Raw genomic sequence first — 57,084 nt, 5'->3', positions numbered from 1 at the left:
CACCTTCCCCTTCGGTGCACCGGGCACGCCGCCGGATCAGAAGAAGTAAGCGTCCATTTTGCCGCTTGCCGGTACCGGCTGGTATCGGCAAAACTTCAGCGGCCCTTTGAAGCGAAGCCGGATGGGTCGCTTGGCCTGCCGGAGCCGGTGCTGTCTTCTGGCATCCCGGCAAACATCGTCGCCAAGCCGTTCATTGCTCCAGGCTGTCATTTCCTTTTTCTTCCCCCGTCAGCATGACAACCGGCAAAGCCGCAGGCGGTGCCGTGAGTGCATGCGTCGTGTCAGCAAGCGCTTGATGACGCGAAATCCACCCTGGCCAGCGCTGATGCGGACGATGCCCGCCGGCTCAGAAGTGGTGGGCGTGCGACTGGATCAGGTCGATCAGGAAATCCGCCGTCGCGCGAATGCGGGGTGCCCTGCGCACATCGGCATGCATGACCAGATAGAGCGGGCAGGGCGGTGGCGTCTCCTGCATGGGGACGGCCACCAGCCGAGTCTCTTCTGCCACCATGAAACGCGGCAGGAGCGCCAGGCCGATCCCGGAAACTGCAGCGTGGCACATGGCGCGGATGTCATTGGTCCGCAACGCATATCGACATTGGTCCACTTCGTTCTCCAGCCAGGCTTTGTGGCGGCAGGGGCTGTCCTGGTCGAGGCCGATGAAACTGCGCTCCGATTGCGGCCGCTCCAGCCACGCCGGCGTGGCATAGACACCGTAGCTCACGTTGCACAACAGGCGCGCCACCAGCTGAGGGCTGCCAGGCTCGTTCATGCGTAATGCGATGTCCGCTTCTCCGCGCGTCAAGTCGGCGCCGCGTGTCTCCCCGATTACCTCCAGCTCGATATCGGGATATTTTTCCTGAAAAGCAGGCAGCCGGGGAACGAGAAAATCACTCATCAGAATGGGCGGTGCCGACACGCGCACCTTGCCCGACAGCGTGGTGCTGGTCAGTGCGGCGCGCCACAGCGAATGCATTTCCAGTTCCAGCAGTTCGGCCTGCCTGGACAGTTCGGCGCCTTCCTTGGTCAATACCCATCCTCGCGCCAGGCGATCAAACAGTTTGACCCTCAGCGTCTTTTCAAGATTGCCCACGTGACGCGCGACCGTCGAATGCTCGACCTTCAGCACCCTGGCCGACGCTGACAGGCTCCCCTCGCGGCTCAAGGTCAGAAAGTATCGAACATCGTCCCACTGCAAAGTATTCATCGGGGTACTTACGCCCAGAGGGCGACTAATTTTTGGGAATTCCTGCCGCGAAATCGTCGCATTAAAGTCATGGCTCGATTTTATTCAAGGAGGATCTCCAGCATGAAGATTTTGCATATCAACTCGTCCTCGCGTGGTGCAGACAGCCGTTCGCTACAGCTTGCGGAAGTGTTCCTGCAAGAGCTGCAGAAGCGCAAGTCCGTTGAAGTGGACCGGTTTGATCTGTTCTCCGGCGATCTGCCGGCGTTCGGCGAGCTGGCCGTCGGTGCCAAGATGGCGATGTTTGCCGGGGGCGAAGCGACGCCTGAACAAAAAGCCGAATGGGCTGGCATCAAGGCGGTATTTGACCGGTTTGCGTCTGCCGATGCTTACCTGATCAATGTTCCCCTCTGGAACAACGGGCTACCCTACGTCCTCAAGCAATTCATCGATGTCGTCACCCAGCCGGGCTGGGCATTCGGCTTCGATCTCGAGACGGGATACAGTGGCCTGCTCAAGGAGAGAAAGGCTTGCATCATACATGCAAGCGGGGTGTATCACCGTAGCATTCCGGCGAATTTTGGGTCGGACTTTAGTACCCCCTATCTGGCCGACTGGCTCCAGTTCGTGGGCTTGGAGGAGGCCGATATTCACCAGATTCACTATGCGCCTACGGTCGTCAATGCCGATCCGGAGGGGACCCGGCAACAGGTGGAGCAGCAGGCCGCCGGCATCGCCTCCCGTTTCTGATCTGGGACCAAGCCAACGAATGAGACCGCGCCGATGGCCGTCAAGACAGGACAGAAACAGGCAAAATCGAGCGCCGGGAAGCGGACGATGTACAATAGCGCCCTGATTTTTAAAGCATTTTTCGCTTCTTCCCGTATTTTCGGCCGTTTGCGGCCCGTCTCACTGAGCCTTCTGCCATGTCCAACCCGTCTTCTCCCGCCACCCCGGCCCTGCCCAAGGTCGGCTTTGTCTCCCTCGGCTGCCCCAAGGCACTGGTCGATTCCGAACAGATCCTGACCCAGCTGCGCGCCGAAGGCTACGATACCGCCAAGTCCTACGACGGCGCCGACCTGGTGATCGTCAACACCTGCGGCTTCATCGATGCCGCCGTGCAGGAGTCGCTGGACGCCATCGGCGAAGCCCTGAACGAAAACGGCAAGGTCATCGTCACCGGCTGCCTGGGTGCCAAGAAGGATGCCGACGGCGACGACATCATCCAGAAGATCCACCCCAAGGTCCTCGAAGTGACCGGCCCCCACGCCGTGGGCGAGGTCATGCAGGCCGTGCACAAGCACCTGCCCAAGCCGCATGCCCCCTTCATTGACCTGGTGCCGCCGCAGGGCGTCAAGCTGACCCCCAAGCATTTCGCCTATCTGAAGATTTCGGAAGGCTGCAATCATCGCTGCAGCTTCTGCATCATCCCCTCCATGCGCGGCGACCTGGTCTCGCGTCCCATCGCCGATGTCATGCTGGAAGCCGAGAACCTCTTTAAGGCCGGTGTGAAGGAATTGCTGGTGATCTCCCAGGACACCAGCGCCTATGGCGTGGATGTGAAGTTCCGTACCGGTTTCTGGAACGGCAAGCCGATCAAGACCCACATGACCCAGCTGGTCGGCGCCCTGGGCGAACTGGCCCAGCAGTACGGCGCCTGGGTGCGCCTGCACTATGTGTATCCGTACCCGCACGTGGACCAGATCATCCCGCTGATGGCCGAAGGCAAGATCCTGCCCTACCTGGACGTGCCGCTGCAGCATGCTCACCCGGATGTGCTCAAGCGCATGAAGCGCCCCGCCAATGGCGAGAAGAACATCGAGCGCATCCAGGCCTGGCGTGCCCTGTGCCCGGACATCACGATCCGCTCCACCTTCATCGCCGGCTTCCCCGGCGAGACCGAGGCCGAGTTTGAGTACCTGCTGGACTTCCTGAAGGAAGCCGAGATCGACCGCCTGGGCTGCTTCGCCTATTCCCCGGTGGAAGGCGCGACCGCCAACGAGATCGCCAACCCGGTGCCGGAAGAAGTGCGCGAAGAACGCCGTGGCCGTGTCATGCAGCTGCAGGAAGAGATCTCCAAGAAGCGCCTGCAAGCCAAGGTCGGCAAGACCCTGCGCGTGCTCATCGATGAAGTGGACCGCAATGGCGGTACCGGCCGCACCTATTCGGACGCGCCCGAGATCGATGGCGTGGTCTACGTCAAGCCGCCGTTCGAACCGCATCGCAAGCTGGAAGTGGGCCAGTTCGTCGACGTGCGCATCACCGCCGCCGACGCCCACGACCTGTGGGGCGCGGCTGAGTGATGCGAGCGCTCCTGATGGCGCTGGTGCTGTGCAGTGCCAGCGTGCTCATGCCGGCGCGGGCCGCAGCATCCGGCCCCGCTGCCAATGCGCCTGAAGGCTCGCTGCAGAAGACCCTGATGACGCACGCCCTGGTGCTGCGCGGCCAGATCGACGGGCGCGACATCCAGCTCTCGCTGCAGCCCAAGAAGAATGAAGACGGTCTCGAAGGGCACTACTTCTTCTTCGGCGGTTCCCCCGAGATCCTGGTGGCCGGGGAGGTCGAGGGCGACGACCTGCTGATGGAAGAGTCGCTCAATGGCAAGGATGTATCCGGGCAATGGGAAGGGCACCGCCAGGGCCAGTCCATCACCGGGACCTGGTCCAGTGCCGATGGCAGCATCAGCAAGCCCTTTGCCTTGCAGTTGCCCTGAGCACCGGGCGGCGACGAAGGCCAAACTACGGCGCTGTACAGGCGATATGAAACAGCGTTCACGCTGTTCTGCCATCAGCGCCATTTCTCGGGTTTTCCGGCCGCTTCTGTTGCTTTCGATGTGAACAAGCTGCGCGTATAGTGAGGCCTTTGCGCCCCGTCCCTGGGGCGCCATCGTTTCCAGAGGCAGATCCGTGTCCGAATCCAAAGCAACGTCCCCCGCATCCTCTCTCCTGCTCGATCCCCAGACCGCACTGGTCCACAGCAGCTACCGCGCCCCGGACGGGTTTGAAGCCTTCCCGGTCGGCATCCATCATGCCTCCACCGTGCTGTTTCCCAACGTGGCCGCCATGCGTTCGCGCGACTGGCGCGAAAAGCTGGGCTACACCTATGGCCTGCACGGCACCCCGACCAGCTTCGTGCTGGAAGCGCGGCTGGCCGAGATCGAGGGCGGCACCTATTGCCGTGTCACCCCCAGCGGCCTGGCAGCCATCGCCATGGTCAACTTCGCCTTCCTGAAGACGGGCGACGACGTGCTGCTGCCGGATAACGTCTACGGCCCCAGCAAGGACCTGGGACAGTGGCTGGAGCGTGATTTCCAGATCACCGCGCGCTTCTACGATCCGATGATCGGCGCCGGCCTGGCCGATCTGATCCGGCCCAATACCCGCCTGGTGTGGACCGAAGCACCCGGTTCGGTCTCGATGGAAGTGCCCGACATCCCGGCCCTGTGCCGTGCCGCGCATGAAAAGGGCGTGCTGGTGGCCATCGACAATACCTGGGCCGCCGGCATCGCCTTCAAGGCCTTCGAACACGGTGTGGACATCGTCATGCAAGCCGTCACCAAATACCAGTCCGGCGGCTCGGATGTGCTCATGGGCGCGGTCATCGTGCGCGACCAGGCGCTCAACGAGAAGCTGGAACTGGCCCACATGCGCCTGGGCTTCGGCGTGGGCATGGATGACGTCTACCTGGTCCTGCGCAGCCTGTCCTCGATGCGCCTGCGTTTCGAGGCCCACGATGCGGCCGCGCGCCAGGTCGCGGCCTGGCTCAAGCAACGCCCGGAAATCGTGGCGGTGCTGCACCCGGCCTTTGAGGATTGCCCCGGACACGCCCACTGGAAGCGCGATTTCACGGGAGCAGGGGGCTTGTTCTCGGTGATCTTCGATGCCCGTTACAGCGAAGAGCAGACGGACCGTTTCGTCGACAGCCTGCAGCTCTTCAAGATCGGCTACAGCTGGGGCGGGGCCCACAGCCTCTGCGTACCCTACCGCATGCGCGGCATGCGCCGCCAGTGGCAGCGCGAAGGCGTGCTGGTGCGCTTCAACATCGGGCTCGAAGCCCCCGCCGACCTCATTGCCGACATCGAGCAGGCGCTGGGCAAGTTGTAAGCCGCTCTGCCGCCTGCTGCGTGCTGCCTGCTGCTGCGGCAGCGGCAGCGGCAGCTGCAGCGGGCGGGAAGGGGCCGCATTCCAATGCCCACTTTGCACCCGAGAAATTGAATAAAGGTAAATGTCGTATCTGTTTGGCGTTTTGACGCCTACCGGTGCGTCATAAAATGGTAGCAATTCTCGATACGGGACTGTGCCTCCTTGAATTCGATGGAGAGGACGTTGCGCAAAGGTCATCAACTTGCGTAAATCCATGCAAGTTTTCTTCATCGGCTAGCGGAAGGAAACTACAGTTGAACTCAGCAGTCTCAGAAGAAATCTGGATGAGCTAGTCGTCCTCCCGCAACATTCAGCGAGAAAACCTCGAAGATTTACAATTTATTTTGTTTCTCTCATGACAACTTTGTTTTGTCATTTCAACCAAGAAACCTTTTGATCGGGAAATTCCTGATTGGCGCTCAAAGTCGCGAGCGTCCTGAGTCTCCCTCGCACGGCACATAAAACTTCGCCAATATCTCCTGTTCCTGTAGGACGAATTCCTACAAGATGCTCCGGCCGGTTTCCGTCTAAAAATACCGACCAAGTCTAATTTCCCGCCTGTCCGCCCCCCCCTCAGAATTGGCTTGCAGTCAAGTAAATGTAAGTGATTGTAAGCAGCTCGACGCAGCCTTGCGCCGCGTGAGCCGTAGGAAGTTCTTACCGAGGTGGGGTGCAAATGAATACCAACGACATGATGGCGGAGATCCGCGATGCCAACCTGAGCTATCTCATGCTGGCACAGCAAATGATCCGTTCGGACAAACCGACCGCAATCTTCCGTCTGGGAATCAGCGCCGAGATCGCCGATCTGATCGAAGGCCTGTCCAACGTGCAGATCATGAAGCTGGCGGCGACCAACATGATGTTGACCCGTTTTCGTTTCGACGACGGCGCCATCCTCGGCATGCTGACCAACTACAACAAGGACAAGAGCCTGGCGCAGTCTCATGCGGCCATCCTGATGGCCTGTCAGCCCGGCGAACAAATTTCGTAAAAAAACAAGACAAAAAGCATGGCCGGCGTGGCCAGGGGCAGTCAACGCGCCGGAGGGGAAGACGTTCTACACAGTTATTCAGTTTCAGTCTTGCATTCATGTCTGAGAGTTCGCCTGCCTGGGGCAAGCGGACTGGGGTCAGGCAGTTTTACTACGAAATCACCGGGGGGTAGCATCATGGCTAAGAAGAGCGTTGTCACAGAGGCGCAGGAAATTCAGCTGGCCATTGAACTGATCAATCTGGGGGCGCGCCTCCAGTTGCTGGAATCGGAAACTTCGCTGTCGCGTGAGCGCCTGCTGAAGCTGTACAAGGAATTGAAGGGCGTCTCGCCGCCCAAGGGCATGCTGCCGTTCTCGACGGACTGGTTCATCACCTGGCAGCCCAATATCCATTCATCGCTGTTCATCAACATCCACCGCTATCTGGTGGACCATGCCCGCATCAGTGGCATCGAGGCCGTGATGAAGGCTTACAAGCTCTACCTGGAGCAGGTCGGCTACAACGATGCCGGCGAGCCGGTGCTCTCGCTGACCCGTGCCTGGACGCTGGTGCGCTTCTTCGAAAGCAAGATGCTCATGACCACGCCTTGCTGCAAGTGTCACGGCCACTTCGTGGTGCATCGCCTGGACCTGCACCAGGACTACCTGTGCGGCCTGTGCCACATGCCTTCGCGTGCCGGCAAGACCAAGAAGGCCAAGGATGCGGTCATCATGGGTCTGGTCGAAGGTGCGATGCCGGTGGCCGCTTCTGCGCCCCTGGCCGCTGAACCGGTGCTGGCCGCTGTGGCCTGAACCGGGGCAGGGATGCACCAGTGCCTTGCTGCGTGTGAGCAGCAGGGCGGTAATGGGCCAGGGTGTTCAACCAAAAAAGAATAAGGCCGATTGCCTCGATGTCCGAACCTGAGAATCACCCCGGCGCCGGGCGCAGGCCCCTGTGGCAGGCGCCGGCCATCCAGGCCCTGCTGCTGTTCGTGCTGGGCTTGATCGCTGCCAATGTGGCCGATGTCCTGCTTCAGCGCGTCGGCCTGGCGTCTCTTTCCCCCCTCCAGACTTCCTTGCTGCATGGTGTTTTCGCCGCGCTGCTGGCGCGTCTGCGCCGCATGGCGGCTTGGTGGTGGCTGATCCTGCTGGTGTTCCCGGTGGCTGCACTGGGCGTGGGCCAGCTGCATCTGCCTTCATGGGTGTTCCTGGCGGTGTTCCTGTTCATGCTGGTGTTGTTCTGGTCGACCTTTCGCAGCCAGGTGCCGTTCTATCCTTCCGGGCAGACTGCCTGGGATGCGGTGGCAGGTCTCTTGCCCGAGGGGCGGCCGATCCGTTTCATGGATATCGGCAGCGGCCTGGGTGGTGCCGTGCTGGACCTGTCGCGCCGCCGGCCCGAGAGTGAATTCACCGGCATCGAGATTGCCCCCTTGCCGTGGCTGGTGAGCCGGGGGCGGGCGGCGCTGGCGGGCAATCGCTGCCGCTTCGTGCGGGGCGACTACCTGCTGCTCGATTTCGGTGACTATGACGTGGTGTTTGCCTACCTCTCTCCGGCGGCGATGCAGGCGCTGTGGCACAAGGCGCGCGCCGAGATGAGGCCGGGGACGCTGCTTCTGAGCTACGAATTTCATATCCCCGGTACCACGCCGGATGTGGTGGTCGAACCGGAGGATGGCGGCAGGGTACTGCACGGGTGGCGCATGTGAGGCCGCGCAGGTACAGAGGCCCTTTACCGGGGGCTGCGAGACGCGACGTATCAAGTTTGCGCGAATTCAGCCGTAAATCGAAAAGGAAGGGCGTTTTTCGGATATGTATTCCCCCATTTGCCTGACTGGAATACCTGTAATCTGACAAACGTGAAAATACACTCAACGCCACAGGGACGGGAGTAGGCACTTGCTAGTCATCATTGGATATATCGTGGTCATGGGGTCCGTCTTCGGCGGCTTTGCCCTGTCGGGCGGCCACCTGGGGGCACTGTTCCAGCCACTCGAACTGCTCATGATCGGCGGCGCCGCGCTGGGCGCTTTCCTGGTCGGTAACAACAACAAGGCGATCAAGGCCACCATGAAGGCCTTGCCGACGGTCTTCAAGGGCAGCACCTACACCAAGGCGCTGTACATGGAGCTGATGGCGCTGCTCTTCGAGATCCTCACCAAATCCCGTAAAGAGGGTTTGATGTCGATCGAAGGCGACATCGAAGAGCCGGAAAGCAGCCCGATTTTCAGCAAGTATCCGGGCGTGCTGGCGGACCATCACCTCATCGAGTTCATGACCGACTACCTGCGCCTGATGGTCTCGGGCAACATGGATGCGTTCCAGATCGAAAACCTGATGGACAACGAAATCGAGACCCATCACCACGAGGGTGAAATCCCGGTGCACTGCATCGCCAAGCTGGGCGACGGCATGCCGGCCTTCGGTATCGTGGCGGCGGTGATGGGCGTGGTGCACACCATGGAATCGGTGGGTATCCCTCCCTCCGAGCTGGGCATGCTGATCGCGCACGCGCTGGTCGGTACCTTCCTGGGTATTTTGCTGGCCTACGGTTTCGTGGGTCCGCTCTCCAGCTTGCTGGAACAGAAGCTGCACGAATCGACCAAGATCTACCAGTGCGTGAAGGTGACGCTGCTGGCGAGCCTGAATGGCTATGCGCCGGCACTGTCGATCGAATTCGGCCGCAAGGTCCTGTTCTCGACCGAACGTCCGACCTTCCTCGAACTGGAAGAGCACGTCAAGCAGGCCAAGGGCAAGTAAGCGGTCGGCAGGCCGGCCAGGGGAGGCCGGCAGGCAGGGCGATTCACACAGACATCAGTATTGAAGCAGGAGCACAGGCATGGCCGACGAAGGTCTACGTCCCATTATCGTCAAGCGGATCAAGAAGGGCGGCGGGGGTCACCACGGTGGCGCCTGGAAGATTGCGTACGCCGACTTCGTGACTGCGATGATGGCCTTCTTCCTGCTGATGTGGCTGCTGGGATCGACCGCCAAGGGTGACTTGAACGGTATCGCCGAATACTTCAAGACGCCGCTGAAGGTGGCCATGGCCGGCGGTTCCGGCAGTGGCGACGCCAACACGGTGCTGCCCGGCGGCGGCAAGGATCTGACCCGCCAGGACGGCCAGCTGCGCAAGGGCGAGAACGATGTGGTCTCGCGCAAGCAGAGCCTCAAGCAGGCGCAGCAGGAACTGGAGCGCGCCGAGCGCACCCGCCTGGAAGAATTGAAGTCGCGCCTTGAAAAGGCCATCGACTCCAACCCGACCTTGAAGCAGTTCAAGAACCAGCTGTTGATCGACATCACTTCCGAAGGCCTGCGCATTCAGATCGTGGACGAGAAGAACCGTCCCATGTTTGCCCTGGCCAGTGCGCAGCTGCAGCCCTATACCAAGGACATCCTGCACGAGATCGGCCGCACCTTGAATGATGTGCCCAACAAGATCAGCCTGTCCGGCCACACCGATGCCACGCCTTATTCGCGCGGAGAGAAGGGCTACAGCAACTGGGAACTGTCGGCTGACCGCGCCAATGCGTCGCGCCGCGAACTTATCACCGGCGGCATGGATGAGTCGAAGGTGCTGCGGGTGGTGGGCCTTTCTTCGGCGGTGCTGCTGGACAAGGAAGATCCGTTCAACCCGATCAACCGCCGTATCAGCATCATCGTCATGAACAAGAAGGCCGAAGAACTGGTGGAAAAGGATAGTGGCTCGTTGAACGTGCCCACCGACGCCACCGATGATGACGTGCAGCAGGGTCTGAGTGCGCCGCCGAAGAACTGACGGCAGGCACCGGGACGGGGTGGCTTGCGCGGGGTTTGCCAATGAAGCAGAAGTGTTCCAATTGAACAGGGGAAGAGAGCCGGATATGCCGACCAAGACCATGCTGCAGGAGCTCAAGCGCTTGTTGCTCGATACTGCCAGCGGCGGCAGCCGCCAATTGACGGAAGTGGAGTCGGACCTGGTCCAGACCAACATCCTGCTGGGCGAAGCCATCGGCAAGCTGGGCAACAGTTTCATGGAGCTGCATCGGGCGGTACAGACGCAGCAGACCATCCTGGAAGGCCTGATGAATGGCAGCGGCCAGTTCGACAGCAACAGCATCGAACAGCTCAAGGCGACCCAGGGCGAGGTCAGCCACTACGTCAACGCGGCCGTGACCGGCTTGCAGTTCCAGGACATGACCAGCCAGCTGCTGGAACGTATCGTGCGCCGCGTGATCGGCCTGCGTGAGGCGCTGGGGGTCCTGAGTGCGAACAGCTTCGAGATCGTCCCCGAACAGGGCCAGTCCGACGAAGAGGTCCGGGAATTGCTGGCCAGCACGGTGCAGGCCATCGAAGAGCGTCTCAACATGCTCGACACCGGGCTCTGGAAGGCAGTACGCCAGACCCGCATGGAAAGCGGCGACATCGAGCTGTTCTGAGTGGTGGCTGGCTGAGTGGTACAAGATTGAACTAGGTCATTCCGGCCTTGGCTGGGCGGTAGGTCGATGGCCAAGGGTGCGGCATAATGCATACGCGCATGAGCCTTATTGAAGAAACAGGGAGTAACGATGTCCAAAACGATTCTCGCAGTAGATGATTCCGGGTCACTGCGTCAGATGGTGGTATTCAGTCTGAAAGCTGCGGGTTACAACGTGACCGAAGCGGTCGACGGGGTGGACGCGCTGGAAAAGGCCAAGACGCATACCTTCGACCTGGTCCTGACCGACCAGAACATGCCGCGCATGGACGGCCTGACGCTGATCCGCTCCCTGCGCGAGCTGACCAGTTACGCGCGCGTGCCCATCCTGATGCTGACCACCGAGTTCAGCGACGAGATGAAGGCCAAGGGCAAGGCCGCCGGCGCCAATGGCTGGCTGGTCAAGCCCTTCGACCCGCAGCGCCTGACCGAGGTGGTGCGCAAGGTGATCGGCTGATCGTTTGCCGGGACAAGAAGAAGATACGTACTGCATCGAGCATGGAGCCCAGGCATGAGCATTGATATGAGCCAGTTTTTCCAGGTCTTTTTCGACGAGGCCGAGGAAGGCCTCGCGGAAATGGAAAAGCTGTTGTTGGCCGTCAATGTGGCGTCTCCCGATCCGGAAGACCTCAACGCGGTGTTTCGTGCCGCCCATTCGATCAAGGGTGGTTCGTCCACCTTCGGCCTGACCGACATCGCTGAAGTTACGCACGTCCTGGAGTCGCTGCTGGACCGCATCCGCCAGGGCCAGATGAAGCTGACCTCGGAGCACGTGGATGCTTTCCTGGCCGCCAAGGATGTGCTCAAGTCCATGCTGGACGGTCACAAGCATGGCGCAACCGTCGACCAGGATGCCGTGGGCGACGTGCGCATGCTGCTGGAGGCGCTCTCGCAGGGCAAGAGTTCCAGCGCCGCCCCGGTGGCCGAAGCCGCCGTGGTCGGCCCCGGTGGCGTGCACCGCTACCGGCTGGACATGCCGGCCATCACCGACAAGGATGCCGAGGCCCTGGCCGACGAGCTGTCCATGCTGGGCAAGCTGGAGAAGAACAAGTCGCCCGAGGGTAAGTGGATTTTCATCCTCGACACGGCCGAACCCATCGATGACGTGGTCGCCATCTGCGCCTTCATCATGAACGTGGCCGACCTGAAGATTTCGCAAGCCGTTGAAGCGGCCAAGAGCAGCGACGAAGAGCGCGGCTACGGTTTCTTCGACAATTTCGTTACCCAGGAGGAGCGCGAGCGCGCCCAGGGTTATGGTTTCTTCGACAACCAGACGGCCATTGAAGACAAGGAGCGCGAGCAGGGTTACGGTTTCTTCGCCCCCTTCGTGCCGCTGGACATCAGCGCCAAGAAGAGCGATGGCGAAGCGGCCGCCCATGCCGGCGGCAATGGAAATGGCGGCAATGGCAACGGCAACGGCCATCACGATGACGGCCACCTGCATGGCGACCATGGCGGCGAAAAGAAGGCCGTCAAGGGCGGCACCGGCCAGGAATCCTCGTCGATCCGGGTCAGTATCGAAAAGGTCGACCAGCTCATCAACCTGGTCGGCGAACTGGTGATCACCCAGGCGATGATCGAGCAGCGCGTTGGCAAGCTCGATCCCATGCATCACGAACACCTGCTCAACAGCGTGAGCCAGTTGAGCCGCAATACCCGCGATCTGCAGGAATCGGTGATGTCGATCCGCATGATGCCGATGGACTACGTCTTCTCGCGCTTCCCGCGCATGGTGCGCGATCTGGCGCACAAGCTGGGCAAGCAGGTCGAGTTCGTCACCCACGGCGCGGCCACCGAGCTGGACAAGGGCCTGATCGAACGCATTGTCGATCCGCTCACCCACCTGGTGCGCAACAGCATCGACCATGGCATCGAACTGCCCGACGCGCGGCGCGCGGCGGGCAAGGGCGAGGCGGGCGTGCTGTCGCTGTCGGCCGAGCACCAGGGCGGCAACATCATCATCGAAGTCACCGACGACGGTGGCGGCCTGAACCGCGACAAGATTCTGGCCAAGGCCAAGCAGCAGGGCATGCCGGTGACCGACAGCCTCACCGATGCCGAGGTGTGGCAGCTGATCTTCGAGCCCGGCTTCTCCACCGCCGAGCAGGTCACCGACGTGTCTGGCCGTGGCGTGGGCATGGATGTGGTCAAGCGCAACATCCTGGCCATGGGCGGTGCGGTCGATATTCGCTCCAGCAAGGGCTTCGGCACCACGATTTCGATCTCGCTGCCGCTGACACTGGCGATCCTGGACGGCATGTCGATCCGGATCGGTGAAGAAGTTTACATATTGCCGCTTGGATATGTGGTTGAATCTTTGCAGCCTTTGCAGCAAGATATCAAAGAGATTTCCGGTCAGGGGCAGGTGCTGCGGGTGCGCGGCGAATACTTGCCTCTGATTCCGCTTTATCAGATTTTCAACATCGAGCCTTCATTTACCGATCCTTCGCAAGGATTGGTGGTCATTTTGGAGTCAGATGGGAAAAAGGCGGCACTTTTCGTGGATGACCTGATCGGACAACAGCAAATCGTTGTGAAGAACCTGGAATCCAACTATCGAAAGGTCGCTGGCATTTCCGGTGCTACCATTCTGGGCGACGGCGGCGTTGCCCTGATTGTCGATGTGGCAGCCTTGCTGCGATCCAGCCGCCAACTGAATGACGAATCTGTATTTTCCTGATTTTTAAAGGGCCTCAACATGTCTGACACTGCAACCAAGAATCTTTCCGGCTTCGGCGAAAAGACCGACAGCAACGGAAACGAATTTCTCGCCTTCACCCTGGGCAAGGAAGAATACGGCATCGATATTCTGAAGGTTCAGGAAATCCGCGGCTACGAAGCCGTGACCCGCATCGCCAATTCGCCCGACTTCATCAAGGGCGTCGTGAACCTGCGCGGCATCATCGTCCCCATCGTGGACATGCGCATCAAGTTCCAGCTGGGCGAGCCGACCTATGACCAGTTCACCGTGGTCATCATCCTGAACATCGGCGGCCGCGTCGTGGGCATGGTGGTCGACAGCGTCTCCGACGTCATTACCCTTACCCAGGAGCAAGTCAAGCCGGCGCCGGAGATGGGCACCACCTTCGACTCCGACTACCTGATCGGCCTGGGTACCCTGGAACAGCGCATGCTGATCCTGGTGGACATCGACAAGCTGATGTCCAGCGCCGAAATGGGCCTGATCGAAAAGCTGGCTGCCTGATTCGTTGAGGCTCTGCAGCCTGGCAGTACGGGATCCGGAGGAGACGCAGTCCGGATCTGGCGCCTATCGTCATTCGGTACCGCAGGAAAAGCGGGCATCATAGCCCGATACAGAAGAGAAAAAGGCATCCGCCGTGTGGTGGATGCCTTTTTTATGGGCGCTGTTGAGCGCCTGTGAAGTTTCATGCGCGCCGGCCTTGCCCGGGACCGCGCGTCCTGCCTCCCGGCAGGACTTTGCTTCATATTTCAGTGGAAATGCTCGACCGGAGGAGGCGTATCTTCCGGCATTTCCGCATGCACCAGTTCACCTTCGCGGTCAGGGAAGAGCGGTGCGCCACAGTCGTCGCAAAACTCCATGGTGAAGCGTTCTGCATGATGCTTGATGTGCACGATGCCGCATTCGCGTAGCACCGTCAGGATCTGCTGCAGCGGGCTGGCCGGCATGCCTTCCAGCAGTCCGGCCCCGGTCGGGATCATCATGGGCAGGTCTTCGCCACTCTCCTGTTCATACAGCGGCCAGACCGTCCCATAGACTACGGTCGGATCGCCGCCGATGGCAAAACCGATGCGGTATTCATCGATCTGGCCATTGATGTCCTCGGAAAAGCCGCCGATGCTGGCGTGCAGCTCCGAGGAGGAAATGTCCAGGGTCTGCGTCAGGAAGTAATCGGCGGCGCGGATGGAGGCCGGGCGGATGCGCTTGTCGGCCTCGCGGCAGCCAAAGAAATAGGCTTGCGGCAGCAGCAGCTCCACGCTGCAGCCCGGCAGCAGGCGTGTGAAGAGCGGCGTGGCCTGCTGGACCCAGGCCTCGAAGGCAGCCTCCTTCCTGGCCGAGAAATGGCTCTGCTGTTCGCTTTCCTGCCAGTGGAACAGGGCGCCGCCGGCCGGCACCACCACGGCGGCGATCACGTAGCGGGTATCGGCCAGGAAGGCGGCAGTGGGCGGCTGTTCACCGCGCAGCTGCACCGGGCCGGTTTTCAGGGCGCTCTGGCCCATCTGGCGGGTCAGGGCGAAGACGTCGGCGTGCACGCGCGGCAACTGTTCGATTGAGAACAGGCTGGGGGCCAGCGCCAGGCGCGCGTCCTTGGCCAGCACGTGGGCGTGCAGGTGCGCGCCGATGGCGGTGAGCAGCTCGCTGCCGATGGGGCCGGAGGCGATGGCAAAGCGGGTCCAGGCCAGCACCGGCAGCACCAGCAGCTGCACGTCATAGTCCTGGCCTTCGTGTTCCAGCGAGGTGGCTTCGCTGCCAGCCTCGACGGCTTCGATCAGGATGTCGTAGGCGTCCAGGTCGGCCTTGAAGAGATGATCCAGGGCGGCATCGATCAAGCCCTGCTGGCCGGCCCGCAGCAGCTTGTTGAGCAGGGCGTCCAGGGGTTTCAGCCAGGCGCGCTCTTCGAGCCGGCTGGAGGCTTGCGCGATGGCTTGCGCAAAAGTCACCAGATGCTGACTGTCGGCAGAAAGCTTGGAGGAGGAACGTTTGGCGGGACGACGCATGTAGGCTATCTGTATCAGTGGAAACGAAACCGCCTATTGTAGATGATTTGTCAGTCCTGTCAGCCGCCGCGGCCTTTGCTCAGCGCCAAGGGGCAATAAAAAACGCCGGACGAATCCGGCGTTTTCTGTCCTGCAGGGAACTACGGATGCTGCTTAGGCTGCCAGCAGCTGACGCAGCACGAACGGCAGGATGCCGCCATGCTTGTAGTAGTCCACTTCGATCGGGGTGTCGATGCGCAGCAGCAGCTTGACTTCCTGGGTCTGGCCGTTCTTGCGGTGGATCACCAGGGTGGCTTCCTGTTGCGGCTTGATCTCGCCTTCCAGGCCCTTCAGGTCGAAGCTTTCTTCACCGGTGATGCCCAGCGACTGCACGCTGTCGTTGCCCAGGAACTGCAGCGGCAGCACGCCCATGCCGACCAGGTTGGAACGGTGGATACGCTCGAAGGAGCGTGCGATCACGGCCTTCACGCCCAGCAGCTGGGTGCCCTTGGCAGCCCAGTCGCGGGAGGAGCCGGTACCGTACTCTTCGCCACCGAAGACCATGGTCGGGGTACCTTCGGCCACGTACTTCATGGCGGCATCGTAGATCGACATTTCTTCACCGGAAGGCTGGTGAATGGTGATGCCGCCTTCAACGCGCGAGCCGTCTTCCTTGGCTGGAATCATGAGGTTCTTGATACGCACGTTGGCGAAGGTGCCGCGCATCATGATCTCGTGGTTGCCGCGGCGCGAGCCGTAGGAGTTGAAGTCCGCCTTGAGCACGCCATTGGCTTGCAGCCACTTGCCGGCCGGGCTGGATTCCTTGATGGAACCGGCCGGGGAGATGTGGTCGGTGGTGATCGAGTCGCCGAACACGCCCAGGGCGCGGGCACCGCTGATGCCGGTGGCAGCTGCCGTCGGCTCTTCGCTGAAGTTCTCGAAGAACGGCGGCTCGGCAATGTAGGTCGAGGTCGGCCAGTTGTAGACTTCGCCCTTGGCGACGCCCTTGATGGCTTCCCACAGCTTGCCCGGTGCGCCCTTCACATCGGCGTAGTTTTCCTTGAAGGTCTTGGCGTTCATGGCGAACTTCAGCAGCTTTTCGATCTCTTGCGAGGTCGGCCAGATGTCGCCCAGATAGACGTTCTTGCCGCCCTTACCCTTGCCCACCGGTTCGGTCATCAGGTCACGGGTGACATTGCCGGCGATGGCGTAAGCCACGACCAGCGGGGGCGAGGCCAGGAAGTTGGCGCGGATGTTCGGGTGGATACGGGCTTCGAAGTTGCGGTTGCCCGACAGCACGGCGGCCGCCACCACGTCGTTCTTGACGATGGCTTCGTTCATGGCCGGGGTCAGGTCGCCGGCGTTGCCGATGCAAGTGGTGCAACCGTAAGCGGTCACGCCAAAGCCCAGCTTTTCCAGGTAAGGCAGCAGGCCAGCCGCTTCCAGGTACTTGGTGACCACGCGCGAGCCAGGCGCCAGCGAGGTCTTGATGTGCGGGGCCACCTTCAGGCCGGCTTCCACGGCCTTCTTGGCCAAGAGGCCAGCAGCCAGCAGCACGCTCGGGTTGGAGGTGTTGGTGCAGGAGGTGATGGCGGCGATCAGCACGTCACCGTTGTGCACATCCACGCCATCGGCGTTCTTGTAGGACGCGGTCAGGTCTTCGGCCTTCTTGTTGAAGCCGTTTTCAGCGGTCGGCTTGGTGAAGAGGTCGGAGAAAGTGGACTTGACGTTGCCGATCTCGATACGGTCTTGCGGGCGCTTCGGACCAGCCAGCGACGGGGCGACGGTGCCCAGGTCCAGCGAGACTTCCTGGGTGTAGTCGATCTGGCCGGCCTTGGGCACGCCGTACAGGCCTTGTGCCTTGAAGTAGGCTTCGAAGGCGTCGATCTCGGCCTTGGTGCGGCCGGTGCCCTTGAAGTAGTCGATGGTGGCGTCGTCAACCGGGAAGAAGCCCATGGTGGCGCCGTATTCCGGCGCCATGTTGGCGATGGTGGCGCGGTCGGTCAGCGACAGCGATTCGGTACCTTCGCCGAAGAATTCGACGAACTTGCCCACGACCTTGGTCTGGCGCAGCAGTTCGGTGATGGTCAGCACCAGGTCAGTGGCGGTGACGCCTTCGCGCAGCGCGCCGGTCAGGTTCACGCCGACCACGTCCGGGGTCAGGAAGTAGACCGGCTGGCCCAGCATGCCGGCTTCGGCTTCGATGCCGCCCACGCCCCAGCCGACCACGCCGATGCCATTGATCATGGTGGTGTGGGAGTCGGTGCCGACCAGGGTGTCAGGGTAGTAGACGCCCGTCTTGTTGTGCACGCCGCGTGCCAGGTATTCCAGGTTGACCTGGTGGACGATGCCGAAGCCCGGGGGCACCACGCCGAAGGTGTCGAAGGCTTGCATGCCCCACTTCATGAACTGGTAGCGCTCGTTGTTGCGCGAGAATTCCAGCTTCATGTTCAGGTCCAGTGCCTTCTTCTCGCGGAAGTGGTCGATCTGTACCGAGTGGTCCACCACCAGGTCTACCGGCACCAGCGGTTCGATGTTCTTGGGGTTCTTGCCCAGCTTGCTGGCGACGTTGCGCATGGCGGCCAGGTCGGCCAGCAGCGGCACGCCGGTGAAGTCCTGCAGCACCACGCGGGCCACCACGAAGGGGATCTCATCCACGCGGGCGGCCTTGGCGCCCCAGTTGGCCAGTTGCTTGACGTGTTCTTCGGTGACCTTCTGGCCATCGCAGTTGCGCAGCACCGATTCCAGCACGATGCGGATCGACACCGGCAGGCGCGAGATATTCACGCCCAGCGACTTTTGCAGGGCGGGCAGGGAGTAGAACTTGCCCTTCTTGGAACCGGAAATCGGGAATTCCTTCAGGGTGTTCAATGTGTTGCGAGACATGGCCTCTTCTCCTTAATTTGGCAATTTAGTGATGCTAGCTAGTCGAATCCGGTTTGCGCTGCAATGGTGAACTGCGGGGTGCTGCCTGATTCTGTGATTCTGTGTTGCTTGATACGCGATGAGCTGGCGGTTGCCTGCCGGCTCAGTTCTTCTGGGGTGCCGCAGCGACGGTGGCCGCCGGTGCTGCTTCAGCGGCCTTGATCTGCTCGGCATTCTTGCATTCATTGGCCAACTGCTGGCCCTTCTTGGAATCCAGCAGCAGGCCCTTGGCCGGGATACCGATCCAGACCAGGCCCATCTTGCGGTTTTCGAAGCGGTTGGCACCGGTGGTGGTTTCCACGCGGGTCAGGCGGTGGATGCGCTTGTCCCAGCGGATGGCGATGTGCTTGTCGTCGGCTTCGTTCTTCCAGATGGTCAGCTTGTGGCCCATTTCGCACTGGAAGTCGGCCGACAGGGTGCCGCCCAGTTCGGGTTCGCTGTCGTCATCTTCGGCCTCGGAAGAGAACGGCATCTTGGCCGCCGGTACTGCGGCGGCCGCAGCGGCTGCAGCCTTCTTGGCGGGCGCCTTCTTGACGACCTTTTTCTTGGCAGCCGGTTTGGTATCGGTTTCAGCGTGCGCCACAGTGATGCCGGCGGTGGCGAAGAGAGCGCCCAGCAGGGCGATGAGAGTCAGGTGCTTTTTCATGGACGTCGGTCGAAACAAATTTACTGCGTGGTTGAAGGGGAGTCGCCGCGGGCGAACCAGGGTGCAGTCTCCGGCGGCAGCGCGATGCCGGTGGCGTGCGCGCGTTGCAGGATACTCCAGTAATAGCGATAACTGGCGCGGTCGTGCAGGTTGCCCTGATGCTGGATCGGGCCCCACTGCACCGCCTGCGCCTTGAGCAAGATCTGTGCCGCCAGGTCGGCTTCTTCGGTCGCCGGGGACATGGCTTGCACGATCGGGCCGATCTGGTCCGGATGGATGCTCCACATCCGGGTATAGCCAAACTCCTGTGCCGCGCGGCGCGCATCGTCAGCCACGGCGGCGGGATTCTTGATGTCGGTGGTCACGTTGTGCGACGGCACCTTGCCGTGCGCATGGCAGGCGGCAGCAATGTCCAGCTTGGCGCGGCGCACCAGCGGATGGTCGAACTGTCCGGGCGAGCGCATGGCGCTGCCAGGAATGGCCCCGTAATGGGCCGAGACGAAATCCATCACCCCGAACGACAGCGACTGCACCTGGGGCAGGGCGGCGATCTTGCCGGCGTCAGCCAGCGCGCCATGGGTCTCGATCAAGACCTGCACCGGCAACTGCGCACGGCCGGCCGCATTGGCGGTACGGTTGATGCTCTCCAGGGCGCGGCGCACGTCGTCGATCCCTTCGGGCTTGGGCAACATCACGTAAGCCAGCTCGCGCGCAGCGGCGCCGCAGATGATGGCCACGTCCTGCTCGAAATGCGCATGGCCCACGTCATGCACGCGCGCGCCAATGCGGCGGTGGACATTGCCGGGGCTGGCGATGAGCGAGGCGACCAGCTCGGCGTGCGCGGCTTCATTGCCGGCGGCAGCGCCATCTTCACAGTCGAAGGTGATGTCGAACAAGGGACCGAGCTCCTGCTGCAGGGCCATCGACTTGCGCATCAGCTTTTCGGAGCCGGCGTAGTGATCGCACACCGGAAGCGAAACCGGTTGCTGGGCACCTGGGAACAAGACCTGGGAAGGATGCATTGCTGCGATTGAGAGCGGGGTAAGGTTGTCGGAACGGGTGATGTCAGGTACTGCAATACGGCGATGCTGCGAAACGATCGGCGCGGCACCCGGAAAGGGCCGCCGCGCCGTGGTCAATTAGCCGACCAGATGCTTGACGCCTTCGCGCTCTTCCAGCAGTTCCTTGAGCGTGATGTTGATGCGCTCTTGCGAGAACTCATCGATCTCCAGGCCCTGGACGATCTTGTACTCGCCGTTTTCGGTGGTCACCGGGAAGCCGAACATGGTGCCTTCGGGGATGCCGTAGGAACCGTCGGAGGGGATACCCATGGTGGTCCACTTGCCGTTGGTGCCCAGCACCCAGTCACGCACGTGGTCGATGGCGGCATTGGCGGCCGAAGCGGCCGAGGACAGGCCACGGGCTTCGATGATGGCGGCACCGCGCTTGCCGACGGTGGGCAGGAACACGTTCTTGTTCCATTCCTGGTCGTTGATGGTGTCCTTGACGGAAGCGCCATCGGCGGTCGCGAAGCGGTAGTCGGCGTACATGGTCGGCGAGTGGTTGCCCCACACGCACAGCTTTTCGATGGCCGAGACCGGCTTGCCGATCTTGGCAGCCACTTGCGACAGGGCGCGGTTGTGGTCCAGGCGCAGCATGGCGGTGAAGTTCTTGGCCGGCAGGTTCGGGGCCGACTTCATGGCGATGTAGGCGTTGGTGTTGGCCGGGTTGCCGACCACCAGCACCTTGACGTTGCGGGATGCGACGGCGTCCAGGGCCTTGCCTTGCACGGTGAAGATCTGGGCGTTGGCTTCCAGCAGGTCCTTGCGCTCCATGCCGGGGCCGCGGGGACGGGCACCGACCAGCAGGGCGATGTCGGCATCCTTGAAGGCGGTCATCGGATCGCTGTGGGCGGTCACGCCAGCCAGCAGGGGGAAGGCACAGTCGTCGATTTCCATGATGACGCCCTTGAGCGCCTTCTGAGCCTTCTCATCGGGGATTTCCAGCAGTTGCAGGATGACCGGCTGGTCTTTGCCCAGCAGATCGCCATTGGCGATGCGGAACAGCAGGGAGTAACCGATCTGACCGGCGGCGCCGGTGACGGCAACACGCATGGGGGCTTTAGCCATGTTGAATCTCCAAAAGAGGTGATGAAAAAAAGCATTCAGACTGCAGCGAAGCGCAGCTTGCGGTCACGTCGCGCAAGGCGCGGCAGGGCCGTGTAGCGGTGGCTTCTGGTTTGCGCATGAAGAAATGCGCGACTTCCTCGAATTCTTGTTAGGCCGCCATGATACCGTCGAAAACGCAGCGAGTCAGTTGCTTTCGGACCGGGCTCTGCCGACAAATCAAAAACCTGTCAAACTTGTGTTCTGCCTGCAGAAAACAACCGCGCCGCGATGGCCTTGATGAGAGCGATTCTCGTTATCGTCTACTGACCGGTAGATCGCTCCCTGTCTGCCTTGCGGCTCTTCAGGTTGCTCGCGAGTGTAGGCTTGCGAAAGACTGCTGTCAATCAATATCTTATGTCTTATATAAGACATATTATTGCCTAGTTTTTGCTGGACGCCGGAAGGAGTTTTGTGGTGAAATTCGAGGTTATGAGCTCGATCCTGCCCAATCCAAACAACGTCGACGCGCACGCCGCGGGGGCGGGTGTTGCCAGTCCGGCGCCCACCTTCAGTCCGTTGTACCAGCAGATCAAGGCGCTCATCATGCAGCGCCTCGAAGCAGGGGAGTGGAAGCCCGGTGAGCTCATTCCCAGTGAAGTCGAGTTGGGCAGCCGTTTCAAGGTCAGTCAGGGGACGGTGCGCAAGGCCATCGACGAACTGGCGGCTGAAAACCTGGTGGTGCGCCGCCAGGGCAAGGGGACCTTCGTCGCCACCCATCATGAGACCCAGGCGCAGTTCCGCTTCCTGCGGCTCATGGCCGACAGCGACGAGCCGCAGCGTCCCGAAAACAAGATCATCGAAGTCAAGCGCGTACGCGCCTCGGCTGAGGTGGCGCGTCAGCTCGACATGAAGTCGGGCGACTCCGTCATTTTCATTCGCCGGGTAAAATCCTTCAACGGCACTCCCATCATCCTCGAAGACATCTGGCTGCCTGGCGCCATCTTCAAGGGGCTGACGGCCGAGCGCCTCATGGAATACCGCGGGCCCCTGTATGGCCTGTTCGAGTCGGAGTTCGGCACGCGCATGATCCGTGCCGAAGAACGCATCCGTGCCGTCGGGGCGGATCCGGATGCCGCAGAGTTTCTGGGCGTAACGCCCCAAACGCCGTTGCTGAGTGTGGAGCGGGCTTCATTTACCTATGGCGACAAGCCGGTGGAAATGCGGCGCGGTCTGTACCTGACGACGAATCATCATTACCAAAGCGAGTTGAGCTGAGCAAACCGAAACCGGTCGTCGCCCGGTGCTGGCGGGTCCTGCCTGTCCAGCGCAGAAGGGCTGGTGTCAAGCCTTTTCGGCATGCTGCGAAGCGCAATAAAAGTTGATGGTGATTTCGAAAATCGGCGAAAATTGCATGATTGTTTTAAACTGAGGAGAACCTTGTATGTCTGAAGCCGCTAAACCACAACGGCCGCAATTTCGTAACATACACCTAACCCAAATTGCCGGCTACCGCATGCCCCTGGCCGCTCTGGTCTCGATCATGCACCGCATCAGCGGTCTGTTCCTGTTCCTGATGCTGCCTTTCATCCTGTTCTTGCTGGACAGCAGCCTGCTCTCGGAAGGTACTTTCGCCTATCTCAAGGGCTTCGTCTCGGGCTGGTTCGTCAAGCTCGTCATCCTGGCACTTTCCTGGGCCTACCTGCATCACTTCTGCGCCGGCATTCGCCACCTGATCATGGACAACCACGTTGGCCTGGACAAGGACAGCGCACGCAAGTCCTCGGCAACTGTCCTGGTGGTCAGCATCGCGCTGATGATCCTGGTCGCATTGAAACTGTTCGGAGTGTTCTGAAAATGGCTGATAACAACATCGGACCCAAGCGCCTGGTCGTTGGCGCCCACTATGGCCTGCGTGACTGGCTGGCGCAACGCGCGACCGCCGTCGTGATGGCCGTCTACACCGTCATCCTGCTGGTGTGCTTCTTCACCTCGACCAACTTCAGCTATCAGGGCTGGGCGGCGCTGTTCTCGCATCAATGGTTCAAGTTGGCCACCTTTGCCGTGTTCATGGCGCTGTTCTTCCACGCCTGGATTGGCGTGCGTGACGCGCTGATGGACTACGTCAAGCCTGTTGGCACCCGTCTGGTCCTGCAAGTTGCCACTATCGTGTGGCTGATCGGTTGCGCTGGCTACGCTGCGCAGATTCTCTGGAGAAACTAATCGTGGCTGCTATCAAATCCGCCATCACTACCCGCCGCTTTGACGCGGTCATCGTCGGCGCCGGTGGCTCCGGCATGCGCGCCTCGCTGCAACTGGCCGAAGCCGGCCTGAACGTCGCTGTCCTGTCCAAAGTCTTCCCGACCCGCTCGCACACCGTAGCTGCCCAAGGCGGCATCGGCGCTTCGCTGGGCAACATGTCCGAAGACAACTGGTACTGGCACATGTTCGACACCGTCAAGGGTTCGGACTATCTGGGCGACCAGGACGCCATCGAATTCATGTGCCGCGAAGCACCGAAGGCTGTCTACGAGCTGGAACACTTCGGCATGCCCTTCGACCGCAACCCGGACGGCACCATCTACCAGCGTCCCTTCGGCGGCCACACCGCCAACCTGGGCGAAAAGCCGGTGCAGCGTGCCTGTGCCGCCGCTGACCGTACCGGTCACGCGCTGCTGCACACCCTGTATCAGCGCAACGTGCGCGCCAAGACCCACTTCTTCGTGGAGTGGATGGCGCTGGACGTGATCCGCAACGAAGAGGGCGATGTCCTCGGCGTGGTGGCGCTGGAAATGGAAACCGGCGAAATCATGATGCTGCACGCCAAGACCACCCTGTTCGCCACCGGCGGCGCAGGCCGTATCTGGGCGGCATCGACCAATGCCTTCATCAACACCGGCGACGGCATGGGCATGGCCGCACGTGCCGGCCTGCCGCTGCAGGACATGGAGTTCTGGCAGTTTCACCCGACCGGCGTGGCCGGCGCGGGCGTGCTGATCACTGAAGGCGTGCGCGGCGAAGGCGGCATCCTGATCAACAGCAACGGCGAACGCTTCATGGAGCGCTATGCGCCGACCCTGAAGGATCTGGCACCGCGTGACTTCGTCTCGCGTTCGATGGACCAGGAAATCAAGGAAGGCCGCGGCGTCGGTCCCCACAAGGATCACGTGCTGCTTGATCTGCGCCACATCGGTGCCGACACCATCAAGAAGCGCCTGCCGTCGATTCTGGAAATCGCCCACAAGTTCGCCAACGTCGATGCGACCAAGGAGCCTATCCCTGTCGTGCCGACCATCCACTACCAGATGGGTGGCATCCCCACCAACATCCACGGCCAGGTGGTCGCGCCCAAGGGTGGCTCGATGAAGGAAGTGGTGCAGGGCATGTACGCCATCGGCGAATGCGCCTGCGTCTCGGTGCACGGTGCCAACCGCCTGGGTACCAACTCGCTGCTGGACCTGGTGGTCTTCGGCCGCGCAGCCGGTAACCACATCGTCGGCAGCCGCCTGCAGGACCAGAGCCACAAGCCGATCCCGGCCGGTGCCCTGGACCGCTCGCTGGAACGCATCGCGCACCTGGAAAGCAGCACCGGTTCCGAGCGCGTGCAGGACGTGGCCAACGACATCCGTGCCACCATGCAGAAGTACTGCGGCGTGTTCCGTACCGACGCCCTGCTGCAGGAAGGCTACAAGAAGATCATGGAGCTGGACGAGCGCCGCAAGCACGTCTCCTTCAAGGACAAGTCCAAGGTCTTCAACACCGCCCGTGTGGAAGCGCTGGAACTGGATAACCTTATCGAAACGGCCAAGGCCACCATCACTTCGGCCGCCGCCCGCAAGGAATCGCGCGGCGCCCACGCGCACAGCGATTACGAGCAGCGCGACGATGTGAACTGGCTCAAGCACACGCTGTGGTTCTCCGAGGGGAATCGTCTCGACTACAAGCCGGTCAACATGCAGCCGCTGACCGTCGAGACTTTCAAACCTAAAGCACGTACTTTCTAAGAGGTCGCAACATGACTCGCACCCTGAAATTCAAGATCTATCGTTACGATCCGGACAAGGACGACAAGCCGTACATGCAAGACCTGACGGTGGAACTGAAGCCCACCGACAAGATGCTGCTGGATGCCCTGCAACGCATCAAGTCAGATGTCGACGATTCCCTGGCACTGCGCCGCTCCTGCCGCGAAGGCGTGTGCGGTTCGGACGCCATGAACATCAACGGCAAGAACGGCCTGGCCTGCATCACCAACCTGAACGAACTGACCGAACCCATCGTTCTGAAGCCGCTGCCTGGCCTGCCGGTGATCCGCGACCTGATCGTGGACATGACCAACTTCTTCAAGCAATACGATTCGATCAAGCCCTACCTGATCAACGACAGCATTCCTCCCGAGAAGGAGCGCCTGCAGTCGCCCGAACAGCGTGAAGAGCTCGATGGCGTCTACGAGTGCATCCTGTGCGCCTGCTGCTCGACTTCCTGTCCGTCGTTCTGGTGGAACCCGGACAAGTTCGTCGGCCCGGCCGGCCTGCTGCAAGCCTACCGCTTCATCGCCGACAGCCGCGACGAAGCCACCGGTGCGCGCCTGGACAACCTGGAAGACCCGTATCGCCTGTTCCGTTGCCGTTCCATCATGAACTGCGTCGATGTCTGCCCCAAGGGTCTGAACCCCAACAAGGCCATCGGCAAGATCAAGGAACTGATGGTGCGCCGTTCGGTGTAAGCCGGATCGGTGTGATGCCTGCCAGACCCGCCGTCCATGGCGGGCGGCAGCAAGGGGGAGCAGGGCTGGAAGCGGCTTCCCCGACCGGTTCCTTCGGTTTTGGTCCGGTTGAAGTGAATGGAAAGACTAGAAATGAGCGAGTTCATGACTGAACAGCGTCACCAGGACGATCCGGCCAAGCGGGCGCGACTGCGCTGGCGTGCGCGCCGCGGGCTGCTGGAGAATGATCTGATCCTCACCCGCTATCTGGATGCCAACGAGGCCCAGATGAGCGACGACGAGGTCGATGCCTTCTCGCGCCTGATGGACCTGACCGACAACGACCTGATGGACTTGCTGCTGGCCCGCAAGGAGCCGGAAGCGGCGGTTGACCTGCCCCAAGTGCATGCGTTGCTGAAGAAACTGCGTACTGCCTGACTGTTGCACGAATATTGCGCCTGGCCACAAGCCAGACCGATTTTGCCCGATCGCGGCCTGTTCCCACACGCCACCCGGCGCATCTGAACCACGATGCCGCCCGGCTTGCGGTCGCGGCGTTTGATTAACGGTTTCACCATCCCAGCAAAAGGAAAAGCTATGTCCAATACCGATATCAAAGCTACCCTGTCGTTCTCCGACGGCTCTCCGTCCGTAGATTTTCCTATCTACAAGGGCAGCATCGGCCCTGATGTGATCGATATCCGCAAGCTCTACGGCGCTACCGGCAAGTTCACCTATGACCCGGGCTTCATGTCCACCGCTTCCTGCAACTCGTCCATCACCTACATCGATGGCGACAAGGGCGAACTGCTGTACCGCGGCTACCCGATCGAACAGCTGGCAGTGAACTGCGACTTCCTGGAATCCTGCTACCTGCTGCTGCACGGTGAACTGCCCAACGCCACCCAGAAGGAAGAATTCGTCAAGACCGTGACCCAGCACACCATGGTGCACGAGCAGATGAACTTCTTCTTCCGTGGCTTCCGCCGCGATGCGCACCCGATGGCGGTGCTGACCGGCTCGGTGGGCGCGCTGTCGGCCTTCTACCACGACTCGCTGGACATCTCCAACCCCAACCACCGCGAAGTCTCGGCCATCCGCATGATCGCCAAGCTGCCGACCCTGGTGGCGATGGCCTACAAGTACAGCATCGGCCAGCCTTTCGTGTATCCGCGCAATGACTTGTCCTACACGGCCAACTTCATGCGCATGATGTTCGCCAACCCGTGCGAAGAGTATCAGGTCAATGAAGTCCTGGTGCGCGCACTGGACCGCATCCTGATCCTGCATGCCGACCACGAACAGAACGCCTCGACCTCGACGGTGCGCCTGGCCGGTTCCTCCGGTGCCAACCCGTTCGCATGTATCGCTGCCGGCATCGCCTGCCTGTGGGGTCCTGCCCACGGTGGTGCCAACGAGGCCGCCCTGAACATGCTGGAAGAGATCGGCTCCGTGGACAAGATCCCCGAGTTCATCAAGCAAGTGAAGGACAAGAACTCTGGCGTGAAGCTGATGGGCTTCGGTCACCGCGTCTACAAGAACTACGACCCGCGTGCCAAGCTGATGCGCGAAACCTGCTACGAAGTCCTCAACGAACTGGGCCTGCACGACGACCCGCTGTTCAAGCTGGCCATGGAGCTGGAAAAGATCGCCCTGGAAGACGACTACTTCGTCTCCCGCAAGCTGTACCCGAACGTCGACTTCTACTCCGGCATCGTGCAGCGCGCCCTGGGTATCCCGACCTCGATGTTCACCTGCATCTTCGCCATGGCCCGTACCATCGGCTGGATCGCCCAGTGGAACGAAATGATTTCGGATCCGGAACAGAAGATCGGCCGTCCCCGTCAGCTGTTCGTCGGCTCGCCGCGTCGCGACGTTGCCCCGATCGACAAGCGCTGATCGCCGGATGTTGTCCGTCTGCCTTGTCGGACGGACAACAAAGGCCTCGCCAACGCAGCGTTTCCCGTCTTCCGGGAGTAATCGGAGGAGGGCAGCGAGGCCCGCGCGGCAAGGCTTTGCGGGCGTGCGTTGGCGGGCGGAAACGCCCGTTGCTTCATGTTTCAAATAAAAAAGCGAATCCCTTAGGATTCGCTTTTTTATTTGATATTAGGAGATATAATTCCGATGCGCTGACTGGATGACACACAGAAGTTCAGGTAGACAAGGTCCTTCCCCACAACTTGATGCAATCCGCTAACCGGTCAGGCCGTGTCGCGGAAGGTGTAGAAACCCGCTAATCTCGCGAAGCGCGAAGAAAGGTGAGCAAATGACAAAGCTCTACGAGCAATACAACATCAACTCCTACCTGTTCGGTGGGAATGCTCCGTACATCGAAGAACTGTACGAAGCCTATCTGAACAACCCCGGCTCCGTCCCTGATAACTGGCGTGCTTACTTCGACGCCGTGCAACACGTTCCCGCCACCGACGGCTCCACCCGTCCCGATGTGGCCCACGCTCCGGTGATCGCTTCCTTCGCCGAACGTGCCAAGCAAGGCCCGATCCGCACCGTCATCGCATCCGCCGACTCCGACATGGGCCGCAAGCGCGTCGCTGTCACCCAGCTGATCGCCGGCTACCGTGACCTCGGTTCCCGTTTCGCCAACCTGGACCCGCTGCAACGCCAGGAACGCCCCAACATCCCCGAACTCGATCCCTCCTTCTACGGCTTCACCGATGCCGACATGGACATCGTGTTCAACATCAACAACACCTACTTCGGCCCGGAAACCGCCTCGCTGCGCGACCTGTTGCAGATGCTGCGCGACACCTACACGCGCTCCATCGGTGCCGAGTTCACCTACATCTCCGACATGTCGGAAGTGCGCTGGCTGGAAGAGCGCCTGGAGCCGACCCGTGCCGTGCCCAGCTTCTCCTCCGACAAGAAGAAGCACATCCTGGAGCGCCTGACCGCCGCTGAAGGCCTGGAGCGCTATCTCCACACCAAGTACGTTGGCCAGAAGCGCTTCTCGCTGGAAGGCGGCGAGTCCTTCATCGCCTCCCTGGATGAAACCATCCAGCGCGCCGGTGAAAAGGGTGTGCAGGAAATCGTGATCGGCATGGCCCACCGTGGCCGCCTGAACGTGCTGGTCAACATCCTGGGCAAGACCCCGCAGGAACTGTTCTCCGAATTCGAAGGCCGTCACGCTGACGACCTGCCGGCCGGTGACGTCAAGTACCACCAAGGCTTCTCCTCGGACGTGTCGACCCCTGGCGGTCCGGTCCACCTGTCGCTGGCCTTCAACCCGTCGCACCTGGAAATCGTCAACCCGGTGGTCGAGGGTTCGGTCAAGGCGCGTATGGATCGCCGCGGCGACAAGGATGGTTCGCAAGTGCTGCCGATCCTGGTGCACGGCGATGCCGCCTTCGCCGGCCAAGGCGTGGTGATGGAAACCCTGAACCTGGCACAGACCCGTGGCTACGGCACGGGCGGCACCGTTCACATCGTCATCAACAACCAGATCGGTTTCACCACTTCCGATCCGCGCGACTCCCGTTCGACCCTGTACTGCTCGGACGTGGTCAAGATGATCGAAGCCCCGGTGCTGCACGTCAACGGCGATGATCCGGAAGCCGTCGTGTTCGCCACCCAGATCGCTGTCGACTACCGCATGAAGTTCAAGAAGGACATCGTGGTCGACATCATCTGCTTCCGCAAGCTGGGCCACAACGAGCAAGATACGCCTGCTCTGACCCAGCCGCTGATGTACAAGAAGATCGCCCAGCACCCCGGCACCCGCAAGCTCTACGCCGACAAGCTGGTGACCCAGCAGACCATTGCCGCCGATGGCGGCGAAGAACTGGTCAAGGCTTACCGCGCCGCGATGGACGCCGGCAAGCACGCCATCGACCCGGTGCTGACCAACTTCAAGAGCAAGTACGCCGTCGACTGGCTGCCGTTCCTGAACCGCAAGTGGACCGACGCGGCCGAAACCGCCGTGCCGCTGGCTGAACTGAAGCGCCTGGCTACCAAGATCACCACCGTGCCGGAAGGCTTCAAGGTGCACTCGCTGGTCGAGAAGGTCTTGAACGACCGCGCCGCCATGGGCCGTGGCGAAATGAACCTGGACTGGGGCATGGGTGAACACCTGGCCTACGCCAGCCTGGTTTCCTCCGGCTATGCCGTGCGCCTGACCGGCCAGGATGCCGGCCGTGGCACCTTCACCCACCGTCACGCCGTGCTGCACGACCAGAACCGCGAGCGTTGGGATGCCGGTACCTTCATCCCGCTGCAGAACGTGGCGGAAAACCAGTCCACCTTCACCGTGATCGACTCGGTGCTGTCCGAAGAAGCCGTGCTGGCCTTCGAATACGGCTACTCGACCGCTGAACCGAACACCCTGACCATCTGGGAAGCCCAGTTCGGCGACTTCGCCAACGGTGCCCAGGTCGTCATGGACCAGTTCATCAGCTCCGGCGAAGTGAAGTGGGGCCGTGCCTCGGGCCTGGTGCAGATGCTGCCCCACGGCTACGAAGGCCAGGGTCCGGAGCACTCTTCGGCACGTATCGAGCGTTACCTCCAGCTGTGCGCCGACAACAACATGCAGGTCGTGCAGCCCACTACCGCTGCGCAGATCTTCCACCTGCTGCGTCGCCAGATGATCCGCCTGTTCCGCAAGCCGCTCATCATCATGACGCCGAAGTCGCTGCTGCGTAACAAGGATGCCGGTTCGCCGCTGTCCGACCTGGCCAAGGGTTCGTTCCAGACCGTGATTCCGGAAGTCGATGAAACCATCGACGCCAAGAAGGTCAAGCGCATCGTCGCCTGCTCGGGCAAGGTGTACTACGACCTGGTCAACGCCCGCAAGGAACGTGGCCAGACCGATACCGCCATCATCCGCGTCGAGCAGCTGTATCCGTTCCCGCACAAGGCCTTCGCGGCCGCGTTGAAGCAGTTCCCCAACTTCAACGAACTCGTGTGGGCACAGGACGAGCCGCAGAACCAGGGCGCATGGCTGCAGATCCAGCACAACATCTTCGAGAATCTCTCCGAAGGTCAGAAGCTGGCCTATGCAGGCCGCCCGGCCAGCGCCTCGCCGGCCGTCGGTTACTACGACAAGCACTACGCACAGCAAAAGGCACTGATCGAAACCGCCTTCGCCAAGCTCAAGGGCTTTGTGCTGACCAAGTAATCATCGATGCAAACGGGACGCGCTGCGAGGGCAGTGCGTCCCTGTTTCCATAAGAACGAAATCACCCGAAAATCGGAGAATCCTGAAAATGGCTCAAATCGAAGTAAAAGTCCCGCAGTTGTCGGAATCCGTTGCTGAAGCAACCCTGCTGCAATGGCACAAGAAGGTTGGCGAACCGGTTGCCCGTGACGAAAACCTGATCGACATCGAGACCGACAAGGTCGTGCTGGAACTGCCCTCGCCGGACGCCGGCGTCATCACCCAGATCATCAAGGCTGACGGTGCGACCGTCGTGGCCGGCGAAGTGATCGCCATCCTGGACACCGACGCTTCCGCGCAAGTGGCTCCGACCGAAGTCAAGGCTGCCCCGGCACCGCAAGCGACCAACGAACCGACCCCGGTTGCCGCTCCCGAGCTGGCCTCCAAGGGCGACGTCGCCATGCCCGCCGCTGCCAAGCTGCTGGCCGACAACAACCTGTCGACCTCGCAAGTCACCGGCACCGGCAAGGATGGCCGCGTAACCAAGGGTGATGTGCTGGGTGCCCTGTCGGCCCCCGCCGCTGCCCCTGCTGCCGCCGCCAAGCCGGCCCTGGCGCAAGTTGCTGCCCCGGTCAAGGCCGGCCTGGAAAGCCGTCCGGAACAGCGCGTGCCGATGAGCCGCCTGCGTGCCCGCGTGGCCGAGCGTCTGGTGCAATCGCAATCGACCAACGCCATCCTGACCACCTTCAACGAAATCAACATGCAGCCGGTCATCGACCTGCGCAACAAGTACAAGGACAAGTTCGAGAAGGAACACGGCGTCAAGCTGGGCTTCATGTCCTTCTTCGTCAAGGCGGTCGTGCACGCCCTGAAGAAGTACCCGATCGTCAACGCTTCGGTCGATGGCAATGACATCGTCTACCACGGCTACTTCGACATCGGCGTGGCCGTCGGTTCGCCGCGTGGCCTGGTGGTGCCCATCCTGCGTGATGCGGACCAGATGTCCATCGCTGACATCGAGAAGAAGATCGGTGAATTCGGCCAGAAGGCCAAGGACGGCAAGCTGTCCATCGAAGAACTGTCGGGCGGTACCTTCACCGTCTCCAACGGCGGTACCTTCGGTTCGATGCTGTCGACCCCGATCATCAACCCGCCGCAATCGGCGATCCTGGGCATCCACGCCACCAAGGAACGCGCTGTGGTTGAAAACGGCCAGGTCGTGGTCCGTCCGATCAACTACTTCGCGCTGTCCTATGACCACCGCATCATCGACGGCCGCGAAGCCGTCCTGTCGCTGGTCGCGATCAAGGAAGCCCTCGAAGATCCGGCCCGTCTGCTGCTGGATCTGTAAGCAACCGGCCATCACGGCGTGAGCGAGGCGCTGAACGGCCCCCAGGCATTCAGCGCCTTTTTGCATCCGCTTTGGACGAACAGATCAAAGCGGATGCGCACAACGAATCAGGAATACACACATGAGCAAGAATTTTGACGTAGTCGTCATCGGTGGCGGCCCCGGCGGTTACGTCGCCGCCATCCGCGCAGCGCAACTGGGCTTCAACACCGCCTGCATCGACGAATGGAAGAACGAAAAGGGCGGCCCCGCCCCGGGCGGCACCTGCACCAACGTCGGTTGCATCCCCTCCAAGGCGCTGCTGCAATCGTCCGAACACTATGAACACGCCAACCACGGCTTCGCCGAGCACGGTATCGAAGTCAAGGGCCTGGGCCTGAACCTGGAAAAGATGCTGGGCCGCAAGAACACCGTGGTCAAGCAAAACAACGACGGCATCCTGTACCTGTTCAAGAAGAACAAGGTCACCTTCTTCCACGGCCGTGGCTCCTTCGTCAAGGGCGATGCCAATGGCTACGAGATCAAGGTCGCCGGTGCTGCCGAAGAAACCATCACCGCCAAGCACGTCATCGTTGCTACCGGTTCGAACGCCCGTGCACTGCCGGGCGCCGAGTTCGATGAAAAGCTGATCCTCTCCAACACCGGTGCACTGGCCATCTCCGAAGTGCCGAAGAAGCTGGGCGTGATCGGTGCCGGCGTGATCGGCCTGGAAATGGGTTCGGTCTGGCGTCGCCTGGGCGCGGAAGTGACCGTGCTGGAAGCCCTGCCGACCTTCCTGGGCGCCGTCGATGAACAAATCGCCAAGGAAGCCCAGAAGCTGCTGACCAAGCAGGGCCTGGCGGTGAACCTGGGTGTGAAGATCGGTACCATCAAGGCTGGCAAGAACAGCGTCTCCGTGGAATACACCGATGCCAAGGGCGAAGCCCACACCGGCGAATTCGACAAGCTGATCATCTCGATCGGCCGTACCCCCAACACCATCGGCCTCAACGCCGAAGGCGTCGGCCTGAAGCTGGACGAACGCGGCTTCATCGCCGTGGACGGCGACTGCAAGACCAACCTGCCCAACGTGTGGGCGGTGGGTGACGTGGTGCGTGGTCCGATGCTGGCCCACAAGGCCGAAGAAGAAGGCGTTGCCGTGGCCGAGCGTATCGCCGGCCAGCACGGTCACGTCAACTTCAACACCATTCCCTGGGTCATCTACACCTCGCCGGAAATCGCCTGGGTCGGCAAGACCGAGCAGCAGCTCAAGGCCGAAGGCGTGCAGTACAAGGCTGGTACCTTCCCGTTCCTGGCCAACGGCCGCGCCCGTGCGCTGGGCGATACCTCGGGCATGGTGAAGTTCCTGGCCGATGCCAAGACCGATGAGATCCTGGGCGTGCACATCGTCGGCCCGATGGCTTCCGAGCTGATCTCCGAAGCCGTGGTGGCGATGGAATTCCGTGCGTCGTCGGAAGACATCGCCCGTATCTGCCACGCTCACCCCTCGCTGTCCGAAGCGACCAAGGAAGCGGCCCTGGCCGTGGACAAGCGCGCATTGAACTTCTGATGCGCGATCAGTGCGACAATACGGGTCGCCGACGCCTGGCCAGCCCCTGGGGCTGGCCGCGTCCGAGTTGCCCGCATAGTGCGCATTGAGATGCCAACCCAATGGGCGAGCCTGGCTCGCCCATTGTCGTTTTACAAGACCACACCATGGATGTCCGTCAATTCTACGAACAGTCGCTGTCCCAGCGCGGTTATCAACCTGATGAAGCGCAGTTGCGCGCCATCGAGCGCCTGCAGCGCGCCTATGAGGAATGGGTCGCCTACAAGGCCCAGCGCGCCTCCACCTTCAAGCGCCTGATCAGCCGCCCGGCCGTGCCGCGTGGCGTCTACATGTGGGGCGGGGTAGGGCGCGGCAAGTCCTTCCTGATGGACAGCTTCTATTCCGTGGTGCCGGTGGTGCGCAAGACGCGCCTGCACTTCCACGAATTCATGCGCGATGTGCATCGCCAGCTGGATGAACTGAAGGGAATTTCCGACCCCCTCGATGAAGTCGCCAAGCGCATCGCCAAGAAGTATCGCCTGATCTGTTTCGACGAATTCCACGTCTCCGATATCGCCGATGCGATGATTCTCTACAACCTCTTGAAGGGGCTGTTCGATCACGGCGTATCCTTCGTGATGACCTCCAACTATGAGCCGAGCACGCTCTACCCGGATGGCCTGCACCGCGACCGCATGCTGCCGACCATCGCGCTGCTCAAGGAAAAACTGGACGTCATGAACATCGATGCCGGCATCGACTACCGCAAGCGGGTATTGGAGCAGGTGAAGGTGTACCACACCCCCCTGAACGCCAAGACCGATGAAGCATTGCGCACTGCCTTCGCCTCCGTGGCCGAGGCGGCCGATGAAGACCCGCGCGTACACATCGAGGCCCGCGAAATCCGCGCCCTGCGCCGTGCGGGCAGTGCGATCTGGTTCGACTTCGCCACGCTGTGCGGGGGGCCGCGTTCGCAGAACGATTACCTGGAACTGGCCAGTCGTTTCCAGACCGTGATCCTGTCGGGCATTCCGCGCATGTCGGCGGCCATGTCTTCGGAAGCGCGCCGCTTCACCTGGCTGATCGACGTCTTCTATGACCACAAGGTCAAGCTCATCATGTCGGCCGCGGTGGAGCCGGACGAGCTTTACACCGTCGGCACCCTTTCCAACGAATTCCACCGCACCGTTTCACGTATCATTGAGATGCAGTCGAAGGAATATCTGGATGCGGATCGCCGCTCGATTGCCGACAGCCTCTCCTGAAGAACCCCCTGATGAACAAGAAATCCATGCAAGGTCTTTTTGCCGATGCCAAGTGCGTCACTTCTTCCCTGTGCGGCCTGATGCTGGCCCTGGCTGCCGGTGCCAGCGCGGCGCAGGGGCAGGCGGCGGCCAACGCCGCCTCGGGCGCGCAGCCAGGGCAGCTCCAGTTGCAGGCGCAAGAACAAGCCAACGGCCAGCCGCAGGTCAGCCCGCCCCCGCAGGCGACGCCGGCCGCCCCCGTGCCTTCCATGAGCCGCGAGCGCTTCGATGAATTGGAAGCCCGCAAGCCGATTGGACAGCGTTTCCCGGCCGGCTCCATCAAGTCGGACGAAGCTGCGCAGAAAGCACTGGATGAAGCCGCAGAAGACCGCCAGGTCGCCGAGCTGCGCTATATCCTCGACCAGCGCGCCTGCTATCCCAAGTTCCTGGTAGCGGACTGCCTGGAAGCCGCACGCGACCGCAAACGCATGACCGACAAGGGCATCAAGGCAGTGGAATACGAGGCCAAGGTGTTCCAGCGGCAGGCCGCAGTGGACGACCGCGATCGTTCGCTGGCCGAGCAGCGCGCCAAGGACGAGGAGGATTCTGCCCGCCGCCTGGCCGACCAGAAGCAGAGGGAAGCCGATTCCGCCCGCAAGGTGCAGGAAAGCCGCGCCAAGAACAGCGAAGTCCAGCAGCGTGTCGACCAGAACAAGAACGTACCGGCCGATTACCGTGTGCGCCAGCATGAAGCCGAAGTCCAGCGCAAGCAGGCCGAGGAAGCCGCGCGCGCGCCGTCGCGCGCGGCCAATGCCGCTGAACGCCAGCGCCGCATCCAGGAGGCCGAGGAGCACCGCCTGGAAGTGGAGCGCAAGAAGGCCGAGAACGAGCGTGAACGTGCCGAGCGCAAGCAGAAACAACAGCAGGATCAGCAGCAACAGCAACAACAGCAGCAATCGCAGCAGCCCGCCGCCAAGTAAGGCGCTCTGTCGCTGGCCCCGTCGTCCGCAGGCCCATGCCGATTTGGCGTGTGCCTGCGGGTGCATTACACTAGCAAGCACATCAGCAACCAGCCGCCATCATGACCAGTACGCATCGCGAAGACATCCAGCGCCGCATCATCGAACTCGAAGTCGAGCACCGTGATCTCGATAGCGTGATCGACATGCTCATCCGCGATGCGCGTTCCGAAGACCTGCAACTGCGTCGCCTCAAGAAGCGCAAGCTGCAACTGAAGGACCACATCGCGCTGCTGAAGATGCAGCTGGTCCCCGATATCCCCGCCTGAGCCCCGCTGCGCGCCTGCTGCTGCGGGCGAGCTTCTCGAAGTCCGCGGTCCACTTATCTGTGTCTTTCATGCGAGTCGGGGGTATGCTGCCGACTCCGCGTAAAATAGCGCCTTGTTCCCAATGACGTGCAAGCCGCGCCGGTGTCGCCGATGCCTGCGCCGCACGTGTTTTCCTACAGGTTTGCCGCAGTGACAGCTCCCGAAGCCCCCGCCCACAACGCCGATAGTCGCACCGCTCCCGCCGGGGCAGAGGGCGCTGCACCCGAAGAACCAGGTCTCCATGATGCCGAGGTCGAGCGCCTCTTCGGCGAAGGCGGTCCCCTGGGTGGCGCCGTCGGCAGCTATCGTCCACGTCATGCCCAGACCGAGATGGCCAAGGCCATCGCGCAGGCCATCGCCAACCAGGGCACGCTGATCGCCGAGGCCGGCACCGGTACCGGCAAGACCTTTGCCTACCTGGTGCCGGCGCTGCTGTGGGGCGGCAAGACCATCGTCTCCACCGGCACCAAGACGCTGCAGGACCAGCTCTTCAATCGTGACATCCCTACGGTGCGCAAGGCCTTGCATGCCCCGGTCTCGGTGGCGCTGCTCAAGGGGCGCAGCAATTACGTCTGCCATTTCCACCTGGAGCGCACGCTCCAGAACGGCCGCCTGACCGCGCGCGAGGATGTGGGCTACCTGCGCGAGATCTCGCGCTTCGTCAAATCCACTTCCTCCGGCGACAAGGCTGAGCTGACCAAGGTGCCGGAGACGGCTTCGGTATGGAATCTGGTGACCTCGACCCGCGACACCTGTTTCGGGGCTGAATGCCAGTACTACCAGGATTGCTTCGTCATGAAGGCGCGCAAGGAAGCGCAGCAGGCTGACGTGGTGGTGGTCAACCACCACCTCTTCTTCGCCGATGTGGCCCTGAAGGACACCGGCATTGCCGAACTGCTGCCCTCGGCCAATACCGTCATCTTCGACGAAGCGCACCAGTTGCCGGATACGGCCACGCTGTTCTTCGGCGAGACGATCTCCACATCGCAGATTCTCGAACTCTGCCGCGACGTGCTGGCCGAAGGCCTGTCACACGCCCGTGATGGTGCCGACTGGGCACGGCTGGTGGCGCCGGTCGAACGGGCAGCGCGCGATCTGCGGCTGGCGTTCCCGGAAGAATCGGTGCGCCTGGCCCTGAACCAGATCGCGCCGTCCAGCGCCTTCTTCCCTGCGCTCGATACCCTCAAGGACTGCATGGACGACATGATCGCCGTGCTCGAAAAACAGGCCGAGCGTGCCGAGACCATCGAGCAGTGCCGCGACCGCGCCAATGAATTGCTGCGCCAGCTGGAAAACTGGGGTACACCCGACGAGCTGGCCAAGATCCAGGCCGAAGCCGCCGCCAAAGCAGCGGCCAAGCCCGCCGACAACAAGCGAGCGGGCGAGGGAGAAGAGCAGGAAGAACCACCCGCGCAGAAACCCTTCTACGTGCTCTGGGTGGAAGCCTTCCAGTCCTCGCTGCAGCTGCACCGCACGCCGTTGTCGATTGCCCCTATCTTCAACAAGCAGCGCGAGGGCACGCCGCGTTCATGGATCTTCACGTCGGCTACGCTGGCAGTGAAGAAGGATTTCAATCACTACGCAGCCCAGATGGGCCTGTGGAATGCGCCGGCGCAATCCTGGCCGAGCCCGTTCAATTATCCCGAGCAGGGCCTGCTGTACGTGCCGCAGAACCTGCCGCAGCCCAATTCGTTTGAATACACTGACGCCGTCATCGATGCCGCGTTGCCGACCATCGAGGCCGCCGGTGGCCGCTGCTTCTTCCTGTGCACCACGCTGCGGGCGGTCAATCGTGCCGCCGAGCGGCTGCGTACCGAGTTCGAGGCGCGCGGCCATGATTTCCCGCTGTTCGTGCAGGGCGAAGCGGGGCGTACGGAGTTGCTGGACCGTTTCCGCGCTGCGGGCAATGGGGTGCTGATCGGCAGCCAGAGCTTTTGGGAAGGCGTGGACGTGCGTGGCGACACACTGTCGCTGGTCATCATCGACAAGCTCCCGTTCTCGCCACCGGATGACCCGGTGCTGGCAGCCCGTATCAGTGAAATGGAAAAACAGGGCCTGAACGGTTTCGTGCACCATCAGCTGCCGGCGGCCATCATCAACCTCAAGCAGGGTGCCGGACGCCTGATTCGTGACGAGGGCGACCGCGGCGTGCTGATGATCTGCGATCCGCGCATCATCACCAAGAATTACGGCCGCCGCATCTGGCAGAGCCTGCCGCCTTTCAAGCGCACGCGCGAGCTGGAGGTGGTGCAAGCCTTCTTCCGCGAGCAGGATGCGCGCCGCGCCGCTGCCGCGGCCGGCGAGGACGCTGCTGCGCAAAGCTGAGATGGCCGATCACACCTCGCTGGTGCCGGTGCGCGCCTCCGAACTCGCCCTGGGTCGCCCCGCGCCCTGGCCGATCTACAACGATGCCGGCAAGCTCCTGCTGGCGCGCGGTACCTTGATCGATACGCCGGACCAACTGGCCGGGCTGATCGAAAACGGTCTCTACCGCAATGCCAACTGGATTGCCGAGCCGGATACCGAATCCGTGCCGCTGCCGCAGGCGCGCGACGTCTTGCGCAAGAAGCAGGGCGGCAAGAAGCCCTTGAAGCCCTCTGCGGCAGTGCGCGGCCAGGAAACCGTGATCACGCTGGAGGAGGTGCGCTGGCAGATCGGCGATACCTTGTGGCTGCAATTTGCCGACGACGCCGCGCAGCGCTACGCAGTGTCGCTGGTGGGCTGCCTGCCCAACCGCAGCATCCTGGTCACGGCACCACAAAAGGAGGGCAAGCAGCTCTTCGTGCGCGAGGGCCAGGGCTTCGTGGTGCGTGCCCTGACTGGTCGCCGTGCCTATGCTTTTGCGGCGCAACTGCTGAAATACCAACAGACGCCCTTCGTTTATCTTCATATCTCGCTGCCTAAAGAAATACGTTCCACCGTCATCCGCCAGGCCACCCGCGTGGCCGTGGGCGCAGAAGGCTATCTGGCGGTGGATGGCAGCCAGCCACTGGCGGCCAGCGTGATCGACCTCAGTCTGGCCGGTGCTTCACTGGTAGCGACCTCGCTGGCCGGCAAGGTGGCTGCGAAGAAGGGCGTGACGGGCAAGCTGCGATTCGTGGCCTCGGTGGCGGACCAGCAGCTGCCGCTGGAGCTGCCGGTGGTCCTGCGGGCGGTGGAGTCCTTGGGGGAGGCCGATTTCCATCAGTACGGGGTGGAATTCGCGCATCTGACGGTACGCGACAAGCTGGTGCTGTCCGCCTACGTCTATCAGGAACTGACGCTGCAGGAATAGGCGGCGCAACAGGGCAGGAGAATGTCTGCAGGAGGGGCTGTCCAAAGCTCGGCTTCGGTTAAAATTCAGCCCATGAAAATCCTCATCAGCAACGACGACGGCTACCTCGCGCCCGGCATCAATGCCCTGGCCGAAGCCCTCGCACCGATCGCCGAGATCACCGTGGTGGCCCCCGACAGCAATCGCTCGGGCAGCTCCAATTCCCTGACGCTGGATCGCCCGCTGTGGGTGGAACAGGCCGCCAACGGCTTCTACTATCTCAATGGCACGCCGTCGGACTGTGTCCACGTGGCGCTGACCGGCTTGCTCAAGGAGCGTCCGGACCTGATCGTCTCCGGCATCAACCAGGGCCAGAACATGGGCGACGATACGCTCTATTCCGGTACTGTGGCGGCCGCCACCGAAGGTTTCCTGTTCGGCATTCCTTCCATTGCGTTTTCGCAACTGCACAAGGGCTGGGGCGAGCTGGAATCGGCCGCGCGCATCGCCCGCGAGATCGTTGAACGCCGCTTCGACAGCCTGCCCAAGCCTTACCTGCTCAATGTCAACATCCCCAACTTGCCGTATGGGCAGATCAAGGGTAGCGTGGCCACCCGCCTGGGCAAGCGCCACATGTCCGAGCCGGTACACAAGCTGACCGACCCGCATGGCCGCGACCTGTACTGGATCGGCCCGGCCGGGGCTGCCAAGGATGGTGGTGAGGGCACCGATTTTCACGCGACGGCCAATGGCTACGTCTCCGTCACGCCGCTGCAGATTGACCTGACGCACACCGCACAACTGGACAATCTCAAGAAAGCGCTTGCATGAGCGACAAGCCCAGCCGCTTTCCGCTGAGCCTGTCCTCGGTGGTCGACAAGAAGAAGACCGCCAACGCCGGACGGGATGCGGCTGGCCGCCCCCAGGCCACGACCCAGACCGCGGCCAAGAACGCCGCCCAGTCGTCGCAGCGTGCGGCCTTGAAACCGGTGCAACAGGGCCTGGCCCAGGCGCTGCGCCCGCCGCCGGCAGCGCCGCGCGCTCCGGTGGCACCAGCCCAGCCGTTGCTGAGCGCCGCGCCGGCGCCGCGCACGGCCGTCAGGAACGTCATGACGGTGACCCAGACCAATGCTTCACATCATGCCTCGCCGCTGGCCTCGGAAGCGGTACGCAAGGCCATGGTAGCGCGCGTGGCCAAGCAGGGTGTGGCCGATGTGAAGGTGCTGGCCGCGCTGGAGGCCGTGCCGCGCCACATGTTCGTGGAGCCCGGCCTGGCCAGCCAGGCCTATATCGATGCATCCCTGCCGATCGGCCATCACCAGACCATTTCGCAGCCCTACATCGTGGCGCGCATGATCGAACTGATGCGCCAGAACCGCAACGGCGGCCGCCTGGACCGGGTGCTGGAGATCGGCACCGGCTGCGGCTACCAGGCCGCCGTGCTGTCGCGGGTGGCCGGCGAGGTATATTCCATCGAGCGCATCAAGCCCTTGCATGAACTGGCCAAGACCAATCTGCGTCCCTTGCGCGTGGCGAACATCCGCTTGCATTACGGAGATGGTATGCTTGGCCTGCCGCAGGTTGCGCCCTTTGATGGCATCATCCTCGCGGCGGCAGGTCTCGAAGTGCCGCAGGCCCTGCTGGAGCAGCTGGCCATCGGCGGCAGGCTGGTGGCGCCCGTGGGCGAACGCCAGCAGGTGCTGGAACTGATTGAACGTGTCGGCCAGCGCGACTGGCGCCGTACCACCCTGGAACAGTGCCATTTCGTGCCGCTGCGGCCGGGAACTGTGTAGGTCGGCAAAGCCCGGCATGAGCAGGACGCAATGAGCAAAACCGGCGGATATCAGGTCCGCCATGCATCATCGAACAGGGAACGGGCGGCAACAAGCACAAGCATCCAAGCCGCGGGTCGATGAAAAGAGCGGATGGGCAGGCGAGGGGGCCGCATTTCCCTGATGAACTTCTGGCGCTGGCTGCGTGTCAACTAGCGTCGTACAAAATCTAACGTAAGAGCATGAAGAAAATTCGTTTGGCTGTATTGGGCAGTGTCGTCAGTTTGCTGGCCGCCTGCGGCTCGACACCGAATCAGCAGCCGGCGCCCGTCGTCGAGCGCACGTCGAGCACCGCCAAGCCGGCCGATGCTGCTGCGGCTCCGGTGGTGCCGGCCCCGTCGGGACGTGGCTATTACACGGTCAAGAAGGGCGATACCCTGTATCGCATCGCGTTGGACGTCGGGCAGAACTGGCGCGACATCGTCGCCTGGAACAACCTGACCAACCCGAACGACATCAAGGTCGACCAGGTGCTGCGCGTGGCACCGCCCGACCGTGCCGGTCCGGCCCAGACGGCGACCGTGGCTGCCGCGCCGGGCGCAGGGCTGGATGTGAAGCCGCTGGGCGCACCAGGTGCCGCCGCACCGGCCGCAGCACCGATGGCCTCTGGCAGCAACAAGACTGGTCCGCGCGGTGACAAGCGCGCCTACTCGGAGAGCGCCCTGGCTGAACTGGAAAAGCCTGATGCTGCACCGGCAGCAGCACCTGCTGCAGCCCCTGCGGCTGTCGCCAAGCCGGAAGTGCCGCATGCAGCGGACAAGCCGGCGGCAGCCGGCCAGGCAGCCGTCGCCAGCGACGATGAAGGCGTGACCTGGATGTGGCCGGCCGAAGGCAAGGTGGTCGGCACCTTTGACGGTGGCAAGAAGGGCGTAGATATCGCAGGCAAGGATGGCCAGGCCGTCCTGGCAGCAGCAGGTGGCAAGGTCATGTACGCCGGTAGCGGCATTCGTGGCTATGGCAACCTGGTGATCATCAAGCACACCAACAACTTGTTGTCGGCCTATGCCCACAACAAGACCATCCTGGTCAAGGAAGGCCAGGCGGTGAGCAAGGGACAAAAGATCGCTGAAATGGGCAAGTCCGACAGCGACAGCGTCAAATTGCATTTCGAGATCCGCCAGCAGGGTAAACCTGTTGATCCTTCAAAATACTTACCGCCACGCTAGCGTATGACAAGCAATCGCCGCGATCACTTGCCAGACCAAGACCCTCGTGAAGAGGATATGGACGATCCCATTGAAGAGATCGACGAACCGGAAGTGATTGACGGCGATGCCCCCGACCAGCCCCAGGAGGCGGCCCCGGCCGAAGGCGTGGACGAGCTCAAGAAGGTGCTCGCCGCCGAACTCTCCACCGACACCACCCAGCATTACCTCAACAAGATCGGTGCCAAGCCGCTATTGACGGCCGCCGAAGAACTGCATTTCGCCACGCAGGCCAAGGCCGGCGAATTCGAGGCGCGCCAGAAGATGATCGAGCACAACCTGCGGCTGGTGGTGTCGATTGCCAAGCACTACATCAATCGGGGCGTGGCCCTGCTGGACCTGATCGAAGAGGGCAACCTCGGTCTGATGCGCGCCATCGACAAGTTCGAGCCGGAGCGCGGTTTCCGCTTCTCTACCTACGCCACCTGGTGGATCCGCCAGAGCATCGAGCGCGCCATCATGAATCAGGCCCGTACCGTGCGGCTTCCCGTGCATATGGTGCGCGAGCTGAACCAGATCCTGCGCGCAAAATATCACCTCGAAGCCCAGCAACGTGACGGAAGAGACGCCAGCGCCGAAGACATCGCGCACCTGGTCGACCGTCCGGTGGAAGAGGTGCAGGATGTGCTGGCGCTGTCCGAACATGCTGCCTCGCTGGACACCCCGCTGGATAACGACCCGCAGGCCAGCCTGATGGATCTCTTGCCCAGTGCCGTCGAAGAGCATCCCGACACCCGCGCCGAGAGCCAGGAAATGGCCTTGCTGATCCGCGAGTGGCTCAAGAGCTTGTCCGAAAAGCAACGTGTCGTGGTGGCGCGGCGCTTTGGACTGGACAACGACGATCCATCGACGCTGGAGCAACTGGCCGGCGAGATGGGCATCACCCGTGAACGCGTGCGCCAGGTGCAGCAGGAAGCCCTGGTCAAGCTCAAGCGGCTGCTGACCTCGCGTGGCGTGAGCCGCGACGCACTGTTCTAGGACGCATCCCCTAATTGCAGTGGTTTTCGCGCGTCGGCATGGTCCGGATGCGCTTGCTGCTTCCCTCGCGGTCCCGGATCGCGGACAATACCGCTTTTGTTTTTCGGCAGCGGGCTTCGGTCCCACCCTGTGGTTTCCCTCATGCAACAAGACATCATCATTGAAATCAAGTCGCTCGACATGGACGGGCGCGGCGTTGGTCACCTCGAAAACGAGGATGGCACGCAAGGCAAGGTCATCTTCGTCGAAGGCGCGCTGCCGGGCGAGCGGGTCAGTTTCCAGTCCTATCGCAAGAAACCCAAGTGGGAAGCGGGCGTGATGACCACGCTACACAGCGAGTCCTCCCTGCGGGTGAAGCCCAAGTGCGATTATTTCGGTACCTGCGGCGGCTGTGCCATGCAGCATCTGGAGCCGTCGGCACAGGTCGCCATGAAGCAGCGTGTGCTGGAAGACAACCTCTGGCACCTCGGCAAGACCAAGGCCGAGGTGATGCTGCGTCCGATTTACGGGCCGACCTGGGGCTATCGCTATCGCGCCCGCATCTCGGTGCGCCATGTGGCCAAGAAGGGTGGGGTGCTCGTGGGCTTCCATGAAAAGCGCTCGTCCTTCATTGCCGATATGAAGACCTGTGAAATCCTGCCGCCCAATGTCTCGGCCATGCTGGTGCCCCTGCGGGAACTGGTGGCAGCGCTTTCGATTCGTGACCGCATGCCGCAGATCGAGCTGGCCGTGGGCGAGGGGGACGATGGCGGCAAGGTCACCGTGCTGGTGTTGCGCATCATGGAGGCGCTGAGCCCGGCCGATGAAGCCCTGCTCAAGACCTTTGCCGACGAGCACAAGATCGAGTGGTGGCTGCAGACCAAGGGGCCTGATACGGCTGCGCCTTACTACCCGGCGCAATCGCGCCTGCAATATACCTTGCCTGAATTCGGCATCCGCATGCCGTTCAAGCCAACCGATTTCACCCAGGTGAATCACCAGATCAACCGCGTCCTGGTGGCCCGTGCGCTGCGCCTGCTGGATGTGCAGCCGCAGGATCGTGTGGCGGACCTGTTCTGTGGCCTGGGCAACTTCACGCTGCCCATCGCTACCCTGGCACGCGAAGTGGTCGGCATCGAAGGCAGCACGGCCCTGACCGAGCGCGCGCTGGACAATGCCAAGGTCAATGGCGTCGATGCCAAGACCAGCTTCTATTGCCGCAACCTGTTCGAAGCCAAGCCGGAGGATTTCGTGGCGCTGGGCAAGTTCGATCGCATGCTGATCGACCCGCCGCGCGAAGGTGCCATGGAAGTCTGCAAGGCCTTGGTGGAATTGCCGCCGGAACAGCAGCACCTGAAGCCCAAGCGTATCGTCTACGTCTCCTGCAACCCGGCCACGCTGGCGCGAGACGCCGGCATGCTGGTACATCTGGGTGGTTATGCGCTCAAGTATGCTGGCGTGGTGAACATGTTCCCGCATACGGCCCACGTGGAATCCATCGCCGTGTTCGATTTGCCCGAGTGAGATTGAGGGTAGCAGACGAAAAAAATGCCGGCTTGCGCCGGCATTTTTATTGCTAACGAAGCAATATTCGCGATATCAGTCGCGATTGCCGCCAACGATGCCCAGGATGGACAGCAGGTTGGCAAAGACGTTGTAGACGTCGAGGTAGATCGCCAGCGTGGCCGAGATGTAGTTGGTTTCGCCGCCGTTGACCACTTGTTGCACGTCATACAGGATGTAGGCCGAGAAGATGGCGATGGCCACCACCGAGATGGTCAGTTGCAGTGCCGGCAGGTGAAGGAAGATGTTGGCCAGCGAAGCCACCAGGATCACCAGTACGCCTGCGAAGAGCCACTTGCCCATGCCCGAGAAGTCACGCTTGGAGACGGTAGCGATGGTGGCCATGCCGCAGAAGATGATGGCGGTGCCGCCAAAGGCTGTCATGATCAGTCCGGCGCCGTTGGAGAAGCCCAGCGTGTACTCGATCAGGCGCGACAGCATCAGGCCCATGAAGAAGGTGAAGCCCAGCAGGAAGGCCACGCCCCAGCCGGTATTCTTGGTCTTCTCGATCGCGTAGAAGAAGCCGAAGGCGATCGCCAGGAACAGCACGAAGCCGATCATCGGGCTGGCGGCAAACAGGCTGAAATGCATCTGCACGCCCAGCCAGGCGCCCAGCACGGTCGGGATCATCGACAGCGCCAGCAGCCAGTAGGTGTTGCGCAGAACGCGGTTGCGTGTGGCCAGGCTCGTGGTCGAGTGGCCGAAGGTCGTGTCCAGTTGATTCATATGTCCTCCGAAGCGTTGAATGCGAGCCAGAGAATAGCACGATGGCTCACTGCTAAGACAAGTCTTCCCTCGCTCTGGTTCGAGATGCTGGCACTTTATATGCGGGTTATCTCCCGCTCAGCCTGGCCGGTTTCAATGCGCCAGGGCCAGCATACGGTGTCAAACAAGGTGAATTGACATGATATTTGATGGTTTCATGCTAAAATACAAGGTTCATTGAATTATCAATTCTTGGCTTTAAGCCATTATTTTTATTGGAGTTTTTCTCATGGCAATTGAACGCACCCTGTCGATTATCAAGCCCGACGCCGTCGCCAAGAACGTGATCGGCCAGATCTACAGCCGTTTCGAAAACGCCGGCCTGAAGGTCGTCGCTGCTCGCATGGCCCAACTGTCGCGCGCTGAAGCCGAAGGTTTCTACGCTGTGCACCGTGAGCGTCCTTTCTTCAAGGACCTGGTGGACTTCATGATCTCCGGCCCGGTGATGATCCAGGTGCTGGAAGGCGAAGGCGCCATCCTGAAGAACCGCGACCTGATGGGCGCAACCGATCCGAAGAAGGCTGAAAAGGGCACCATCCGCGCCGACTTCGCTGATTCCATCGACGCCAACGCCGTGCACGGTTCGGACGCTGAAGAAACCGCCAAGGGCGAAATCGCCTACTTCTTCCCGGCGCTGAACGTTTATTCGCGTTAATCTGTTCCTGTTTTTCATCGGTCTCCCGGGCTGGGGCGGAAACCGGCGCTGCAATCCCTGCGGCGTCTTTCTGCCTTGGTCCCGACCGCAAGCATCATGACTACAGCTCTCACCAATCTGCTGGATATGGATCCCGCGCAACTCGTCGCCTACTGCGGCGAGTTGGGTGAGAAGCCGTTTCGTGCAAAGCAGTTGCAGCGATGGATACACCAGTTCGGCGTGTCTGATTTCGATCAGATGACCGACCTGGCCAAATCGCTGCGCGACAAGCTCAAGACCCGCGCCGAAGTCCGTGCGCCGGCCATCATCAGCGACCATACCTCCACCGACGGCACACGCAAGTGGCTGGTCGACGTGGGCCAGGGCAATGCGGTGGAAACCGTGTTCATTCCTGAAGAAAACCGCGGCACGCTGTGCGTTTCGACGCAGGCGGGCTGTGCCGTGAATTGCCGTTTCTGCTCCACCGGCAAGCAGGGCTTCAACCGCAATCTCACCGTGGCCGAAATCATCGGCCAGCTGTGGATGGCGGAATTCGAATTGCGCAAGACCAAGGGCATCGAAGGCGGCCCCAAGGGCGAGCGCCAGATCACCAATGTGGTGATGATGGGCATGGGCGAGCCCCTGCTCAACTTCGAGCCGACCGTGACAGCCTTGCGCCTGATGCTGGACGACAATGCCTATGGCCTGTCGCGCCGCCGCGTCACGCTGTCGACCAGCGGCGTGGTGCCGATGATCGACAAACTGTCTCAGGAGTGCCCGGTGGCGCTGGCTGTTTCGCTGCACGCGTCCAACGATGCGCTGCGCGATTCGCTCATTCCGCTGAACCGCAAGCATCCGCTGCGCGAGCTGATGCTGGCCTGCAAGCGCTATCTTGAATTCGCGCCGCGCGACTTCATCACCTTCGAGTACTGCATGCTCGATGGCGTCAACGACACCGACACCCATGCCCGCGAACTGGTCGCGCTGGTGAAGGAAGGCGAGACTGCCATCCCCTGCAAGTTCAACCTGATTCCCTTCAATCCCTTCCCCGAGTCGGGCTTGAAGCGCTCGCACAATCCGCGCATCAAGGCGTTTGCGCAGATCCTGATGGATGCAGGCATCGTGACCACCATCCGCAAGACTCGTGGAGACGACATCGATGCCGCCTGCGGCCAGCTGGCCGGGGAAGTGAAGGATCGTACGCGGGTGCAGGAACGCATGCAGAAAATGGCTGAATACCAGGCCAAATTCGGCAAGGACTTTGGCCGCATCGTGGAGATCTCCGGGTGACGGCAGGGTGGTCCCATGTCCTTGCTGGTCCTGCGGTACCAGCCTTCGCCGCCACGGCGAGGGATCAGTTGCCGCTTTTTACAGAATGGGTAACGGGGGCGTCGATGCTGCGCTGGGGCGCAGGCATCGCACGTCCTTTTTGTGTTTTTGCTGAAATGATCGTCCGTTCTGCCGTTATGGTTCAGGATGGGCTGAAGTTGTCGAATTGCCCCGGAGGGACGCGGCAGGTGCCGCGCAGGGACGCTCCAGAAGAATCCGGCCAGGGCCGGCTAAAAAAAGCTTTTCCATGTGGAGCATTTGATGAGTGATCAACAAATGAACGAAATGTCGTCGCAGCAACCGCAAGATCCTGGTCCATCGTCCCCGGCCCAGGTCTTGCCCGGTGCCGCGCTGGCGGCGGCACGTCAGAAGAAGGGCTGGACCATCGAGCAGGCGGCCAGCCTGGTGAAGCTGGCCCCGCGCCAGATCCAGGCGATTGAAGCGGACAATTACGCAGCTTTGCCCGGCCTAGCCGTGGCGCGCGGTTTCGTGCGCAGCTATGCCAAGGTGCTGGGGCTGGATGTGAATAGCGTGACGGCGTCCTTGCCGCAGGAATCGGCCGTGCAGCAGCGCGACCACATCGTGCCGCAGCACCAGCTCTCCACGCCGTTCTCGGAAGGTCCGCTGCCGGCCATGATGATGAGCACGCGCGGCAACAGCTCGGCCTTGCCCATCGTCGCAGGTGTGGTGGTGCTCGCCCTCCTGGCAGGCGCGGCAGCCGTGCGCTGGACCGAACTCGCGGCCAATGTGCCGCAGCTGGCCTTCCTCAAATCGCACCACGAGGAAGCGGCAGCAGCGCCAGGTACTTCTGCGGATGCGCAGAATGCGCAGCCGGCCGAAACCGCTTCCACTGACACTCCGGTGAATGCCCGCGTTGAAACGATCACGCCCGCACCCGCCGAGGAGCCCACAAAGCCTGCTGCTCCCGTTGTGGAAGCGCCCGCACCGGTAGCCCCGACCCCGGCGGCAGCCAAGCCGGAACCGGTCCAGGTCGCCACGCCAGCGGCCAGCCAGCCGGCTTCCACGCCGGCCCCGGCGGCGGCCTCAGCGCCCGCGTCTGCCGCATCGGCTGCGCCCGCCCAGATGGCCTCGACCACCGTACCCAGCGGGCTCAACATCGTCAACAGCAAGGATCTGCTGCGCCTGACCTTCCGCGAGGATTCCTGGGTGGAAATCCGTCGTGCCGACAAGAGCACCGTGATTTCGCGCCTGCTCAAGGCCGGTACCACCGAGACCTTCGACGTCTCGGACGCCACGACCCTGATCATCGGCAATGCCGCCGGCGTCGACGCCAGCCTGCGCGGCCAGCCGCTGGACCTGAAAACCCCGGGCGGCAGCAATGTTGCACGCCTGAACCTGAACTGAGCCGACTGCCCATCATGTCTTCCTTCCCGATCGCCTCCGGGCCGCTGGCCCGCCGCAACAGCCGCCGCGTGGTCATCAGCCATGGGGCGCGCGAGATCATCGTGGGTGGCGGTGCCCCCGTCATGGTGCAATCCATGACCAACACCGACACCGCGGATGCCATCGGGACCGCCATCCAGATCAAGGAACTGGCGCGCGCCGGCTCCGAGATCGTGCGCCTGACCGTCAATACGCCGGAGGCCGCCGCTGCCGTGCCGGCTATTCGCGAGCAGCTCGACCGCATGGGCGTGGATGTGCCGCTGGTAGGCGATTTCCACTACAACGGCCACACCCTGCTGACCGACTATCCGGAGTGCGCCCAGGCGCTCTCCAAGTACCGTATCAATCCTGGCAACGTGGGCAAGGGCGCCAAGCGCGATACCCAGTTCGCCCAGATGATCGAAGTGGCCTGCAAGTACGACAAGCCGGTGCGCATCGGCGTGAACTGGGGCAGCCTGGACCAGGCGCTGCTGGCACGCATCATGGACGAAAACGCCGGTCGTGCCGAGCCGTGGTCGGCCCAGGCGGTGATGTATGAAGCCTTGGTCACCTCGGCCATCGAAAACGCCCAGCGGGCCGAGGAGTTGGGCATGTCGGGTGACAAGATCATCCTGTCCTGCAAGGTTTCCGGCGTCCAGGACCTGATCGCGGTCTATCGTGAGCTGGCGCGTCGTTGCGACTACCCGTTGCACCTGGGCCTGACCGAGGCCGGCATGGGCAGCAAGGGCATCGTGGCTTCCACGGCGGCGTTGTCGGTGCTGCTGCAGGAAGGCATTGGCGACACCATCCGCATCTCGCTGACCCCCGAGCCGGGCGGCGACCGTACCAAGGAAGTGGTGGTCGGCCAGGAAATCCTGCAGACCATGGGCCTGCGCAAGTTCACCCCGATGGTGATCGCCTGCCCGGGCTGCGGCCGCACCACCTCGACCGTGTTCCAGGACCTGGCCGACAAGATCCAGACCTTCCTGCGCGAGCAGATGCCGGTCTGGAAGGGCAAGTATCCCGGCGTGGAAGGTATGAACGTGGCCGTCATGGGCTGCATCGTCAATGGTCCCGGTGAATCCAAGCACGCCAACATCGGCATCAGCCTGCCGGGCACCGGCGAGTCGCCGGCGGCACCGGTGTTCATCGATGGCGAGAAGAAGATGACCCTGCGCGGCGAACGCATCGCCGAGGAATTCCAGAACGTGGTGCTGGAGTACGTCGAATCGCATTACGGTCAGGGCAGCCATTCCTGACCACCGTGAAGCTCGCCACCATAGGGCGTTGCGGGCCATGCAGTACACTTGCGCTGGTGCGTCGCACGAAAGATGCGTCAGCTACCAGTTTCCAGAAATGAAGTAAAAAGCAAAAACTCCGGGTTTCGGTATGTCAGAACAAAAGAAAGTCGAAAAAATCGTTGGCGTCAAAGGCATGAATGACATCCTGCCGGCGGATGCCCCGTTGTGGGAGCTGTTCGAAAACACCGTGCAATCGGTGCTCAAGAGCTACGGTTTCCAGCAGATTCGTACCCCCATCGTCGAGCCGACCGCGCTGTTCGCGCGCGGCCTGGGCGAGGTGACCGACATCGTCGAGAAGGAAATGTATTCCTTCACCGATTCCATGAACGGCGACAACCTGACCCTGCGTCCGGAAAACACTGCCGGCGTGGTGCGTGCCGCGCTGGAGCACAACCTGACCTATGACGGCCCCAAGCGCCTGTGGTATGTCGGCCCCATGTTCCGCCATGAGCGTCCCCAGCGCGGCCGCTATCGCCAGTTCCACCAGGTCGGTGCCGAAGCCGTGGGCTTCAGCGGCCCGGATATCGATGCCGAACTGATCATGATGTGCCAGCGCCTGTGGGATGACCTGGGCCTGTCCAACATCCGCCTGGAACTGAACTCCATCGGCAACGCCGAAGAGCGCAACAAGCACCGTGCCGACCTGATCGCCTACTTCGAACAGCACAAGGACCTGCTGGACACCGACGCCCAGCGCCGCCTGCACGCCAACCCGCTGCGCATCCTGGATACGAAGAATCCTGCCATGCAGGAGATGGTGAACGCCGCGCCCAAGCTGCTGGATTACCTGGGTGAAGAATCGCGCGCGCACTTCGAGGGCGTGCAGAAGATCCTGCGCCACAACAATATTCCCTTCACCATCAACCCGCGCCTGGTGCGCGGCATGGACTACTACAACCGTACCGTGTTCGAGTGGGTCACCGACCAGCTGGGCTCGCAGGGCACCGTCTGTGGCGGTGGCCGCTACGATCCGCTCATCGAAATGTTCGGCGGCAAGCCGACCCCGGCCTGTGGCTTTGCCATGGGCGTGGAACGCCTGCTTGAGCTGATGAAGGCCAATGGCGAGCAGTATGCACCGAACCAGTGCGATGTCTATCTGGTCCATCAAGGCGAAGAAGCGCAATTGCAATCTTTCGTTCTGGCTGAACGTTTGCGGACTGCCGGGCTCGATGTTGTGCTACATTGCGCATCGTCCAATGGTGGTGGATCGTTCAAGGCGCAGATGAAGCGCGCCGACGCCAGCGGTGCTGCCTTTGCCGTGATCATCGGTGAAGACGAGCTCAAGGCCGGGACTGCTACCGTCAAGCACATGCGCGAAGGCCATGCTGAGGAAGGGCGCGCCAACCAGAGCAACATCGCCTTCGACGGCGTGGTCGACTACATCGTGGAACAGATCGTCGGCGATCATGACCATGATCACGACCACGTGCACTATCACCCCTGAAGACCCGTCCACCTCGACCGTCAACTTATCTAAACGCAGAGTTACATGGCATACGATCTCGAAGAACAAGAACAGCTTGATTCCATCAAGGCCTGGTGGGCGAAATACGGCAACCTGGTGACCTGGGCGCTGATCATTGCGCTGGCCGCCTACGCCGGCTGGACCGGCTGGAACACCTGGCAGGGCCGCCAGTCGGCGCAAGCCTCGGTGCTCTACGAAGAACAGCAGAAGTCGCTGGCAGCCAAGGACAATGCGAAGGTGCAACGCGCCGCCGCCGACATCCAGGACAAGTTCAGCGGTACCGCCTACGCCGAGATGAGTGCCCTGGTGGCAGCCAAGTCGGCCTTCGATGCCAACGACCTGGACGCGGCCAAGAAGCAGCTGCAATGGGTGATCGACCACGGCCGTGGCAAGGAATACAAGGCCATCGCCGCCGTGCGCCTGGCTGGCGTGCTGCTCGATGCCAAGTCGTACGACGAAGCGCTGAAGGTCTTGTCGGGCGACTATCCCGCCCAGTTCGCCGGTGCCATCGCCGACCGCAAGGGCGATGTGCTGGCGGCACAAGGCAAGCGTGACGAAGCCCGTAGCGCCTACAAGCTCGCGCTGGAAAAGAGCGACGCCAAGGATCCGGGTCGTCAGTTGATCCAGATCAAGCTCGACGCCATCGGCGGCGAAGCGCCCAAGGCCTGAGGCCGGCGCTCGCGCCACTGAAGAATGCTCCGGGTCCCGGTTCGCTGCGGCGCGCCGGTGGCCTGGCGGGTTGCAGATGCAAGCCCGAATTGAATCGCAATCCCACCGCGAATCCATCCATCGCTTAGAGGAAACAGAATATGCGTAGTGTGACAGCCACTGCTGCCAAGGCAACATCCTTTGCTCGATCCCGCCGCGCCGGCAAGCTGGCGCTGAATGTGGCCGCCATGGCGGCCGTGGTGGCCTTGTCCGGCTGCTCGCTGTTCTCCGGCAAGAAAGATCCGAATCCGCCGGCCCCGCTGGTCGAATTCACCCAGAAGATGCGTGCCCAGGCGGCCTGGACGGTGTCGGTCGGCAAGGCCGGCAGCTATCAGTTCAGCCCGGCCTTTGCTGCCGGCAGCGTCTTTGCCGCGGCCAATGATGGCACCGTGGTACGCATCAACGCCCAGAATGGCCAGACCCTGTGGCGCAGCCGTGCGGAAGGCAACCTGACTGCTGGTGTCGGCAGCGATGGCAGCACCGTGGTAGTGGTGGCCGAGAAGGGCCGTATCCAGGCCTTCGATGCCGCCTCCGGCAAGCCGACCTGGAGTGCCCAGGCGGCCAGCGAAGTGCTGTCGGCGCCGGCCGTGGGTGAGGGCCTGGTGGTCATTCGCAGCATCGACAACCGCGTGACCGCGTATGATGCTGACAATGGCACGCAGCGCTGGATGGTCCAGCGCAACGTGCCGTCGCTGACCCTGCGCAATGCGCCGGGCATCGTGATCGGTTCGCAGACCGCCTTCGTGGCCCTGCCGGGTGGCCGTCTGTCGGCCCTGGCACTGAACAATGGCGGTCCGCGCTGGGAAGTGCCGGTGGGTGATCCGCGCGGCACCACCGAGCTGGAACGCATCTCCGACGTGTCGGGCGTGCCGGCGCTGGGTTCGCGTGATATCTGCGCGGTGTCGTACCAGGGCCGTATCGGCTGCTTCGATTTGCTCAACGGCAATGTGCGCTGGATCAAGGAGTTTTCCAGCGATGTCGGCGTCAATCTGGATGACGCCTACGTTTATGCGGCCGACGTCAACGGTACTGTTACCGAGTTCGCGCGCGATACCGGTGCCGTGATCTGGCGCAACGACCGCCTGAAGAATCGCCAGCTGTCCAGCCCGATCGCAGTGGGCCGTGCGGTGGCGGTGGCTGACTTCCAGGGTTATATTCACTTCCTGTCGCGGGAAGATGGTGCCTTCGTGGCCCGTCTGGCTACCGATGGCAGTGCTGTCCAGGCGGCGCCGGTTTCGACCGGTTCGTCTGTCGTTTTCCAAACCAAATCAGGAACCGTGGTCTCCGTCGTCGCTGAATAAGTGACGAACGACCCCCAAGAAAAGAAATGAAACCGGTAATTGCACTTGTAGGCCGTCCCAACGTCGGCAAATCGACGTTGTTCAACAGGCTCACCCGCAGCCGCGATGCGCTTGTGGCGGACCTGCCCGGCCTGACGCGCGATCGTCACTACGGCGAAGGCCGGGTCGGCGAACGTCCGTTCCTGGTGATCGATACCGGTGGCTTCGAACCCGTCGCCAAGGACGGGATCATGTATGAGATGGCCAAGCAGACCAAGCAGGCAGTGGTCGAGGCCGACATCGTGGTGTTCATCGTCGACGGCCGTCAGGGATTGACGCCGCACGACAAGACCATCACCGACTTCCTGCGCAAGTGCGGCCGTTCCGTGCTGCTGGTAGTCAACAAGTCCGAAGGCATGAAGTACACCTCGGTCACCGCCGACTTCTACGAGCTGGGCATGGGCGATCCTTACGTGATCTCCGCCGCTCACGGTGACGGCGTGGCCGACCTGGTGGAAGAAGCCCTGGATCAGGTCGACGCCCAGCGCGCCCAGGAGCCGGAAGCCGAAGAGCCGGCCGTGCGCGGTACCAAGATTGCCATCGTCGGCCGTCCGAATGTGGGCAAGTCGACCCTGGTCAACACCCTGCTGGGCGAAGAGCGCGTGATCGCCTTCGACATGCCGGGCACGACCCGTGATTCCATCGAGATTCCGTTCGAACGCGAAGGGCGTCATTACACCCTGATCGACACCGCCGGTATCCGCCGTCGTGGCAAGGTCTTCGAGGCCATCGAAAAGTTTTCCGTGGTCAAGACCCTGAAATCGATTTCGGACGCCAACGTCGTGCTGCTGCTGCTGGATGCGCAGCAGGATATTTCCGAACAGGATGCCCACATCGCCGGGTTCGTGCTGGAGTCGGGCAGGGCGCTGGTGGTTGGTGTGAACAAATGGGATGGCATGGAAAGCGACCAGCGCAACCAGATCAAGATGGATCTGGAGCGCAAACTGAATTTCCTTTCCTTCGCCAAATTCCACTTCATTTCAGCCCTGAAGTCGACGGGCATCGGTCCGCTGATGAAGTCCATTGACTCGGCTTACGCTGCGGCCATGGCCAAGCTGAGCACGCCGCGCTTGACGCGGGCGCTGGAAGAGGCGCTGGAACACCAGCAACCGCGCCGCAAGGGCTCGATCCGCCCCAAGCTGCGCTATGCGCACCAGGGTGGCCAGAATCCGCCGGTGGTGGTGATCCACGGCAATGCCCTGGAAGCCATCGACGACAACTACAAACGTTATCTGGAAAAGCACTTCCGGGAAACTTTCTCCCTGGTGGGCACTCCACTGCGTATCGAGTTCAGGTCGGGCAAGAATCCTTTCATCCGGCAGGAAAAATAATCGTAAATCCTGCTATTCGATCAATGTTTTTGGCGTTGGAGCGAAAATCGTTTAAATTGAATAGCATAAAGTTGGTCAAGCACTTGATTTTCCTTGAAGTGCCTCCAAGTCCTAATCACAACAACACCGTGGAGCTGCCATGAGCAACAAAGGGCAATTGTTACAAGACCCATTCCTGAACGCATTGAGAAAAGAGCACGTTCCCGTCTCTATCTATCTGGTCAACGGCATCAAGCTGCAAGGCCATGTGGAGTCTTTCGATCAATACGTGGTCCTGCTGCGCAACACCGTTACGCAAATGGTTTACAAACACGCCATCTCCACCGTCGTGCCTGCACGTGCGGTCAACCTCAGTCTCGAATCCTCGTCCGACGAATAATGGTCTACCTGGCCGGCTTCACGCCGTGGGCATTTTGACATGCGTGCCGCGTTAGTCGGCCTGGACTTCGGCAAGAACGATTTCGCCGCTAGTCTGGATGAGCTCTTCCTGTTGGCAAAATCGGCTGGTGCGGAACCGGTGATTACCATCACCGGCCGCCGTGCCAGTCCGGATGCCGCTCTCTTCGTTGGTACCGGCAAGGCACAAGAAGTCGCTGACGCTGTCGCCGACCTCCAGCTCGAACTGGTCATCTTCAATCACGCCCTGTCACCGGCCCAGCAACGCAACCTGGAGCGGGTGCTGAAGGTGCGCGTGCTCGACCGTACCAGCCTGATTCTCGATATCTTTGCCCAGCGGGCCAAGAGCCACGAGGGCAAGGTTCAGGTCGAACTGGCCCAGCTGCAGCATCTGGCGACCCGCCTCATTCGTGGCTGGACTCACTTGGAGCGCCAAAAGGGCGGTATCGGCCTGCGCGGTCCCGGTGAAACCCAGCTGGAGACCGACCGCCGCTTGCTGGGCGAGCGCGTCAAGGCCTTGCGCGCGGTGCTGGCCAAACTGCGCCGGCAGCACGCCACGCAGCGCCGAGCGCGCGGACGCAGTGAAACCTTCTCCGTCTCGCTGGTGGGTTATACCAACGCCGGCAAGTCGACCATCTTCAACTCGCTGGCCAAGGCCGGCGTGTATGCCGCCAACCAGCTTTTCGCCACGCTGGACACGACCTCCCGTCGCGTCTATCTGGGCGAGGTCGGGCATGTGGTGATCTCCGACACCGTGGGTTTCATCCGCGAATTGCCTCACCAATTGGTTGAGGCATTCCGGGCGACCCTGGAAGAGACCATCCACGCCGACCTGCTGCTGCATGTAGTGGATGCCGCCAGCCCGGTGCGCATGGAGCAGATCGAGCAGGTCAACCTGGTCCTGAAGGAAATCGGTGCCGACCACGTGCCGCAGATCCTGGTCTGGAACAAGATCGACGCCGCCGGTCTGGAACCGACGGTCGAGTATGACGAGTATGGTAAAATCCAGCGGGTTTTCGTCAGTGCCAAGTCTGGTGCTGGCCTGGATCTGCTGCGCGAAGCGATCGCCGCTTCGCTCAAGGCCGCCTTGGAGGCCAGGGGTCGCAGCCGTTCCCAGCCAGTCGATTCCGAAGACATGCACGCTTGAGCCGTTCGAGGGGACGGCTCGTTGCACGTTCCTGGCGCGCATTCCTCCTAGATTCTCTTAATCCATCACTTCAGCCGGAACGCAAACGCATGCTTGTGTCTTT

The 57,084-nt window shown here is 61.9% G+C and carries 52 protein-coding genes (2 of these 52 cut by a window edge); 45 read left to right on the top strand and 7 right to left on the bottom strand.

The window, feature by feature from the left end:
• Positions 1-49 carry the final stretch of a polyhydroxyalkanoate synthesis repressor PhaR gene (phaR, locus tag ACLRDN_RS15910; RefSeq protein ID WP_008329998.1) on the top strand. It extends 518 nt beyond the left edge of the window, so only the last 49 of its 567 coding nucleotides appear in the window; its start codon lies off the left edge, out of view; it ends in the stop codon at positions 47-49.
• Between the two features lie 297 nt (positions 50-346).
• Here the strand turns inward: phaR and ACLRDN_RS15905 are convergent, their stop codons facing one another.
• On the bottom strand, positions 347-1,207 hold the full coding sequence (locus ACLRDN_RS15905; RefSeq protein WP_413457071.1) for a LysR family transcriptional regulator: 861 nt from the start codon (positions 1,205-1,207) through the stop codon (positions 347-349).
• Between the two features lie 102 nt (positions 1,208-1,309).
• Between ACLRDN_RS15905 and ACLRDN_RS15900 the strand changes: the two genes are divergently transcribed.
• The 13 genes from ACLRDN_RS15900 to ACLRDN_RS15840 all read left to right on the top strand — a co-directional run bounded on the left by ACLRDN_RS15900 (position 1,310) and on the right by ACLRDN_RS15840 (position 13,959).
• The gene (locus tag ACLRDN_RS15900; protein WP_413457070.1) at positions 1,310-1,936 is read left to right on the top strand and encodes an FMN-dependent NADH-azoreductase; all 627 of its coding nucleotides are present in this window, start codon (positions 1,310-1,312) and stop codon (positions 1,934-1,936) included.
• Between the two features lie 176 nt (positions 1,937-2,112).
• Entirely contained in the window at positions 2,113-3,489 is a 1,377-nt protein-coding gene (gene rimO, locus ACLRDN_RS15895; RefSeq protein ID WP_034334006.1) for a 30S ribosomal protein S12 methylthiotransferase RimO, read from the top strand.
• Entirely contained in the window at positions 3,489-3,899 is a 411-nt protein-coding gene (locus ACLRDN_RS15890) for a hypothetical protein (RefSeq protein ID WP_413457069.1), read from the top strand. Before rimO ends, ACLRDN_RS15890 begins: the two co-directional genes overlap by 1 nt.
• A 193-nt stretch (positions 3,900-4,092) precedes the next feature.
• Complete coding sequence (locus ACLRDN_RS15885) at positions 4,093-5,289, top strand: cystathionine beta-lyase (RefSeq protein WP_413457068.1); 1,197 nt, start codon at positions 4,093-4,095, stop codon at positions 5,287-5,289.
• A 715-nt stretch (positions 5,290-6,004) separates the two neighbouring features.
• Positions 6,005-6,322 carry a flagellar transcriptional regulator FlhD gene (flhD, locus tag ACLRDN_RS15880; RefSeq protein ID WP_034334003.1) on the top strand — a complete coding sequence of 106 codons (318 nt, stop codon included), beginning with the start codon at positions 6,005-6,007 and terminating at the stop codon, positions 6,320-6,322.
• Between the two features lie 177 nt (positions 6,323-6,499).
• Positions 6,500-7,114 (top strand): flagellar transcriptional regulator FlhC, encoded by a 615-nt coding sequence (gene flhC, locus ACLRDN_RS15875; RefSeq protein ID WP_413457067.1) that lies wholly within the window; start codon positions 6,500-6,502, stop codon positions 7,112-7,114.
• A gap of 98 nt (positions 7,115-7,212) precedes the next feature.
• Positions 7,213-8,007 (top strand): class I SAM-dependent methyltransferase, encoded by a 795-nt coding sequence (locus ACLRDN_RS15870; RefSeq protein ID WP_413457066.1) that lies wholly within the window; start codon positions 7,213-7,215, stop codon positions 8,005-8,007.
• Positions 8,008-8,197: 190 nt separating this feature from the next.
• On the top strand, positions 8,198-9,058 hold the full coding sequence (gene motA, locus ACLRDN_RS15865) for a flagellar motor stator protein MotA (RefSeq protein ID WP_088753345.1): 861 nt from the start codon (positions 8,198-8,200) through the stop codon (positions 9,056-9,058).
• A 79-nt stretch (positions 9,059-9,137) separates the two neighbouring features.
• Entirely contained in the window at positions 9,138-10,076 is a 939-nt protein-coding gene (motB, locus tag ACLRDN_RS15860; RefSeq protein WP_413457065.1) for a flagellar motor protein MotB, read from the top strand.
• 85 nt (positions 10,077-10,161) lie between these two features.
• The gene (locus ACLRDN_RS15855) at positions 10,162-10,716 is read left to right on the top strand and encodes a chemotaxis protein (protein ID WP_413457064.1); all 555 of its coding nucleotides are present in this window, start codon (positions 10,162-10,164) and stop codon (positions 10,714-10,716) included.
• A 129-nt stretch (positions 10,717-10,845) separates the two neighbouring features.
• The gene (locus ACLRDN_RS15850; RefSeq protein ID WP_006463269.1) at positions 10,846-11,211 is read left to right on the top strand and encodes a response regulator; all 366 of its coding nucleotides are present in this window, start codon (positions 10,846-10,848) and stop codon (positions 11,209-11,211) included.
• A gap of 54 nt (positions 11,212-11,265) precedes the next feature.
• Positions 11,266-13,434: a chemotaxis protein CheA gene (gene cheA / locus ACLRDN_RS15845; protein ID WP_413457063.1), complete on the top strand. Its 2,169-nt coding sequence runs from the start codon at positions 11,266-11,268 to the stop codon at positions 13,432-13,434.
• Positions 13,435-13,452: 18 nt separating this feature from the next.
• Positions 13,453-13,959 (top strand): chemotaxis protein CheW, encoded by a 507-nt coding sequence (locus ACLRDN_RS15840; protein ID WP_413457062.1) that lies wholly within the window; start codon positions 13,453-13,455, stop codon positions 13,957-13,959.
• Positions 13,960-14,204: 245 nt separating this feature from the next.
• On the opposite strand, the gene ACLRDN_RS15835 is transcribed toward ACLRDN_RS15840, so the two are convergent.
• The 5 genes from ACLRDN_RS15835 to ACLRDN_RS15815 form a co-directional block, all read right to left on the bottom strand.
• Complete coding sequence (locus tag ACLRDN_RS15835; RefSeq protein WP_413457061.1) at positions 14,205-15,452, bottom strand: DUF2863 family protein; 1,248 nt, start codon at positions 15,450-15,452, stop codon at positions 14,205-14,207.
• A 153-nt stretch (positions 15,453-15,605) separates the two neighbouring features.
• On the bottom strand, positions 15,606-18,317 hold the full coding sequence (gene acnA, locus ACLRDN_RS15830) for an aconitate hydratase AcnA (protein ID WP_413457060.1): 2,712 nt from the start codon (positions 18,315-18,317) through the stop codon (positions 15,606-15,608).
• Positions 18,318-18,459: 142 nt separating this feature from the next.
• Positions 18,460-19,002 (bottom strand): hypothetical protein, encoded by a 543-nt coding sequence (locus ACLRDN_RS15825; protein ID WP_413457059.1) that lies wholly within the window; start codon positions 19,000-19,002, stop codon positions 18,460-18,462.
• A 20-nt stretch (positions 19,003-19,022) separates the two neighbouring features.
• Complete coding sequence (locus tag ACLRDN_RS15820) at positions 19,023-20,024, bottom strand: HpcH/HpaI aldolase/citrate lyase family protein (protein WP_413457058.1); 1,002 nt, start codon at positions 20,022-20,024, stop codon at positions 19,023-19,025.
• Between the two features lie 117 nt (positions 20,025-20,141).
• Complete coding sequence (locus ACLRDN_RS15815) at positions 20,142-21,131, bottom strand: malate dehydrogenase (protein ID WP_034350453.1); 990 nt, start codon at positions 21,129-21,131, stop codon at positions 20,142-20,144.
• A gap of 468 nt (positions 21,132-21,599) precedes the next feature.
• Here ACLRDN_RS15815 and ACLRDN_RS15810 point away from each other — a divergent pair, with 468 nt between their 5' ends.
• The 20 genes from ACLRDN_RS15810 to rlmD all read left to right on the top strand — a co-directional run bounded on the left by ACLRDN_RS15810 (position 21,600) and on the right by rlmD (position 45,143).
• Complete coding sequence (locus ACLRDN_RS15810; RefSeq protein ID WP_413460404.1) at positions 21,600-22,385, top strand: GntR family transcriptional regulator; 786 nt, start codon at positions 21,600-21,602, stop codon at positions 22,383-22,385.
• Between the two features lie 166 nt (positions 22,386-22,551).
• On the top strand, positions 22,552-22,962 hold the full coding sequence (gene sdhC / locus ACLRDN_RS15805) for a succinate dehydrogenase, cytochrome b556 subunit (protein ID WP_034333991.1): 411 nt from the start codon (positions 22,552-22,554) through the stop codon (positions 22,960-22,962).
• A gap of 2 nt (positions 22,963-22,964) precedes the next feature.
• A complete protein-coding gene (sdhD, locus tag ACLRDN_RS15800; protein WP_413457057.1) occupies positions 22,965-23,330 on the top strand; it encodes a succinate dehydrogenase, hydrophobic membrane anchor protein in 366 nt (121 codons plus the stop codon).
• Positions 23,331-23,332: 2 nt separating this feature from the next.
• Positions 23,333-25,111, top strand: coding sequence for a succinate dehydrogenase flavoprotein subunit (gene sdhA / locus ACLRDN_RS15795; protein WP_413457056.1), 1,779 nt, complete (start codon positions 23,333-23,335; stop codon positions 25,109-25,111).
• Positions 25,112-25,122: 11 nt separating this feature from the next.
• Complete coding sequence (locus ACLRDN_RS15790; protein ID WP_006463281.1) at positions 25,123-25,833, top strand: succinate dehydrogenase iron-sulfur subunit; 711 nt, start codon at positions 25,123-25,125, stop codon at positions 25,831-25,833.
• Between the two features lie 132 nt (positions 25,834-25,965).
• Positions 25,966-26,250, top strand: a complete 285-nt coding sequence (locus ACLRDN_RS15785; RefSeq protein WP_008329929.1) for a succinate dehydrogenase assembly factor 2 — start codon at positions 25,966-25,968, stop codon at positions 26,248-26,250.
• Positions 26,251-26,409: 159 nt separating this feature from the next.
• Positions 26,410-27,711, top strand: a complete 1,302-nt coding sequence (gene gltA, locus ACLRDN_RS15780) for a citrate synthase (protein WP_413457055.1) — start codon at positions 26,410-26,412, stop codon at positions 27,709-27,711.
• Between the two features lie 367 nt (positions 27,712-28,078).
• Positions 28,079-30,943, top strand: a complete 2,865-nt coding sequence (locus ACLRDN_RS15775; protein WP_413457054.1) for a 2-oxoglutarate dehydrogenase E1 component — start codon at positions 28,079-28,081, stop codon at positions 30,941-30,943.
• 88 nt (positions 30,944-31,031) lie between these two features.
• On the top strand, positions 31,032-32,273 hold the full coding sequence (gene odhB, locus ACLRDN_RS15770) for a 2-oxoglutarate dehydrogenase complex dihydrolipoyllysine-residue succinyltransferase (RefSeq protein WP_017451791.1): 1,242 nt from the start codon (positions 31,032-31,034) through the stop codon (positions 32,271-32,273).
• Positions 32,274-32,394: 121 nt separating this feature from the next.
• Positions 32,395-33,822: a dihydrolipoyl dehydrogenase gene (lpdA, locus tag ACLRDN_RS15765; protein WP_413457053.1), complete on the top strand. Its 1,428-nt coding sequence runs from the start codon at positions 32,395-32,397 to the stop codon at positions 33,820-33,822.
• Between the two features lie 146 nt (positions 33,823-33,968).
• Entirely contained in the window at positions 33,969-35,066 is a 1,098-nt protein-coding gene (gene zapE / locus ACLRDN_RS15760; protein ID WP_413457052.1) for a cell division protein ZapE, read from the top strand.
• Positions 35,067-35,077: 11 nt separating this feature from the next.
• On the top strand, positions 35,078-36,025 hold the full coding sequence (locus ACLRDN_RS15755) for a hypothetical protein (protein WP_413457051.1): 948 nt from the start codon (positions 35,078-35,080) through the stop codon (positions 36,023-36,025).
• A 101-nt stretch (positions 36,026-36,126) separates the two neighbouring features.
• The gene (locus ACLRDN_RS15750; protein ID WP_006463294.1) at positions 36,127-36,333 is read left to right on the top strand and encodes a YdcH family protein; all 207 of its coding nucleotides are present in this window, start codon (positions 36,127-36,129) and stop codon (positions 36,331-36,333) included.
• A 150-nt stretch (positions 36,334-36,483) separates the two neighbouring features.
• Complete coding sequence (locus ACLRDN_RS15745; RefSeq protein ID WP_413457050.1) at positions 36,484-38,697, top strand: ATP-dependent DNA helicase; 2,214 nt, start codon at positions 36,484-36,486, stop codon at positions 38,695-38,697.
• A gap of 1 nt (position 38,698) precedes the next feature.
• The gene (locus ACLRDN_RS15740) at positions 38,699-39,646 is read left to right on the top strand and encodes a flagellar brake protein (protein WP_413457049.1); all 948 of its coding nucleotides are present in this window, start codon (positions 38,699-38,701) and stop codon (positions 39,644-39,646) included.
• 72 nt (positions 39,647-39,718) lie between these two features.
• Positions 39,719-40,456, top strand: coding sequence for a 5'/3'-nucleotidase SurE (surE, locus tag ACLRDN_RS15735; protein ID WP_413457048.1), 738 nt, complete (start codon positions 39,719-39,721; stop codon positions 40,454-40,456).
• Positions 40,453-41,418, top strand: coding sequence for a protein-L-isoaspartate(D-aspartate) O-methyltransferase (locus tag ACLRDN_RS15730; RefSeq protein ID WP_413457047.1), 966 nt, complete (start codon positions 40,453-40,455; stop codon positions 41,416-41,418). The genes surE and ACLRDN_RS15730 overlap by 4 nt, the downstream gene beginning before the upstream one ends.
• Positions 41,419-41,639: 221 nt before the next feature.
• Positions 41,640-42,623, top strand: a complete 984-nt coding sequence (locus tag ACLRDN_RS15725; RefSeq protein WP_413457046.1) for a peptidoglycan DD-metalloendopeptidase family protein — start codon at positions 41,640-41,642, stop codon at positions 42,621-42,623.
• A gap of 3 nt (positions 42,624-42,626) precedes the next feature.
• Complete coding sequence (gene rpoS / locus ACLRDN_RS15720) at positions 42,627-43,640, top strand: RNA polymerase sigma factor RpoS (RefSeq protein WP_413457045.1); 1,014 nt, start codon at positions 42,627-42,629, stop codon at positions 43,638-43,640.
• 141 nt (positions 43,641-43,781) lie between these two features.
• A complete protein-coding gene (gene rlmD / locus ACLRDN_RS15715; protein WP_413457044.1) occupies positions 43,782-45,143 on the top strand; it encodes a 23S rRNA (uracil(1939)-C(5))-methyltransferase RlmD in 1,362 nt (453 codons plus the stop codon).
• Positions 45,144-45,218: 75 nt separating this feature from the next.
• Here rlmD and ACLRDN_RS15710 read toward each other — a convergent pair whose 3' ends face one another.
• Entirely contained in the window at positions 45,219-45,908 is a 690-nt protein-coding gene (locus ACLRDN_RS15710; RefSeq protein ID WP_039785351.1) for a Bax inhibitor-1/YccA family protein, read from the bottom strand.
• 268 nt (positions 45,909-46,176) lie between these two features.
• On the opposite strand from ACLRDN_RS15710, the gene ndk reads away from it, so the two are divergent.
• The 11 genes from ndk to hflK all read left to right on the top strand — a co-directional run.
• Positions 46,177-46,602 (top strand): nucleoside-diphosphate kinase, encoded by a 426-nt coding sequence (ndk, locus tag ACLRDN_RS15705; RefSeq protein WP_034333977.1) that lies wholly within the window; start codon positions 46,177-46,179, stop codon positions 46,600-46,602.
• 96 nt (positions 46,603-46,698) lie between these two features.
• Complete coding sequence (gene rlmN, locus ACLRDN_RS15700; protein ID WP_034333976.1) at positions 46,699-47,871, top strand: 23S rRNA (adenine(2503)-C(2))-methyltransferase RlmN; 1,173 nt, start codon at positions 46,699-46,701, stop codon at positions 47,869-47,871.
• A 300-nt stretch (positions 47,872-48,171) separates the two neighbouring features.
• Complete coding sequence (locus ACLRDN_RS15695; protein WP_413457043.1) at positions 48,172-49,275, top strand: helix-turn-helix domain-containing protein; 1,104 nt, start codon at positions 48,172-48,174, stop codon at positions 49,273-49,275.
• Positions 49,276-49,289: 14 nt separating this feature from the next.
• Positions 49,290-50,552 (top strand): flavodoxin-dependent (E)-4-hydroxy-3-methylbut-2-enyl-diphosphate synthase, encoded by a 1,263-nt coding sequence (gene ispG, locus ACLRDN_RS15690; RefSeq protein ID WP_413457042.1) that lies wholly within the window; start codon positions 49,290-49,292, stop codon positions 50,550-50,552.
• 130 nt (positions 50,553-50,682) lie between these two features.
• Positions 50,683-52,038, top strand: a complete 1,356-nt coding sequence (gene hisS, locus ACLRDN_RS15685) for a histidine--tRNA ligase (RefSeq protein WP_413457041.1) — start codon at positions 50,683-50,685, stop codon at positions 52,036-52,038.
• A 45-nt stretch (positions 52,039-52,083) separates the two neighbouring features.
• Positions 52,084-52,728: a YfgM family protein gene (locus tag ACLRDN_RS15680; RefSeq protein WP_154133636.1), complete on the top strand. Its 645-nt coding sequence runs from the start codon at positions 52,084-52,086 to the stop codon at positions 52,726-52,728.
• 140 nt (positions 52,729-52,868) lie between these two features.
• Complete coding sequence (gene bamB, locus ACLRDN_RS15675) at positions 52,869-54,068, top strand: outer membrane protein assembly factor BamB (protein WP_413457040.1); 1,200 nt, start codon at positions 52,869-52,871, stop codon at positions 54,066-54,068.
• A 26-nt stretch (positions 54,069-54,094) separates the two neighbouring features.
• Complete coding sequence (gene der / locus ACLRDN_RS15670; RefSeq protein WP_039785362.1) at positions 54,095-55,438, top strand: ribosome biogenesis GTPase Der; 1,344 nt, start codon at positions 54,095-54,097, stop codon at positions 55,436-55,438.
• Positions 55,439-55,577: 139 nt separating this feature from the next.
• Complete coding sequence (gene hfq, locus ACLRDN_RS15665; RefSeq protein ID WP_006463311.1) at positions 55,578-55,817, top strand: RNA chaperone Hfq; 240 nt, start codon at positions 55,578-55,580, stop codon at positions 55,815-55,817.
• A gap of 39 nt (positions 55,818-55,856) precedes the next feature.
• Positions 55,857-56,981 (top strand): GTPase HflX, encoded by a 1,125-nt coding sequence (gene hflX / locus ACLRDN_RS15660; protein WP_121041887.1) that lies wholly within the window; start codon positions 55,857-55,859, stop codon positions 56,979-56,981.
• An 89-nt stretch (positions 56,982-57,070) separates the two neighbouring features.
• Positions 57,071-57,084: the beginning of an FtsH protease activity modulator HflK gene (hflK, locus tag ACLRDN_RS15655; protein ID WP_134222768.1), read on the top strand. Its footprint extends 1,345 nt past the window's final position; the window shows 14 of its 1,359 coding nt (coding positions 1-14); the start codon lies at positions 57,071-57,073; its stop codon lies off the right edge, out of view.

It is taken from the genome of Herbaspirillum huttiense (assembly GCF_047300815.1).
Classification (GTDB): Bacteria; Pseudomonadota; Gammaproteobacteria; order Burkholderiales; family Burkholderiaceae_D; genus Herbaspirillum; species Herbaspirillum huttiense_A.
Note: the sequence above shows the minus strand (reverse complement) of the source record. Positions and strands in the feature narration are given on the sequence as shown.

What these genes read in the sequence shown, in the direction of transcription:
- ACLRDN_RS15905 (WP_413457071.1), bottom strand. Translation starts at nt 1,207, where the DNA reads ATGAATACTTTGCAGTGGGACGATGTTCGATACTTTCTGACCTTGAGC.
- ACLRDN_RS15900 (WP_413457070.1), top strand. Translation starts at nt 1,310, where the DNA reads ATGAAGATTTTGCATATCAACTCGTCCTCGCGTGGTGCAGACAGCCGT.
- rimO (WP_034334006.1), top strand. Translation starts at nt 2,113, where the DNA reads ATGTCCAACCCGTCTTCTCCCGCCACCCCGGCCCTGCCCAAGGTCGGC.
- ACLRDN_RS15890 (WP_413457069.1), top strand. Translation starts at nt 3,489, where the DNA reads ATGCGAGCGCTCCTGATGGCGCTGGTGCTGTGCAGTGCCAGCGTGCTC.
- flhD (WP_034334003.1), top strand. Translation starts at nt 6,005, where the DNA reads ATGAATACCAACGACATGATGGCGGAGATCCGCGATGCCAACCTGAGC.
- flhC (WP_413457067.1), top strand. Translation starts at nt 6,500, where the DNA reads ATGGCTAAGAAGAGCGTTGTCACAGAGGCGCAGGAAATTCAGCTGGCC.
- ACLRDN_RS15870 (WP_413457066.1), top strand. Translation starts at nt 7,213, where the DNA reads ATGTCCGAACCTGAGAATCACCCCGGCGCCGGGCGCAGGCCCCTGTGG.
- motB (WP_413457065.1), top strand. Translation starts at nt 9,138, where the DNA reads ATGGCCGACGAAGGTCTACGTCCCATTATCGTCAAGCGGATCAAGAAG.
- ACLRDN_RS15855 (WP_413457064.1), top strand. Translation starts at nt 10,162, where the DNA reads ATGCCGACCAAGACCATGCTGCAGGAGCTCAAGCGCTTGTTGCTCGAT.
- ACLRDN_RS15850 (WP_006463269.1), top strand. Translation starts at nt 10,846, where the DNA reads ATGTCCAAAACGATTCTCGCAGTAGATGATTCCGGGTCACTGCGTCAG.
- cheA (WP_413457063.1), top strand. Translation starts at nt 11,266, where the DNA reads ATGAGCATTGATATGAGCCAGTTTTTCCAGGTCTTTTTCGACGAGGCC.
- ACLRDN_RS15840 (WP_413457062.1), top strand. Translation starts at nt 13,453, where the DNA reads ATGTCTGACACTGCAACCAAGAATCTTTCCGGCTTCGGCGAAAAGACC.
- ACLRDN_RS15835 (WP_413457061.1), bottom strand. Translation starts at nt 15,452, where the DNA reads ATGCGTCGTCCCGCCAAACGTTCCTCCTCCAAGCTTTCTGCCGACAGT.
- acnA (WP_413457060.1), bottom strand. Translation starts at nt 18,317, where the DNA reads ATGTCTCGCAACACATTGAACACCCTGAAGGAATTCCCGATTTCCGGT.
- ACLRDN_RS15825 (WP_413457059.1), bottom strand. Translation starts at nt 19,002, where the DNA reads ATGAAAAAGCACCTGACTCTCATCGCCCTGCTGGGCGCTCTCTTCGCC.
- ACLRDN_RS15820 (WP_413457058.1), bottom strand. Translation starts at nt 20,024, where the DNA reads ATGCATCCTTCCCAGGTCTTGTTCCCAGGTGCCCAGCAACCGGTTTCG.
- ACLRDN_RS15815 (WP_034350453.1), bottom strand. Translation starts at nt 21,131, where the DNA reads ATGGCTAAAGCCCCCATGCGTGTTGCCGTCACCGGCGCCGCCGGTCAG.
- ACLRDN_RS15810 (WP_413460404.1), top strand. Translation starts at nt 21,600, where the DNA reads ATGAGCTCGATCCTGCCCAATCCAAACAACGTCGACGCGCACGCCGCG.
- sdhC (WP_034333991.1), top strand. Translation starts at nt 22,552, where the DNA reads ATGTCTGAAGCCGCTAAACCACAACGGCCGCAATTTCGTAACATACAC.
- sdhD (WP_413457057.1), top strand. Translation starts at nt 22,965, where the DNA reads ATGGCTGATAACAACATCGGACCCAAGCGCCTGGTCGTTGGCGCCCAC.
- ACLRDN_RS15790 (WP_006463281.1), top strand. Translation starts at nt 25,123, where the DNA reads ATGACTCGCACCCTGAAATTCAAGATCTATCGTTACGATCCGGACAAG.
- ACLRDN_RS15785 (WP_008329929.1), top strand. Translation starts at nt 25,966, where the DNA reads ATGAGCGAGTTCATGACTGAACAGCGTCACCAGGACGATCCGGCCAAG.
- gltA (WP_413457055.1), top strand. Translation starts at nt 26,410, where the DNA reads ATGTCCAATACCGATATCAAAGCTACCCTGTCGTTCTCCGACGGCTCT.
- ACLRDN_RS15775 (WP_413457054.1), top strand. Translation starts at nt 28,079, where the DNA reads ATGACAAAGCTCTACGAGCAATACAACATCAACTCCTACCTGTTCGGT.
- odhB (WP_017451791.1), top strand. Translation starts at nt 31,032, where the DNA reads ATGGCTCAAATCGAAGTAAAAGTCCCGCAGTTGTCGGAATCCGTTGCT.
- lpdA (WP_413457053.1), top strand. Translation starts at nt 32,395, where the DNA reads ATGAGCAAGAATTTTGACGTAGTCGTCATCGGTGGCGGCCCCGGCGGT.
- zapE (WP_413457052.1), top strand. Translation starts at nt 33,969, where the DNA reads ATGGATGTCCGTCAATTCTACGAACAGTCGCTGTCCCAGCGCGGTTAT.
- ACLRDN_RS15755 (WP_413457051.1), top strand. Translation starts at nt 35,078, where the DNA reads ATGAACAAGAAATCCATGCAAGGTCTTTTTGCCGATGCCAAGTGCGTC.
- ACLRDN_RS15750 (WP_006463294.1), top strand. Translation starts at nt 36,127, where the DNA reads ATGACCAGTACGCATCGCGAAGACATCCAGCGCCGCATCATCGAACTC.
- ACLRDN_RS15745 (WP_413457050.1), top strand. Translation starts at nt 36,484, where the DNA reads ATGCCTGCGCCGCACGTGTTTTCCTACAGGTTTGCCGCAGTGACAGCT.
- ACLRDN_RS15740 (WP_413457049.1), top strand. Translation starts at nt 38,699, where the DNA reads ATGGCCGATCACACCTCGCTGGTGCCGGTGCGCGCCTCCGAACTCGCC.
- surE (WP_413457048.1), top strand. Translation starts at nt 39,719, where the DNA reads ATGAAAATCCTCATCAGCAACGACGACGGCTACCTCGCGCCCGGCATC.
- ACLRDN_RS15730 (WP_413457047.1), top strand. Translation starts at nt 40,453, where the DNA reads ATGAGCGACAAGCCCAGCCGCTTTCCGCTGAGCCTGTCCTCGGTGGTC.
- ACLRDN_RS15725 (WP_413457046.1), top strand. Translation starts at nt 41,640, where the DNA reads ATGAAGAAAATTCGTTTGGCTGTATTGGGCAGTGTCGTCAGTTTGCTG.
- rpoS (WP_413457045.1), top strand. Translation starts at nt 42,627, where the DNA reads ATGACAAGCAATCGCCGCGATCACTTGCCAGACCAAGACCCTCGTGAA.
- rlmD (WP_413457044.1), top strand. Translation starts at nt 43,782, where the DNA reads ATGCAACAAGACATCATCATTGAAATCAAGTCGCTCGACATGGACGGG.
- ACLRDN_RS15710 (WP_039785351.1), bottom strand. Translation starts at nt 45,908, where the DNA reads ATGAATCAACTGGACACGACCTTCGGCCACTCGACCACGAGCCTGGCC.
- ndk (WP_034333977.1), top strand. Translation starts at nt 46,177, where the DNA reads ATGGCAATTGAACGCACCCTGTCGATTATCAAGCCCGACGCCGTCGCC.
- rlmN (WP_034333976.1), top strand. Translation starts at nt 46,699, where the DNA reads ATGACTACAGCTCTCACCAATCTGCTGGATATGGATCCCGCGCAACTC.
- ACLRDN_RS15695 (WP_413457043.1), top strand. Translation starts at nt 48,172, where the DNA reads ATGAGTGATCAACAAATGAACGAAATGTCGTCGCAGCAACCGCAAGAT.
- ispG (WP_413457042.1), top strand. Translation starts at nt 49,290, where the DNA reads ATGTCTTCCTTCCCGATCGCCTCCGGGCCGCTGGCCCGCCGCAACAGC.
- hisS (WP_413457041.1), top strand. Translation starts at nt 50,683, where the DNA reads ATGTCAGAACAAAAGAAAGTCGAAAAAATCGTTGGCGTCAAAGGCATG.
- ACLRDN_RS15680 (WP_154133636.1), top strand. Translation starts at nt 52,084, where the DNA reads ATGGCATACGATCTCGAAGAACAAGAACAGCTTGATTCCATCAAGGCC.
- bamB (WP_413457040.1), top strand. Translation starts at nt 52,869, where the DNA reads ATGCGTAGTGTGACAGCCACTGCTGCCAAGGCAACATCCTTTGCTCGA.
- der (WP_039785362.1), top strand. Translation starts at nt 54,095, where the DNA reads ATGAAACCGGTAATTGCACTTGTAGGCCGTCCCAACGTCGGCAAATCG.
- hfq (WP_006463311.1), top strand. Translation starts at nt 55,578, where the DNA reads ATGAGCAACAAAGGGCAATTGTTACAAGACCCATTCCTGAACGCATTG.
- hflX (WP_121041887.1), top strand. Translation starts at nt 55,857, where the DNA reads ATGCGTGCCGCGTTAGTCGGCCTGGACTTCGGCAAGAACGATTTCGCC.